The 56,419-nt window shown below is 62.5% G+C and carries 56 protein-coding genes and 1 tRNA gene (2 of these 57 cut by a window edge); 29 read left to right on the top strand and 28 right to left on the bottom strand.

Features of this window, described 5'->3' with window-relative positions; translation table 11 throughout:
• Window positions 1-1,239 carry the 3' portion of an FAD-binding monooxygenase gene (locus DMO26_RS15320; protein ID WP_117193011.1) on the top strand. It extends 735 nt beyond the left edge of the window, so 1,239 of the gene's 1,974 nt are visible here — the last part of the coding sequence; its start codon lies beyond the left edge, outside the window; the stop codon is at window positions 1,237-1,239.
• On the opposite strand, the gene DMO26_RS15315 is transcribed toward DMO26_RS15320, so the two are convergent.
• The 9 genes from DMO26_RS15315 to DMO26_RS15275 all read right to left on the bottom strand — a co-directional run bounded on the left by DMO26_RS15315 (window position 1,199) and on the right by DMO26_RS15275 (window position 11,022).
• Window positions 1,199-1,996, bottom strand: coding sequence for a crotonase/enoyl-CoA hydratase family protein (locus tag DMO26_RS15315; RefSeq protein ID WP_117193010.1), 798 nt, complete (start codon window positions 1,994-1,996; stop codon window positions 1,199-1,201). The genes DMO26_RS15320 and DMO26_RS15315 overlap by 41 nt on opposite strands.
• Window positions 1,996-2,853 carry a hydroxymethylglutaryl-CoA lyase gene (locus DMO26_RS15310; protein ID WP_117193009.1) on the bottom strand — a complete coding sequence of 286 codons (858 nt, stop codon included), beginning with the start codon at window positions 2,851-2,853 and terminating at the stop codon, window positions 1,996-1,998. Before DMO26_RS15310 ends, DMO26_RS15315 begins: the two co-directional genes overlap by 1 nt.
• Entirely contained in the window at window positions 2,846-4,840 is a 1,995-nt protein-coding gene (locus DMO26_RS15305; RefSeq protein ID WP_117193008.1) for an acetyl/propionyl/methylcrotonyl-CoA carboxylase subunit alpha, read from the bottom strand. Before DMO26_RS15305 ends, DMO26_RS15310 begins: the two co-directional genes overlap by 8 nt.
• 117 nt (window positions 4,841-4,957) lie before the next feature.
• A complete protein-coding gene (locus DMO26_RS15300) occupies window positions 4,958-6,565 on the bottom strand; it encodes a carboxyl transferase domain-containing protein (RefSeq protein WP_117193007.1) in 1,608 nt (535 codons plus the stop codon).
• A complete protein-coding gene (locus tag DMO26_RS15295; RefSeq protein ID WP_205421224.1) occupies window positions 6,565-7,713 on the bottom strand; it encodes an isovaleryl-CoA dehydrogenase in 1,149 nt (382 codons plus the stop codon). Before DMO26_RS15295 ends, DMO26_RS15300 begins: the two co-directional genes overlap by 1 nt.
• 154 nt (window positions 7,714-7,867) lie before the next feature.
• Window positions 7,868-8,263: a hypothetical protein gene (locus tag DMO26_RS15290; protein ID WP_162894912.1), complete on the bottom strand. Its 396-nt coding sequence runs from the start codon at window positions 8,261-8,263 to the stop codon at window positions 7,868-7,870.
• A gap of 102 nt (window positions 8,264-8,365) precedes the next feature.
• Window positions 8,366-9,217, bottom strand: a complete 852-nt coding sequence (locus DMO26_RS15285; RefSeq protein WP_117193004.1) for a C40 family peptidase — start codon at window positions 9,215-9,217, stop codon at window positions 8,366-8,368.
• A gap of 1 nt (window position 9,218) precedes the next feature.
• Window positions 9,219-9,569, bottom strand: coding sequence for a MarR family transcriptional regulator (locus tag DMO26_RS15280; protein ID WP_117193003.1), 351 nt, complete (start codon window positions 9,567-9,569; stop codon window positions 9,219-9,221).
• A gap of 52 nt (window positions 9,570-9,621) precedes the next feature.
• Entirely contained in the window at window positions 9,622-11,022 is a 1,401-nt protein-coding gene (locus DMO26_RS15275; RefSeq protein ID WP_117193002.1) for a leucyl aminopeptidase family protein, read from the bottom strand.
• A 139-nt stretch (window positions 11,023-11,161) separates the two neighbouring features.
• On the opposite strand from DMO26_RS15275, the gene DMO26_RS15270 reads away from it, so the two are divergent.
• Window positions 11,162-11,995, top strand: coding sequence for a tetratricopeptide repeat protein (locus DMO26_RS15270; RefSeq protein ID WP_117193116.1), 834 nt, complete (start codon window positions 11,162-11,164; stop codon window positions 11,993-11,995).
• Between the two features lie 96 nt (window positions 11,996-12,091).
• Here the strand turns inward: DMO26_RS15270 and DMO26_RS15265 are convergent.
• Window positions 12,092-12,181 (bottom strand) — tRNA-Ser (locus DMO26_RS15265).
• Between the two features lie 216 nt (window positions 12,182-12,397).
• Here DMO26_RS15265 and DMO26_RS15260 point away from each other — a divergent pair.
• The 9 genes from DMO26_RS15260 (at window position 12,398) to deoA (ending at window position 21,160) form a co-directional block, all read left to right on the top strand.
• Window positions 12,398-12,724, top strand: coding sequence for a hypothetical protein (locus tag DMO26_RS15260; RefSeq protein WP_117193001.1), 327 nt, complete (start codon window positions 12,398-12,400; stop codon window positions 12,722-12,724).
• A 358-nt stretch (window positions 12,725-13,082) separates the two neighbouring features.
• Window positions 13,083-14,075: a BMP family lipoprotein gene (locus tag DMO26_RS15255; RefSeq protein ID WP_117193000.1), complete on the top strand. Its 993-nt coding sequence runs from the start codon at window positions 13,083-13,085 to the stop codon at window positions 14,073-14,075.
• 77 nt (window positions 14,076-14,152) lie between these two features.
• Window positions 14,153-15,682 carry an ABC transporter ATP-binding protein gene (locus tag DMO26_RS15250; RefSeq protein ID WP_117192999.1) on the top strand — a complete coding sequence of 510 codons (1,530 nt, stop codon included), beginning with the start codon at window positions 14,153-14,155 and terminating at the stop codon, window positions 15,680-15,682.
• Window positions 15,679-16,782: an ABC transporter permease gene (locus DMO26_RS15245; RefSeq protein WP_117192998.1), complete on the top strand. Its 1,104-nt coding sequence runs from the start codon at window positions 15,679-15,681 to the stop codon at window positions 16,780-16,782. Before DMO26_RS15250 ends, DMO26_RS15245 begins: the two co-directional genes overlap by 4 nt.
• A 5-nt stretch (window positions 16,783-16,787) precedes the next feature.
• A complete protein-coding gene (locus DMO26_RS15240; RefSeq protein WP_117192997.1) occupies window positions 16,788-17,756 on the top strand; it encodes an ABC transporter permease in 969 nt (322 codons plus the stop codon).
• Between the two features lie 3 nt (window positions 17,757-17,759).
• Complete coding sequence (locus tag DMO26_RS15235) at window positions 17,760-18,152, top strand: cytidine deaminase (protein WP_117192996.1); 393 nt, start codon at window positions 17,760-17,762, stop codon at window positions 18,150-18,152.
• Window positions 18,149-18,937: a purine-nucleoside phosphorylase gene (locus tag DMO26_RS15230; RefSeq protein WP_117192995.1), complete on the top strand. Its 789-nt coding sequence runs from the start codon at window positions 18,149-18,151 to the stop codon at window positions 18,935-18,937. Before DMO26_RS15235 ends, DMO26_RS15230 begins: the two co-directional genes overlap by 4 nt.
• Before the next feature lie 137 nt (window positions 18,938-19,074).
• Window positions 19,075-19,845, top strand: coding sequence for a deoxyribose-phosphate aldolase (gene deoC / locus DMO26_RS15225; protein WP_117192994.1), 771 nt, complete (start codon window positions 19,075-19,077; stop codon window positions 19,843-19,845).
• A 4-nt stretch (window positions 19,846-19,849) separates the two neighbouring features.
• On the top strand, window positions 19,850-21,160 hold the full coding sequence (gene deoA, locus DMO26_RS15220; RefSeq protein WP_117192993.1) for a thymidine phosphorylase: 1,311 nt from the start codon (window positions 19,850-19,852) through the stop codon (window positions 21,158-21,160).
• Here deoA and DMO26_RS15215 read toward each other — a convergent pair whose 3' ends face one another.
• From DMO26_RS15215 to DMO26_RS15185, 7 genes are all read right to left on the bottom strand, one after another.
• Entirely contained in the window at window positions 21,161-21,676 is a 516-nt protein-coding gene (locus DMO26_RS15215) for a TIGR02281 family clan AA aspartic protease (protein ID WP_117192992.1), read from the bottom strand.
• A 122-nt stretch (window positions 21,677-21,798) separates the two neighbouring features.
• Complete coding sequence (gene upp, locus DMO26_RS15210) at window positions 21,799-22,428, bottom strand: uracil phosphoribosyltransferase (protein ID WP_117192991.1); 630 nt, start codon at window positions 22,426-22,428, stop codon at window positions 21,799-21,801.
• Window positions 22,429-22,539: 111 nt separating this feature from the next.
• On the bottom strand, window positions 22,540-23,529 hold the full coding sequence (locus tag DMO26_RS15205) for an adenosine deaminase (protein ID WP_117192990.1): 990 nt from the start codon (window positions 23,527-23,529) through the stop codon (window positions 22,540-22,542).
• Window positions 23,526-24,746, bottom strand: a complete 1,221-nt coding sequence (locus DMO26_RS15200; protein WP_117192989.1) for a phosphopentomutase — start codon at window positions 24,744-24,746, stop codon at window positions 23,526-23,528. Before DMO26_RS15200 ends, DMO26_RS15205 begins: the two co-directional genes overlap by 4 nt.
• Before the next feature lie 107 nt (window positions 24,747-24,853).
• On the bottom strand, window positions 24,854-25,453 hold the full coding sequence (locus DMO26_RS15195; protein WP_117192988.1) for a TadE/TadG family type IV pilus assembly protein: 600 nt from the start codon (window positions 25,451-25,453) through the stop codon (window positions 24,854-24,856).
• On the bottom strand, window positions 25,453-26,079 hold the full coding sequence (locus DMO26_RS15190) for a TadE/TadG family type IV pilus assembly protein (RefSeq protein ID WP_117192987.1): 627 nt from the start codon (window positions 26,077-26,079) through the stop codon (window positions 25,453-25,455). Before DMO26_RS15190 ends, DMO26_RS15195 begins: the two co-directional genes overlap by 1 nt.
• A gap of 99 nt (window positions 26,080-26,178) precedes the next feature.
• Window positions 26,179-26,601 (bottom strand): pilus assembly protein N-terminal domain-containing protein, encoded by a 423-nt coding sequence (locus DMO26_RS15185; protein WP_404947056.1) that lies wholly within the window; start codon window positions 26,599-26,601, stop codon window positions 26,179-26,181.
• A 393-nt stretch (window positions 26,602-26,994) separates the two neighbouring features.
• Here DMO26_RS15185 and DMO26_RS15180 point away from each other — a divergent pair, with 393 nt between their 5' ends.
• The 9 genes from DMO26_RS15180 to DMO26_RS15140 all read left to right on the top strand — a co-directional run bounded on the left by DMO26_RS15180 (window position 26,995) and on the right by DMO26_RS15140 (window position 35,890).
• Window positions 26,995-27,171 carry a Flp family type IVb pilin gene (locus tag DMO26_RS15180; protein ID WP_117192985.1) on the top strand — a complete coding sequence of 59 codons (177 nt, stop codon included), beginning with the start codon at window positions 26,995-26,997 and terminating at the stop codon, window positions 27,169-27,171.
• A gap of 127 nt (window positions 27,172-27,298) precedes the next feature.
• The gene (locus DMO26_RS15175) at window positions 27,299-27,823 is read left to right on the top strand and encodes an A24 family peptidase (RefSeq protein WP_117192984.1); all 525 of its coding nucleotides are present in this window, start codon (window positions 27,299-27,301) and stop codon (window positions 27,821-27,823) included.
• A gap of 113 nt (window positions 27,824-27,936) precedes the next feature.
• On the top strand, window positions 27,937-28,743 hold the full coding sequence (gene cpaB, locus DMO26_RS15170; RefSeq protein WP_117193115.1) for a Flp pilus assembly protein CpaB: 807 nt from the start codon (window positions 27,937-27,939) through the stop codon (window positions 28,741-28,743).
• Window positions 28,744-28,800: 57 nt separating this feature from the next.
• On the top strand, window positions 28,801-30,309 hold the full coding sequence (locus DMO26_RS15165) for a type II and III secretion system protein family protein (protein WP_117192983.1): 1,509 nt from the start codon (window positions 28,801-28,803) through the stop codon (window positions 30,307-30,309).
• 6 nt (window positions 30,310-30,315) lie between these two features.
• On the top strand, window positions 30,316-31,047 hold the full coding sequence (locus DMO26_RS15160) for a CpaD family pilus assembly protein (protein ID WP_117192982.1): 732 nt from the start codon (window positions 30,316-30,318) through the stop codon (window positions 31,045-31,047).
• Window positions 31,048-31,067: 20 nt separating this feature from the next.
• Entirely contained in the window at window positions 31,068-32,363 is a 1,296-nt protein-coding gene (locus tag DMO26_RS15155; RefSeq protein ID WP_117192981.1) for an AAA family ATPase, read from the top strand.
• A gap of 15 nt (window positions 32,364-32,378) precedes the next feature.
• Entirely contained in the window at window positions 32,379-33,875 is a 1,497-nt protein-coding gene (locus DMO26_RS15150; RefSeq protein WP_117192980.1) for a CpaF family protein, read from the top strand.
• Window positions 33,876-33,888: 13 nt separating this feature from the next.
• Window positions 33,889-34,902 carry a type II secretion system F family protein gene (locus DMO26_RS15145; protein WP_117192979.1) on the top strand — a complete coding sequence of 338 codons (1,014 nt, stop codon included), beginning with the start codon at window positions 33,889-33,891 and terminating at the stop codon, window positions 34,900-34,902.
• Between the two features lie 31 nt (window positions 34,903-34,933).
• The gene (locus DMO26_RS15140) at window positions 34,934-35,890 is read left to right on the top strand and encodes a type II secretion system F family protein (RefSeq protein WP_117193114.1); all 957 of its coding nucleotides are present in this window, start codon (window positions 34,934-34,936) and stop codon (window positions 35,888-35,890) included.
• 302 nt (window positions 35,891-36,192) lie between these two features.
• On the opposite strand, the gene DMO26_RS15135 is transcribed toward DMO26_RS15140, so the two are convergent.
• Complete coding sequence (locus DMO26_RS15135) at window positions 36,193-36,522, bottom strand: hypothetical protein (RefSeq protein ID WP_117192978.1); 330 nt, start codon at window positions 36,520-36,522, stop codon at window positions 36,193-36,195.
• Between the two features lie 254 nt (window positions 36,523-36,776).
• Here DMO26_RS15135 and DMO26_RS15130 point away from each other — a divergent pair, with 254 nt between their 5' ends.
• Both DMO26_RS15130 and DMO26_RS15125 read left to right on the top strand, forming a co-directional pair.
• Entirely contained in the window at window positions 36,777-38,201 is a 1,425-nt protein-coding gene (locus tag DMO26_RS15130) for a phosphomannomutase (protein ID WP_117192977.1), read from the top strand.
• 35 nt (window positions 38,202-38,236) lie between these two features.
• A complete protein-coding gene (locus tag DMO26_RS15125; RefSeq protein ID WP_117193113.1) occupies window positions 38,237-39,664 on the top strand; it encodes a mannose-1-phosphate guanylyltransferase/mannose-6-phosphate isomerase in 1,428 nt (475 codons plus the stop codon).
• Window positions 39,665-39,704: 40 nt separating this feature from the next.
• On the opposite strand, the gene DMO26_RS15120 is transcribed toward DMO26_RS15125, so the two are convergent.
• From DMO26_RS15120 to DMO26_RS15110, 3 genes are all read right to left on the bottom strand, one after another.
• Entirely contained in the window at window positions 39,705-40,712 is a 1,008-nt protein-coding gene (locus tag DMO26_RS15120) for an NAD-dependent epimerase/dehydratase family protein (RefSeq protein ID WP_117192976.1), read from the bottom strand.
• Between the two features lie 104 nt (window positions 40,713-40,816).
• Window positions 40,817-41,212 carry a response regulator gene (locus tag DMO26_RS15115; protein WP_264319363.1) on the bottom strand — a complete coding sequence of 132 codons (396 nt, stop codon included), beginning with the start codon at window positions 41,210-41,212 and terminating at the stop codon, window positions 40,817-40,819.
• A gap of 97 nt (window positions 41,213-41,309) precedes the next feature.
• Window positions 41,310-42,170, bottom strand: coding sequence for an alpha/beta fold hydrolase (locus tag DMO26_RS15110; protein ID WP_162894911.1), 861 nt, complete (start codon window positions 42,168-42,170; stop codon window positions 41,310-41,312).
• A gap of 147 nt (window positions 42,171-42,317) precedes the next feature.
• Here DMO26_RS15110 and DMO26_RS15105 point away from each other — a divergent pair, with 147 nt between their 5' ends.
• Both DMO26_RS15105 and DMO26_RS15100 read left to right on the top strand, forming a co-directional pair.
• Window positions 42,318-42,872: a methyltransferase family protein gene (locus DMO26_RS15105; RefSeq protein ID WP_117192974.1), complete on the top strand. Its 555-nt coding sequence runs from the start codon at window positions 42,318-42,320 to the stop codon at window positions 42,870-42,872.
• Window positions 42,873-43,034: 162 nt separating this feature from the next.
• Entirely contained in the window at window positions 43,035-43,433 is a 399-nt protein-coding gene (locus DMO26_RS15100) for a DUF1236 domain-containing protein (RefSeq protein WP_117192973.1), read from the top strand.
• 74 nt (window positions 43,434-43,507) lie between these two features.
• Here the strand turns inward: DMO26_RS15100 and pncB are convergent, their stop codons facing one another.
• From pncB to DMO26_RS15065, 7 genes are all read right to left on the bottom strand, one after another.
• On the bottom strand, window positions 43,508-44,812 hold the full coding sequence (gene pncB, locus DMO26_RS15095; protein ID WP_117192972.1) for a nicotinate phosphoribosyltransferase: 1,305 nt from the start codon (window positions 44,810-44,812) through the stop codon (window positions 43,508-43,510).
• 205 nt (window positions 44,813-45,017) lie between these two features.
• A complete protein-coding gene (locus DMO26_RS15090) occupies window positions 45,018-45,347 on the bottom strand; it encodes a hypothetical protein (protein WP_117192971.1) in 330 nt (109 codons plus the stop codon).
• Between the two features lie 82 nt (window positions 45,348-45,429).
• Window positions 45,430-46,380, bottom strand: a complete 951-nt coding sequence (locus tag DMO26_RS15085; RefSeq protein WP_117192970.1) for a 2-hydroxyacid dehydrogenase — start codon at window positions 46,378-46,380, stop codon at window positions 45,430-45,432.
• 16 nt (window positions 46,381-46,396) lie between these two features.
• Entirely contained in the window at window positions 46,397-48,025 is a 1,629-nt protein-coding gene (locus DMO26_RS15080; RefSeq protein ID WP_117192969.1) for an ABC transporter ATP-binding protein, read from the bottom strand.
• Window positions 48,022-49,146: an ABC transporter permease gene (locus tag DMO26_RS15075; RefSeq protein WP_117193111.1), complete on the bottom strand. Its 1,125-nt coding sequence runs from the start codon at window positions 49,144-49,146 to the stop codon at window positions 48,022-48,024. Before DMO26_RS15075 ends, DMO26_RS15080 begins: the two co-directional genes overlap by 4 nt.
• Before the next feature lie 23 nt (window positions 49,147-49,169).
• Window positions 49,170-50,252, bottom strand: coding sequence for a microcin C ABC transporter permease YejB (locus DMO26_RS15070; protein ID WP_117192968.1), 1,083 nt, complete (start codon window positions 50,250-50,252; stop codon window positions 49,170-49,172).
• 147 nt (window positions 50,253-50,399) lie between these two features.
• Complete coding sequence (locus DMO26_RS15065; protein ID WP_117192967.1) at window positions 50,400-52,238, bottom strand: extracellular solute-binding protein; 1,839 nt, start codon at window positions 52,236-52,238, stop codon at window positions 50,400-50,402.
• A 209-nt stretch (window positions 52,239-52,447) separates the two neighbouring features.
• On the opposite strand from DMO26_RS15065, the gene mepA reads away from it, so the two are divergent.
• From mepA to DMO26_RS15040, 5 genes are all read left to right on the top strand, one after another.
• The gene (gene mepA, locus DMO26_RS15060) at window positions 52,448-53,497 is read left to right on the top strand and encodes a penicillin-insensitive murein endopeptidase (RefSeq protein ID WP_117193110.1); all 1,050 of its coding nucleotides are present in this window, start codon (window positions 52,448-52,450) and stop codon (window positions 53,495-53,497) included.
• Window positions 53,498-53,613: 116 nt separating this feature from the next.
• A complete protein-coding gene (locus DMO26_RS15055; RefSeq protein ID WP_117192966.1) occupies window positions 53,614-53,994 on the top strand; it encodes a methylglyoxal synthase in 381 nt (126 codons plus the stop codon).
• A 9-nt stretch (window positions 53,995-54,003) separates the two neighbouring features.
• Window positions 54,004-55,026 (top strand): glucokinase, encoded by a 1,023-nt coding sequence (locus DMO26_RS15050; RefSeq protein WP_117192965.1) that lies wholly within the window; start codon window positions 54,004-54,006, stop codon window positions 55,024-55,026.
• Window positions 55,027-55,085: 59 nt separating this feature from the next.
• Window positions 55,086-55,433 (top strand): hypothetical protein, encoded by a 348-nt coding sequence (locus DMO26_RS15045; RefSeq protein WP_117192964.1) that lies wholly within the window; start codon window positions 55,086-55,088, stop codon window positions 55,431-55,433.
• Between the two features lie 152 nt (window positions 55,434-55,585).
• Window positions 55,586-56,419, top strand: partial view of an ABC transporter ATP-binding protein gene (locus DMO26_RS15040; protein WP_117192963.1) — the beginning only. Its footprint extends 951 nt past the window's final position; 834 of the gene's 1,785 nt are visible here — the first part of the coding sequence; it begins with the start codon at window positions 55,586-55,588; its stop codon lies off the right edge, out of view.

Here is a 56,419-nt window from a genome sequence, read left to right as displayed (position 1 = left end):
ATCCGCCTCAAGGGCGTGATCCAGTCTGCCGACGAAGGCAGCATCGTGCTCATCCCGCGGGAAGGCGGCTACCTCGTCCGCATCTATGTGGAACTCGACAAGCTCTCGGAAAACGAGCGGGTGGCGAGCAGGAACATCACCGTCGAGCATCTCATCGCCGCGGCGCAACGTGTCCTCCACCCTTACAGATTCGAGGTGAAGGAAGTCGCCTGGTGGTCGGTCTACGAGATCGGCCAGCGTCTGACGGACAAGTTCGACGACGTCCCGGAGGCGGAGATCGCGACACGGCTGCCGCACGTCTTCATCGCCGGCGATGCGTGTCATACGCATAGTCCAAAGGCAGGCCAGGGCATGAACGTCTCCATGCAGGACGCGTTCAATCTGGGCTGGAAGCTCGCGGCCGTGCTCGAGGGACGTTCGCCGCCGGAACTGCTGCACAGCTATTCGGCCGAGCGGCAGGCGATCGCCAAGGAACTGATCGATTTCGACCGCGAATGGGCGAAGATGCTGAGTGCGCCGCTGAAATCGCCCGGCAACCCGGGCGGCGTGGATCCGGCGGAAGTCCAGCAATATTTCGTCAGGTCCGGGCGTTATACCGCCGGTACCGCGACCCGCTATGCGCCTTCGGTCCTCACCGGCGAGGCGACCCATCAGCATCTCGCCGATGGGCTGCCGATCGGTACGCGCTTCCACTCCGCGCCGGTCATTCGCCTCGGCGATGCGAAGCCCGTGGAACTTGGGCACATGGCCAAGGCGGATGGGCGCTTTCGCCTCTATGCCTTTGCCGGCCAAGGCGACAGGGCCCAGCCGGGGTCACGGCTCGCAGCGGTTTGCGATTTCCTCGCCGGCTCCGCTGCGTCGCCGGTACTGAGATACACGCCGGAAGGCAGCGATATCGACGCGGTGATCGATGTCCGCGCGATCTTCCAGCAGGGCCATCGCGAGCTTGCGGTCGAGGCCATGCCTTCCCTGCTTTTGCCGGCCAAGGGGCGGCTGGGGCTGCGCGACTACGAAAAGATGTTCTGCCCGGACCTCAAGAACGGCAGGGATATTTTCGACCTGCGCGGCATCGACCGCGAACGGGGCTGCATGGTCGTCGTGCGGCCAGACCAATATGTCGCGCATATCCTGCCGCTGGAGGCGCATGCGGAGCTCTCAGCATTTTTCGCAGGCTTCATGCTTGCGCCCACACCGGCCTTCAGTTCCGCCTCACCGCCCAGGGCATCGGCTGCCGGTTGAGGAAGGCATCGATGCCGGCCTTGCCTTCGTCGCTTTCCCAGCGATCGGCGAGCAGGCCGATGCTGTAGCTCACGGGGTCGTCGATGGCTTCGCGGGCAAGGGTGCAAACAAGGCTCTTGGCGCTGGCGACGGCGCCGGGGGCGCAATCGAGAAGGGCGGAAACTTCCACATCGACCGCCGCATCGAGCTGGCCGACGGGGCAGGCGACCGAGACGAGGCCGATTTCGTGAGCCGTCAGGGCATCGAAGCGGCGGGCATTGAGGAACAGCCGCCGGGCGTGCCCCTCGCCGATGCGGCGCACGACGTAAGGCCCGATCGTTGCCGGAATGAGGCCGAGCCGCGTTTCGGTCAGTCCGAACTCGGCGCCTTCCGCCGCCACGACGATATCGCAAACCGACATGAGGCCGATGCCGCCGCCGAAAGCGTTGCCCTGCACCCGGCCGATCAGCGGCTTAGGCAACTCGTCCAGCGCCTTCAGCATCCCTGCGAGCTCGGTCGCGCCCTCGATCTTGCCCTGCCTGACCTTCGCCGCCTGGTCACGCATCCAGGAAAGATCGCCGCCGGCGCAGAAGGTCGGGCCTGCGGCTGCGAGCACCACGACCCGGACCGCGTCATCGGCGGCGAGCCTGCCGGCCATTCCGGCAAGTTCGGCGATCATCGCGGCATTCATGGCATTGTGCTTGTCCGGCCGGTTGAGCGTCAGCGTGGCGACGCCGCGCGTATCCGTCCCGAGCGTCAGCGTTTCGCAGGCCGACATCAGCGTGCTCCCCTCAAGCCTCGGGCGAAGCTTTCGGCCTCGGCAAGGCGCTCGCGGTCGATGCGCGTTTCGAAGCCCATGGCGGCCAGATGATCCACGGTCCTGCCCGTCGCGACATTGCCCTCCGCGCCAGGCGCATAGGGGCAGCCGCCGAGGCCGCCGGCTGCCGCGTCGAAGACCCGAAGCCCCTTTTCCAGCGATACCGTGATATTGTCGAGCGCCCGGCCATTGGTATCGTGGAAATGCCCTGCCAGATTTTCGGCGGGTAGCCGGTCCAGCACGGCGTCCAGCATGGCCGCCACGCGGTCCGGCGTGCCTGTGCCGATCGTATCGGCCAGCGCCACTTCGCCGCAGCCGAGCGCATGCAGTTCGGCCGCAACCCTTGCCGCCTGCGCCGGCGGCGTCGGGCCGTCGAATGGGCAATCCACGGCGCAGGACACATAGGCCCGCACCGGAATGCCGTCCTCGCGTGCCTGGCGGACGAGGGGTGCAAAACGCTCGAAACTTTCCGCGATGCTGCAATTGATGTTGCGGTGGCTAAAACCCTCCGAGGCGGATGCAAAGACCGCGACTTCATCCGCCCTTGCCGACATCGCCGCCTCATAACCCCGCAGATTCGGCGTCAGCGCCGTGTAGAGCGTACCCTTCCGGCGTTCGATGCCCGCCATGACCCGGGGGCCATCGGCCATCTGGGGCACCCAGTCGGCGCGCACGAAGCTGGTCACTTCGATCTTTTCGAAACCGCAGGCCGAAAGCAGGTCGACAAGTTCTATCTTGTCGGCGGTGGAGATGATCCGCTTTTCGTTCTGCAGCCCGTCGCGCGGGCCCATCTCGTGGATACGGACGAAGTCAGCCATTTTCCGTCCCCGGAGCCGGCTCCAGCACCAGGAGAACCGCGCCCTCCAGAACCTGCTCGCCCTGCGAGACCAGGACCTCGGCGATGCTGCCGTCACGCGGGGCGGAGAGTATCAGCTCCATCTTCATCGCCTCCATGACAGCCAGCGTCTCGCCCTTGGCAACCACCGCGCCGGGCGTGGCGCTCAGCAGTTTGACGAGGCCCGGCATGGGCGCGACGATCCGGTCGCCGACGCCGACAGCCTCGTCCTCGCCCGCGAGCGGATCGACGAGCGCGAAATGCCAGTTTTCACCATTGCCGAAGATCGTCACCTCGCGACCGGCGCGAACCGCGCCAAGACGGTGTTTCCGACCGGCGCTTTCGACAAGATAGGCGCCGTCGAAATGGGAGGCGCGCAGATCAAGGCCCGTGCCGTCAATCGCAACCGAATAAGCCCCCTCGCCTTTCGCGCCGAGTGAAATCGCCAGGTGCCGGCCACGATGCTCCAGCGCGACGAAATCGGAGGCTTCGGACCACAATCGGAATCCGGGTAAATTCCTCCATGGATCATGCGAGCTCGTTGGCTCCAGGGCGCCGGAGAGGAGAATGGCGGCCAAGCCAACGACTTCGGACGGGGCGGCATGGACCATCGTCAACTCGGCCAGATGCCGGTCGATCAAGCCCGTATCCGGCCTGCCTTCGGCAAAATCGGATTGATTCGTTAGCCGGCGAAGGAATGTGGCATTCGTCGTGACGCCGGCGGCGCGTACTTCCGCCAGGGCCAAGGAAAGACGTGCGAGCGCAGAGATCCTGTCCGGGCCGTGAGTGATGATCTTGGCGATCATCGGGTCGTAGAAGGGCGAGATGCGGTCTCCGGTTCGTACGCCGCTATCGACGCGGGCAAACTGCTTCGGCAGGTCGAGATGCGCAAGCGTGCCGGTGGCGGGCAGGAAACCTCGCTCGGCATCCTCTGCATAAAGCCGCGCCTCGAAGGACCAGCCGTTGATCGAAAGCTCGTTCTGTTTGAGAGGCAGCGGCTCGCCGGAGGCGACGCGCAATTGCCATTCGACCAGATCGACGCCGGTGATGGCCTCCGTTACCGGGTGTTCCACCTGCAGGCGGGTGTTCATCTCCATGAACCAGAAGCGGTCCGCCTTCAGTCCCTCGGAGGCATCGGCGATGAACTCAATCGTGCCGGCACCGGAGTAACCGATCGCTTGCGCGGCTTTCACGGCCGCCCCGCCCATGGCGCGGCGCATCTCGTCCGGCATGCCGGGGGCCGGCGCCTCTTCGATGACCTTCTGGTGGCGGCGCTGGGCCGAGCAATCGCGCTCGAAGAGATGCACGACATTGCCGTGGTCGTCGCCGAAAACCTGGATTTCGATATGGCGGGGATGGGTGATGTATTTTTCGATGAGACAGGCAGCGTCGCCGAAGGCGGCCAGCGCCTCGCGCTGGGCCGACGCCAAGGCGTCCGCGAAACCGGCGGCGTTTTCCACCCGCCGCATGCCCTTGCCGCCACCACCGGCCCGCGCCTTGATGAGAACCGGAAAGCCGATGCGCTCTGCCTCGGCCAGGAGAAAATCGGGCTCCTGCCGGTTGCCGTGGTAACCGGGTACGATGGGCACGCCGGCCTTTTCCATCAGCGCCTTGGCAGCGTCCTTCAGGCCCATGGCACGGATGGCAACCGGCGACGGGCCCATGAAACGGAGGCCCGCGGATGCGACGGCTTCAGCGAAGTCCGGGTTCTCGGAGAGAAAACCGTAACCGGGATGGATGGCGTCGGCACCGGTCTCCAGCGCCGCATCGATGATGATATCGCCGCGGAGGTAGCTCTCGGCGGCGGGTGATGGGCCGATGTGGACGGCTTCGCCGGCAAGCGAGACATGCAGGGCATCCCGGTCGGCATCGGAATAGACCGCGACGGTCGCGACGCCGAGGCGATGGCAGGTACGTATGATGCGGCAGGCGATTTCGCCTCGGTTGGCGATGAGGACTTTTTTCAGCATGGCAACAAACTCCCTCTCTCCCCCCTTGCGGGGGAGATGGCGAGGGCACAGCACCGGCTTCGCGCAGCAAAAGCGTACAGATCGTGGGAGGGGAACAAGAAATCCATCACCAACCTCTCACATCCGAAACACGCCGAAGCGTGTCTCCTCGATCGGCGCGTTCAACGCGGCAGATAAACTCAGCGCCAGCACCTGCCGCGTCTTTGCCGGATGGATGATGCCATCGTCCCAGAGCCTTGCGGAGGCGTAAAGCGGGTGGCTCTGCTCCTCGAACTGGTCGAGGACCGGCTGCTTGAAGGCCGCCTCTTCTTCCATGCTCCAAGACCTGCCACCGCGTTCGATCGCTTCGCGTCGGACGGTGGCCAATACGCCCGCCGCCTGCGGCCCGCCCATGACGGAGATGCGGCTGTTCGGCCAGGTCCAGAGAAAACGGGGCGAATAGGCCCGGCCGGCCATGCCGTAATTGCCGGCGCCGAAGGAGCCGCCGACGAGGATCGTCACCTTGGGTACTGAGGTGGTGGCAACCGCCGCGACCAGCTTGGCGCCGTGTTTGGCGATGCCTTCCGCTTCATATCTGCGGCCCACCATGAAGCCGGTGATATTCTGCAAGAAAACGAGCGGGATCTTTCGCTGCGAGCAGAGTTCGATGAAATGCGCGCCCTTCTGGGCACTTTCGGAAAAGAGAACGCCGTTGTTGGCGATGATGCCGATCGGAATTCCGAAGACATGTGCAAAACCGCAGGCGAGCGTCGTCCCGAACCGTGCCTTGAACTCGTCGAAACGGGAGCCGTCGACGATCCGGGCGATCACCTCGCGGATGTCATAGGGTGTGGAAAGGGAGGCCGGCACGATCGCGGCGATCTCTTCGGGATCGTAGAGCGGGTCCTCCGGCCGTTCGAGAGCGACGGTCCCGGGCTTGCGGGTATTGAGGCCGGCGACGGCGCGGCGAACCAGCGCCAGCGCATGGACATCGTCGCGGGCGAGATGATCGGCGACGCCCGAAAGCCTTGTATGGACATCGCCGCCGCCAAGATCCTCGGCGCTTACCTCCTCGCCCGTCGCGGCCTTCACCAGCGGTGGACCGGCGAGAAAGATCGTGCCCTGATCCCTGACGATGATCGCCTCGTCCGACATGGCCGGCACATAGGCGCCGCCGGCGGTGCACGAACCCATGACGGCGGCGATCTGGGCAATGCCCCTGGCCGACATGCGCGCCTGGTTGAAGAAGATACGGCCGAAATGATCGCGGTCCGGAAACACTTCGTCCTGGTTCGGCAGGTTGGCGCCGCCGGAATCGACGAGGTACACGCAAGGCAGGCGGTTTTCCTCGGCGATCTCCTGGGCGCGCAGATGTTTCTTCACCGTCATCGGGTAATAGGTGCCACCCTTCACCGTGGCATCGTTGGCGACGATCATCACCTCGCGGCCCTCGACTCTCCCTATCCCGGTAACGATGCCGGCCGCCGGGCTGGCGCCGCCATAAAGCCCGTGAGCTGCAGTAGCAGCGATTTCGAGGAAGGGCGAGCCATGATCCAGAAGGCGGGCGATACGATCGCGCGGCAGCAGCTTGCCACGTTTCACATGCCGCGCCCGCGCCTCTTCGCCGCCTCCGGCTTCCGCGAAAGCCACCGCGGCCTCGACTTCGGCAAGCCTTGCCTGCATGGCGACACGGTTCGCCGCGGCGGTTTCGCTTCGAGGATTGAACTGCGAGCGGAGAACCGCCATCAAGCCGTCTCCCTGAAGAGTTCGCGGCCGATCAGCATGCGGCGGATTTCCGACGTACCGGCGCCGATTTCCATCAATTTGGCATCGCGCAGCAACCGGCCGGTCGGATTGTCGTTGATATAGCCGTTGCCGCCGAGCACCTGGATCGCCTGCAAAGCCTGCTGGGTCGCCTGTTCTGAAGCATAGAGGCAGCAGGCGGCGGCATCCTGGCGGGTCACTACGCCGCGATCGCAGGCGGACGCGACCGCATAGACATAGGCGCGGGCCGAATTCATCGCCGTATACATGTCGGCAACCTTGGCCTGGATCAGCTGGAACTCGCCGATCGGCTGGCCGAACTGCTTTCGCTCGTGGACGTAAGGCATAACCACATCCAGGCAGGCATGCATGATGCCGATGCCGATCGCCGAGAGCACCACGCGCTCATAATCGAGGCCTGACATCAACACGCGGACACCGCCGCCTTCCGCGCCCATGACGTTCTCAGCCGGCACTTCACAATCCTGGAACACCAGTTCGCAGGTGTTCGAGCCGCGCATGCCGAGCTTGTCGAGCTTTTGCGCGGTCGAGAAGCCCTTGAAGCCCTTTTCGATGAGGAAGGCCGTGATGCCCTTCGGACCGGCGTCCGGATCGGTCTTGGCATAAACGACCAGCACATCCGCATCGGGGCCGTTGGTGATCCACATCTTGCTGCCGTTCACGACGTAGCGATCACCGCGCTTTTCGGCCCTCAGCTTCATCGACACGACGTCGGAACCGGCGCCGGGCTCGGACATGGCAAGCGCGCCCACATGTTCTCCCGAGCAGAGTTTCGGCAGATAGCGGGCCTTCTGCTCGGCGCTGCCGTTGCGGTTGATCTGATTGACGCAGAGATTGGAATGGGCGCCATAGCTCAGCGAGGTCGACGCCGATGCCCGCGCCAGTTCCTCGACGGCGACCACATGGGCGAGATAACCAAGCCCCGAACCGCCGAAATCCGGATCGGCGGTGATGCCGAGCAGGCCCAAGGCTCCGAGTTCCGGCCATAGATCGCGGGCGAATTCGTTGCTGCGGTCGATCTCGTCTGCCCGAGGCGCGAGTTTTTCCCGGGCGAAACGATGAACGGTTTCGCGCACCGCCTCGACCTCCTCGCCGAGGGCGAAATTCATGCTGGCGTGGAACACCTTGTCTCCTCCCGGTGCGCCGATATCCGATAGGGAAGTTGTGGGGCGGAAGATGCAGGCCGTCAATGGCCGCAGCGACGGCGTGACAAGATCGCAAGATACGGTCTTCCGGCTGACGGTCTTTGAAAAAAGATTGCCCTTATTGCGGCAGATGATGCGGATTGAGACCCGGCACCCATTGGGTGTTCGGCATTCTGGTGCCAGTATAGGTCACGCCGCTTTCGGTTTTGCAGCGATAAACACGGGTCGGCATCGTGTCGCCGTAGAGGATTTCGTAATTGCCGCGGCCACGGTAGACATATTCGATATCGGTCTCGCAGGTATAGGCGTTCTTCCGCACGCGCTCCGCTTCCGGAACCACACCCGGGAGATCCCTGAAGGCGGTCACCGGCTGCGAAGCCGGCCGCGCCCAGTCGATCCGATCACGTCCGGCGACGCGATTGCGTTCGGCCGCGAACAGCTCGACCGGAAACAGCGCGGCGAGAATGAGCGCCACGAGCATGACAGCCGGCAATATCCATGCACCCTTGAGCATGACTTCGCTCCTCATCCACCAAACCAGCGGACGAATCGAAGATATGAACGGCGAGCGGTCGATACTATGGGCCAGGGCCCACGTTTGCGTGATCATCGGCACTTATCCAATACGACGATAACCAGTCGGCTGTTCGTAAAGCCAACCGATGCGCTGAACCGCCGCCTCGAAATCTTCGCGCCCGACGCTCATCGTGTGGCCATTGGCATGCAACAGCGTCTCTTCGTTCTCCATGATGCCGACATGGCCTTTCCAGAAAACGAGATCGCCGCGCCGAAGTTCCTCGCGGGTGATGGGAAAACCGAAGGATGCCAGCATGTCGGAATCGCGGGGCGCGGACCTGCCCACCATCATCAACGAAAGCTGTACGAGGGCCGAGCAATCCAGCCCGAAGCCGGAGCGGCCACCCCACAGATAAGGCGTCTCGATGAATTTTCCGGCGACCGAGACATAGTCTTCGCCGAGGGTTTCACCGATCGGAAGGCAGTGCCGGGCGACAACCGCACCGCCGGTCGAGAGCAGCAGATATTTCGTTCCGCGGGTTTCCGCCTCGCCGGCAACCGTGACGCGGCTGCCCATGGAGAGGGCGCCAAGCGGCGGCTTGCGCAGCTCGGCCTCGGGATAGAGGAACGTGCGCGGTACGGCGATGCGATGGGTCGGCTCCTCCAGCGCGCCGAGCGCGGTTTCGGGGAGATATCCGACGTAACCGTCCTGATCCGCCTGCACCCAGGCAAAACCATTTTCCCGATCGAAGACCCGCACGGTTTCGCCAAAGAGAAGTTCCGTATCGATGCCGCGGGCAAGATCCGGCACGGGCCGGAGCTGAACCACCGGCACGTCGATGCGGGCCGGCTCGCCGCGCACGAAGGTCTCGGCCTCGACCGATCCTCTCAGGGTCTCGTCGGCAAGATCGGGGCGAAAGGCGTGCAGGCGTCTGTCAAGTGTCTTGGTCATGTCACGGTCCTGGCTGGCGCCCTTCCCTGATGATCAGGTCGCCCAGCTTTTCGAGGTAAAGCGCGCCGGCCACCGTGCGCTTGATCACCACGTTGCGGCGGTCGCGTTCGTCGCGTTCGCGGTCCACCAGGCCCATCTCGCTCATGGTGTCGAGCGCGCGGGTGATGACCGGCTTGGTGACGCTAAGCGTCGCGGCGAGCCCCCGCACGGTGTGCGGCGGCGGCACGAGGTAAATATGCAGCAGGATCGACATCTGGCGCAATGTCAGATCGCGCCCGTCATGCCGCACCTGCTCCAGCGACACCCGGTGCCAGAGACCCAGCGCTTCCGTCGCCGTCAGTTCAACCGGCATCACGACCCTCAGCTTCAAATCCCGCGGATTTTAAGCCGAAGGTCTTACCGGTTTATTTCGCGGCCATGCCGCGGATCACCTTGTAGAGCGCCCGGATGGCGAAAGCCTCGCCGCCGACCTGGGCATGCGGCCTGTCGGCCGTCACCCAGGCATAGATATCGAAATGCACCCAGCTTTTGGTGGCCGTCACAAACCGCTTCAGGAAAAGTGCCGCGGTGATGGCGCCCGCCATGCCGCCCGAAGGCGAATTGGTGATGTCGGCGGCGCGGGAACGGATATCCTTGTCGTAACCCATCCAGAGCGGCAGGCGCCACATGGGATCGGCCTCGGACCCGGAGGCCTCCATCAGCTTGCCCGACAACGCCTCGTCATCGGTGAAATAGGGCGCGAGCTCCGTGCCGAGCGCGACGCGGGCGGCCCCCGTCAGCGTCGACATATCGATCATCAGGTCCGGCGGGTTTTCATCGGCATAGGCAAGCGCATCGGCGAGGATCAGCCGGCCCTCCGCATCGGTATTGTCGATCTGCACCGTGATGCCCTTGCGGCTCCTGTATATATCGCCGGGACGGAAGGCATTGCCGGAAATCGAATTCTCGACCGCCGGCACGAGAACCTGAAGATCGACCGCAAGGCCGGCATCCATGATCATCAGCGCGAGGCCCATGACGTTCGCCGCGCCGCCCATGTCCTTCTTCATCAGCGCCATGTTGGCGGCGCCCTTGATGTCGAGGCCGCCGGTATCGAAGCAGACGCCCTTGCCGACCAGCGTGATGCGCGGGCGACCCTTCTCACCCCAGCGCATTTCGAGGAGCCGCGGCTGGGAGGCGCTGGCGCGGCCGACGGTGTGGACCAGCGGAAAGTTCTGCTTCAGCAGGTCCTCGCCGACGATCGACGTGACTTTGGCGCCGTAATGCTCCCCCAGCGCGCGAAACGCCGCCTCGAGCTCGATCGGCCCCATTTCGTTGGTCGGGATGTTGACGAGATCGCGCGCCAGGAAAACGCCCGCGAGCTGCCGCCGGATATCGGCATCGTCGGCCGAAGCGGCGATCGAAAGGCGCACATCCTTCGGCTTGTCGGACTTGTAGCGCGTGAAGCCGTAAGCACCGAGGCCGTAGCCCAGGGCGACCTGCTCCGCCGTGAGGGCCGTCGTTTCGACCTTCCAGTCGCCGGGCGGCAGGACTTTCGAAAGCTTGCCGGTGATGAAAGGCGCTTCGGCGGGATCGCTGCCGAGGCCGAAGAGGGCGCTGCCCACGTCGCCGGTTCCACCCTCCGGAACCAGCAGGAGCGCGCCCGCTTCCGCCTTGAAGCCCGCCGCCCTAGCCCAGGCGAGGACCGCGGCATCGAATCTACCCTCCTCCAGATCCGCGGGCGTTACGGCGTAAACGGTCTTTGCCGGCGCGTCCTTCGGGCCGAACGGAGAAGGGCGGTCGATATAGCTGTAGGGAATGGTCATGGAGAAACAGCCTTCGGAAGGGTCTGGAATCATTGGCCTTAACGATCTGTTAGGGTTAACAGTTTATTGCTGGAGTGGAAATGCGTTAATGCCTGCCGCCGGTTCGAAGGCGGCGCCGGACCGAACGAGACCCCAGCCCATGATCGCTCCAGCAGCTTCGACCTTCCGCAAGAGCCACCTTGCCCGTACCGCCGCGCTCCTCCTTCTTCTGGCATCGGTGGCCGGTTGCGCCAGCACCAAGCGCGACGTCGCGACGACCGGCTCCATCCCGAAGGTTTCGACGGCCTCCCTGCAGGGCATGAACGCGGTGGAACTTGCGAACGCCGAAAGATCGATCGGCGCAGCCTATGCCCGGGATCCCAAGAACCGGGACATCGGGCTGCAATATGCAAACGTGCTGGGCATGACCGGCAAGAACAGTCAGGCGCTCGCCGTCATGCAACAGGTGGCGATCGCCCACCCTGCCGACCGCGACGTGCTCGCCGCCTATGGCAAGGCGCAGGCCGCCGCAGGCCAGCTCGAACAGGCGCTCACGACGATCAGCCGGGCCCAGACGCCGGACCATCCGGACTGGCGGCTTTATTCGGCGGAAGGCGCCGTGCTCGACCAACTCGGCCGCTCGAACGAGGCCCGCCAGAAATACCGCATGGCGCTCGACGCGCAGCCCAACGAACCGAGCATCATGTCCAATCTCGGCATGTCCTACGTGCTTTCCGGCGACCTGAAGACCGCCGAGACCTACATGCGCAACGCCGCCGGCCAGCCGGGCGCCGACAGCCGGGTGCGCCAGAACCTCGCTCTCGTCGTCGGCCTGCAGGGGCGCTTTTCCGAAGCCGAAGACATCGCCCGCAAGGAACTGTCGCAGCAGCAGGCGGACGCGAACGTCACCTATCTTCGCTCCATGCTCTCCCAGCAGAACTCGTGGTCGAAGCTGGCCGACAAGGACGGCAAGGCGAAGCAGAGCACGAACTGATCGGGTCGGTGGATCGAAGCGGCGGGGCACGGGTCTCACCATCGCAGCCGGCAAAGCCGAGGCGCGGGAAGAGTCAGAAAGCTCAACTTTTGAGAATGGCGGACAGAGAGGGATTCGAACCCTCGATACGCTTTCACGTATACACGCGTTCCAGGCGTGCGCCTTCAACCACTCGGCCACCTGTCCTTGAAAAGGGCTGCGTTCGCAAAAAGGCGAAGCAGCGGTCGGGCGCGATATATACCGATGAATTCTCAGGGATCAACCGGAATCTGAACGATTTTTGACAGCGGCCCGCGAAACCTGCCGAACCGGCGTTGTCAAATCACGGAGCCAGGGTTATCTCCAGCGTCAGGCCACCGATCGACCGAGTACCGATCGGCGCAAAAGGCACGGATCGTCGGGATGAGAATCATCCAGTTCGTCTTTCATCTCGTCAGCGCGCTTGCCCTCGTGGCGGCAATCGGAACGGGCGTGCTGGATTCCATCCAGTCCGTTTCCGCCTCCTCCCTGATACTGACAAGCCTCGGAAACGCCTGGCTCAATCTCGATCCGGAGAGCCTGACGCTCGCCGAGATCTACGCGGAAACCTATATCAGCGCCGATATCTGGCGCCCCTTGGTGGCGCCGGTGCTGGCCCAACCGGCCTTCGCCATCTTCCTGGCGCTTTCCCTGCTCTTCTGGATGGCCGGGTATCGCAAGCCCGATTTCGCGGGCCGCTTCACCGCCTGACACCGGGTTGCGCGGCGATATTCCGAAGAGAAAAACCGCCGTGGCCACGCACACCGGACTACCCTACACTGCGATTGTATCCGAGGGGCATTTCCGCCGCCCGAGGCAGAGGATTGCCAGTGGCCCATGGCCGAAAAAGTCGGCTTCGCGCCGGTCGTTTGTGCAGTTTTTTCGCCTGTTTGGAGAAGTTTTGGGCAGGCTGACCGTTTTTTACCAACTGAAAAAAATCTCGTGAATTTTTCCGAAACCCATGCAAGAGTGACCGGAGCCAGACCCTCTCAAAAAGGGCAGGTGGCCGCAGACTGCCCGGGGAACGGGTCTTGCGGGAGGACCCAACAGCTAAAAACAGGGCTGAACAATGAAGAAAACCCTTTTGAGCCTCATTGCCACGGCCGCCATGTCGGCCACCGCGCTTGCCGCGGACGTCAAGCCGGCGCTGGTCTACGGCACCGGCGGCAAGTTCGACAAATCCTTCAACGAGGCCGCCTTTGCCGGGGCCGAAAGGTTCAAGAAGGAAACCGGAACCGATTACCGGGATTTCGAGCCCAAGGACGACACGCAGGGCGAACAGGCCATCCGCAACTTCGCGAGCCGCGGCTTCAACCCCGTGGTCGCCGTTTCCTTTGCCTGGACCTCGGCCATGGAAAAGGTCGCGAAGGAATATCCGGACACCAAGTTCGTGATCGTCGATTCCGTCGTCGACCTGAAGAACGTCCGCTCCGTGCTCTATAAGGAAGAAGAAGGTTCCTATCTCGTCGGTCTCCTCGCCGGCATGGCATCGAAGACCGGCAAGGTCGGCTTTATCGGCGGCATGGACATCCCCCTGATCCGCAAGTTCGGCTGTGGTTACGTCCAGGGCGTCAAGGCCGCCAAGGCCGATGCTCAAGTCTTCCAAAACATGACGGGCACCACGGGGGCAGCCTGGAACGACCCGGTTCGCGGCGGCGAACTCACCAAGAACCAGATCGACCAGGGCGCCGACGTCATCTACGCGGCAGCCGGCGCGACCGGTCTCGGCGTGCTGCAGACGGCAGCCGACAACAAGAAGCTGTCGATCGGCGTCGATTCCAACCAGAACCACCTGCATCCGGGTTCGGTCCTGACCTCGATGGTCAAGCGTGTCGATCTCGCCGTTTACAACGCCTATAACGACCTCAAGAACGACAAGTTCACCGCCGGCATCCAGTCGCTCGGCGTCAAGGAGGACGGCGTCGCGGCGGCCATCGACAACAACAACAAGTCGCTGATCACGCCGCAGATGCAAGCTGCCGTCGACAAGGCCAAGGCCGACATCATTGCCGGTACCGTCAAGGTGCACGACTACATGACGAACAATTCCTGCCCGAAGTGAGGCATTCGACAGAAGGGCGTATGGCGAGGGAAATCGCCATACGCCCTTTTTTCATATGACCCGGAAAGGCGGACCATTTGAGCCTCGACCTTCAGAGAGAGACTGAGCCTGCGATCGAGCTTGTCGGCATCGACAAGAAGTTCGGCGCGGTGCATGCCAACAAGAACATCAACCTGACCGTCGCCAAAGGCTCGATCCACGGGATCATCGGCGAAAACGGCGCCGGCAAATCGACCCTGATGTCGATCCTCTACGGCTTCTACCACGCCGACCAGGGCGAAATCCGGATTTCCGGCAAGCCGGTAACCATCCGCGACAGCCAGACCGCGATTTCCTCCGGCATCGGCATGGTCCACCAGCATTTCATGCTGGTCGAGAATTTCACCGTACTGGAAAACGTCATGCTCGGGGCGGAAGGCGGCCAGCTGTTGCGCAAGGGCGTGGCCAGCGCCCGCAGGGAGCTGAAGCGGCTGGAAGACGACTACGGTCTCGAGGTCGATCCGGACGCCGTGATCGAGGAACTGCCGGTCGGCAGCCAGCAGCGCGTCGAGATCCTGAAGGCGCTTTACCGCGGCGCGGAAATCCTGATCCTCGACGAGCCGACCGGCGTGCTGACGCCCGCCGAGGCCGATCATCTCTTCAAGGTCTTGCGCGTGCTGCGCGACCAGGGCAAAACGATTATCCTCATCACCCACAAGCTGCGCGAGATCATGGCGATCACCGACACGGTCTCGGTCATGCGCCGCGGCGAGATGGTGGCGACCCGCAAGACCGCCGAGACGACGGTGGAAGAACTGGCCGAACTGATGGTCGGCCGGCGGGTGCTGCTGCGCGTCGAGAAGGGCGAGGCCAATCCGGGCAAGGTGCTCCTGTCGGTGAAGAACCTCACTGTGAAGGACAGCCGCGGCGTGACCATGGTGGACGACGTGTCTTTCGACGTTCGCGCCGGCGAGATCGTCGGCATTGCGGGCGTCGCCGGCAACGGGCAGTCGGAATTGCTGGAAGCGATTGCCGGCATCCGCAAGCCGGCTTCCGGCGAGATCCTGATCGACGGCAAGTCGATCGCGGGTTCCGATCCCGCCGCGCTTCGCGAACTCGGCCTCGCGCATATCCCGGAAGACCGCCACCACATGGGCCTGGTGCTGAAATTCGAGGAATACGAGAATTCGATCCTCGGTTATCATCGGGATCAGCGTTACGGCCGCGGCGCGATGCTGAACCTCGAAGCGGTCCGGAAGGATGCGGAGGAGAAGATTGCCAAATACGACATCCGCCCGCCGAACCCGCGGTTGAGGACGGCAAATTTCTCGGGCGGCAACCAGCAGAAGATCGTCGTGGCGCGCGAGATCGAACGCGATCCGAATGTGCTGATCATCGGCCAGCCGACCCGCGGCGTCGATATCGGCGCGATCGAATTCATTCACAAACGCATCATCGAGATGCGCGATGCGGGCAAGGCCGTGCTGCTGGTTTCGGTCGAACTCGACGAGATCCGCTCGCTCTCCGACCGCATCCTGGTGATGTTCGCCGGCAAGGTAGTCGGCGAGAAATCCGGTGAAGCCGGAGAACAGACGCTGGGGCTGATGATGGCCGGGATCGCCGCATGAGCACCGCATCCGTTCCCCTTCCCGCCTGGATCAATTACGGCGTCATTCCAATCCTCAACCTCATCCTCGCCTTCTTTTTCTCCGGCCTTGTCGTCTGGCTGATCGGCGAGAATCCCTTCGAGGCTCTGCAGCTGCTGCTCATCGGCGCGCTCGGCCGCGGCGAAGGCATCGGCTTTACGCTGTTTTACACGACGAGCTTCATCTTCACCGGCCTGTCAGTGGCGGTGGCGATCCATGCCGGCCTGTTCAACATCGGGTCGGAAGGTCAGGCCTATCTCGGCGGCCTCGGCGCCGCGCTCGTCGCGCTGTCGCTCGACAGCTACGTACCCTGGTACGTCACCATGCCGTTCGCGGTGATCGGCGCGGCACTCTTCGGCGCGGCCTGTGCTGCCATCCCCGCCTGGCTGCAAGCCTATCGGGGCAGCCACATTGTCATCACCACGATCATGTTCAACTTCATCGTCTCTTCGCTGATGAACTACGTGCTCGTGCGCGTGCTGATCGTGCCCGGCAAGATGGCACCGGAAACCCGCACCTTTCTAGAGGGCGGACAATTGCCGAAGCTCGACTGGTTGATCGGCGTGTTCGGCGGCCGGCTGGGTGCGGCGCCGCTCAACTTCTCTTTCGTGATCGCGCTCGTCATGTGTTTCTTGGTCTGGGTGCTGATCTGGCGCACCAAGCTCGGCTATGAGATGCGCACGCTCGGCCACAGCCCGACGGCCGCGGCTTATGCCGGCATGCGTTATTCGAAGATCGTCATCATCACCATGCTGATCTCCGGTGGTCTCGCCGGCATGATGGCGCTGAACCCCGTGATGGGCGCATCGGCCCGCCTGCAGATCGAATTCGTCGGCGGCGCCGGCTTCGTCGGCATCGCTGTGTCGCTGATGGGCCGCAACCATCCGGCCGGCATCGTGCTCTCGGCATTGCTCTTCGGCATTCTCTACCAGGGCGGCGCGGAGCTTTCCTTCGACATGCCGGCGATTACCCGCGACATGATCGTCGTCATCCAGGGCATGGTCATCCTGTTTGCCGGCGCGCTGGAATACATGCTGCGCCCCGCCATCGTTCGGCTCTATCAGCAGGCCATGGGGAGATAGCGCTCATGGATTTCGACATCTTCATCAGCATTCTCGGCTCCGCGGTTCGCCTGTCCATTCCGCTGCTGTTCACCGCGCTTGCCGGCCTCTTCTCGGAACGAGCCGGCATTTTCGATATCGGTCTTGAAGGCAAGATGCTGGCCTCGGCCTTCGCCTCGGCCTGCGTCGCCTATGCGACGGGCAATGCCTGGGCCGGGCTTGGCGCGGGCATTGGCATAGCCATCGTCTTTTCGCTGGTGCACGGCTTTGCCTCGATCACCAATCGCGGCAACCAGATCGTCTCCGGCGTGGCCCTGAATTTCGTGGCGGCGGGCCTGACGATCGTGCTCGGCCAGGCCTGGTTCGGCCAGGGCGGCCGCACGGGACAGGTGCCGGCCTCCGGCAGGTTCTCCGGCATCACGCTGCCCGGTGCCGAGATGATGCGCGAGGTGCCGATCATCGGCCCCTTCTATGCGAATGTCATTTCCGGCAACAACATCCTCACCTATCTCGCCTTCCTGATGGTGCCGATCTCCTGGTGGGTGCTTTATCGCACCCGCTTCGGGCTGCGGCTGCGCGCCGTCGGCGAAAATCCGGGCGCGGTGGACACGGCCGGCATCTCGGTTACCTGGCTGCGGTACCGGGCGCTGATCGTCACCGGCTTCCTGGCGGGTTTCGCCGGCACCTATCTGTCTATCGCGCAATCCGCCGCCTTCATCAACAACATGTCGGCCGGCAAGGGGTATATCGCGCTCGCGGCGCTGATCTTCGCCAAATGGAAGCCCGTGCCGGTCATGCTCGCCTGCCTGCTGTTCGGTTTCCTGGACGCCTTCGCGAACTTCATGCAGGGCAAGGCCCTGCCGCTGATCGGCGAAGTGCCGGTGCAGATCTTCCAGGCGTTGCCCTATATCCTCACATGCGTGCTTCTGGCCGGCTTCATCGGTATCGCCCGTCCGCCGAAGGCCGGCGGCGTGCCCTATACGAAGGAACGTTGAGACATGTCCCACGCGCTTTTCGAAGCCGCCTGCGAGGCCATGAAAAAAGCCCACGCGCCCTATTCGAAATTCCCGGTGGGCGTGGCGCTCCGTGCCGATGACGGCAAGGTTTATCTCGGCGCCAATATCGAGAACATCTCCTTTCCGCAAGGCTGGTGCGCCGAACCGACGGCGATCAGTGCGATGATCATGGGTGGCGGAAAGAAGATCGTCGAACTCGCGGTGATCGCAGAAAAGCTGCCGCTCTGTACCCCTTGCGGCGGTTGCCGGCAGAAGATTTCGGAATTCGCCTCGGCCGACACGCGCATTTATCTCTGCGACGACGGCGGCGTGAAAAAGACCGTCACCATGGCGGAATTGCTGCCCTATGCATTCGAAACGGATGTGATCGGATGAAAGAGGTCATCGATCTTCTCGTCGACCGGCTGGACGGCCTCGTGCCGCGCCACGCGATCGTGCTCGGTTCCGGCCTCGGTTCGCTGGTCGATGACGTGCGGGATCAGATCCGCATCCCCTACACATCGCTGGACGGTTTTCCCGTCAGCGGCGTAACTGGCCATGCGGGCGAGCTGGTCGCCGGTTATCTCGGCGAAGAGCCGATCATCATGTTGTCCGGCCGGGCGCATTATTACGAGCATGGCGACGCCAAGGCGATGCGCATGCCGATCGAGGTGATGCGCGGCCTCGGCGTGCAGACGCTGATCCTCACCAACTCCGCCGGCTCGCTCCGGGAAGACATGCCGCCCGGTTCAGTGATGCAGATCACCGATCACATCAACTATTCCGGCATGAACCCGCTGATCGGGGAACGCGGCGACCGCCGCTTCGTCGGCATGACCAGCGCCTATGACACAGCCCTTGCGCTCGACATGCGCAATGCCGCGATCCGCGCCGGCATTCCACTCTTTTCCGGCGTCTACATGTGGTTTTCCGGCCCGAGCTTCGAAACACCGGCGGAGATCCGCATGGCGCGCATCCTGGGTGCCGACGCAGTCGGCATGTCGACCGTGCCGGAAGTCATCCTTGCCCGTTATTTCGGGCTGAAGGTCGCGGCGGCTTCCGTGATCACCAATTTCGGGGCGGGCATGACGGGCGGCGAGCTCAGCCATCAGGAAACCAAGGACATGGCGCCGATCGGCGGCCAGCGGCTTGCCGCAATCCTCAAGGAGATGCTGGCCTGAAAGAATCTTGGCGCCGTTACACGAAAGATTTCAGTCGGATATGCCGCGTGTGACGGTCTGCGCGCATAGCGCGGGTTGCATCTAATCGTTTGAACGATAAATATAGCCTTCCGATCAAGCCTGGGGAGGCAATCGACATGGAACTCCTGAGCCCACGCGAAGCGGCAGCTTTCGCGCTCTCGCTTCTGGACCTGACGAATCTTCGCGACGACTGCGACAATGCGGCGATCGAGAAACTGTGCCTGCGTGCCCAGACGCCCTATGGCCACACGGCCGCGATCTGCATCTGGCCGCGCTTCGTCGCCCATGCCCGGCAGATTCTCGGTGCAGACCATGCCGTGCGTATCGCCACGGTCGTAAATTTTCCCTCCGGGGATCTGCCCGTCGCGGCCGTCGTCGAGGAAACGAGGCAGGCGGTCGAAGACGGTGCGAACGAGATCGACATGGTCATCCCCTATCGCAAGCTTCTGACCGGCGACGAGGCATCGGTGACCGAGATGGTCGAAGCCGTGCGCGCCGCCTGCCGGGGCGCCTGCCTCAAGGTGATCCTCGAAACCGGCGAGCTGAAAGACAGCGCGGTGATCCGCAGGGCATCGGAACTGGCGATTGCCGCCGGTGCCGATTTCATCAAGACCTCGACCGGCAAGGTTGCGGTCAATGCGACGCTCGAAGCCGCCGATATCATGCTGCAGGCGATCCGCGATTCGAAGAAGCGTGTCGGCTTCAAGCCGGCCGGCGGTATCGGAACCGTCTCGGATGCCGATCTTTATCTCAGGCTCGCGGAGACGATCATGGGGCCGAACTGGATCATGCCGTCCACCTTCCGCTTCGGGGCTTCCGGTCTGCTGGACGATATTCTCGGCGTCCTGGGCGGCAGCATGGTGGCGCGCGCTTCGGGCGGCTATTGACCTGATGATCCCGCAGGAGATCATCCGCCGCAAGCGCGACGGACAGGCGCTCGCCCCTGAGGAAATCGCCGCCTTCATCGGCGCGCTTACCAGAGAGGAGATCACCGAGGGACAGGCGGCCGCCTTTGCCATGGCCGTCTTCTTTCGGGGCATGTCCCGCGATGAGACGGTCGCGCTGACCCTTGCCATGCGCGATTCCGGGACAGTCCTGAAATGGGACAAGCTTGAGCGGCCGGTGGCGGACAAGCATTCGACCGGCGGCGTGGGCGACAACGTCTCGCTGATGCTGGCACCGATCGTCGCGGCTTGCGGGCTTGCGGTTCCGATGATTTCCGGCCGCGGCCTCGGCCATACCGGCGGCACGCTCGACAAGCTGCAGTCCATTCCAGGATACGACGTGTTCCCGAACGAGACACTGTTTAGCAAGGTGGTCGGGGAGGTCGGCTGTGCCATTATCGGGCAGACGGGCGATCTGGCACCGGCGGACCGTCGTCTCTATGCGATACGCGATGTGACCGCGACGGTGGAATCCGTGCCGTTGATCACCGCATCGATCCTTTCGAAGAAGCTGGCCGCCGGGTTGGGCAGTCTGGTTCTCGACGTCAAGGTCGGCAACGGAGCCTTCATGGCAAACCTCGATGAGGCCGAAACGCTGGCCCGCTCGCTGGTCGAAGTGGCAAATGGCGCCGGCCTCAGGACCGCGGCACTGCTGACCGACATGAACGAGCCTCTGGCCGATGCGGCCGGCAATGCGCTGGAAATCATCAACTGTCTCGATTTTCTCGCCGGACTGAAAGCCGGCACGCGGCTGGAAACCGTGGTTCTCGCGGAAGCTGCCGAAATGCTCGTCCAGGCGGGCGTCGCGGGCAGTCTTCCCGAGGCCGGGGAGAAGGCGCAGCTGGCGCTTACCTCCGGCGAGGCGATGGAGCATTTCGCACGCATGGTGCATGCGCTGGGCGGGCCAGCGGATTTCTGCGAGAAGCCGGATGCCTACCTGCAGCAGGCGCCGGTGCGGTTGCGGGTGCCCTCGCCCCGCGGCGGTTATCTTGCGGCCTGCGACGCCCGTTCGGTCGGCCTTGCCGTCGTGGAACTCGGCGGCGGACGCAAACGGGCGGCGGACACGATCGACCATCGGGTCGGTATCGGTGGATTGCTGCCGCTCGGCACCAGAGTGGAAGAAGGCGAGCCGATCGCCATTGTCCATGCGGCCGACCGCGAAGGCGCGGAGCGCGTGGCGGCGGAAATCGAACGTGCCTACACGATCGCGGAGGCGCCGCCTTCACCGGCGCCGGTCATCCTCAGGCGGATCGGCTGATCAATGGGTCAACCTGAGCCTGCCGCCTTCCACCTGAAAGGATTTCAGCTTCTTCAGGAAACTCATGCCCACCAGCGTGCCGGACAGTGCCTTGTCACGCAGCACGAAGGCATCGACATCCTTCACCCGCACGCCGCCTATCTCGATGCGGTCGAGTTCGACATGCGCGGCTTCCGTCCCGCCATTGGCGGTGTTGACGGTATAGCGAAAATCCAGGCTGTTGGCGCCAAAGCCGAGCTTGCGCGCCGTGCTTTCGTTGATCGCCACCAGCGAGGCGCCGGTATCGACCAGGCCGTCCACGGATTTGCCGTTGATGCGGAACGTCGCCTGGAAATGGCCGCGGCCGTCCGCTTCGAGCACGACGGTGCCCGGTGCGGCGGAGGCGGGCTCGGGCTTTGTGGCCTCGTCTGCCTTCACGGGCGCTTCGGGCGGATGATCCACGCGCTGTATCATCGCCGGGATCTGCGTGGCGAGCAATGCCGCGATGGCTGCGAAAATGATAGTGCGCAGGAGCATGACGTCCTCTCGGCATGAACCGGGTTGCCCTCTGCTTAGCCCGAAATTCGTAAGAAAACGGCCTGCAGACGTCTCTGCAGGCCGGCCTATTCGCAATTGCGGTTAAGAAACTTCTAGAAAACTTATTTCGTGCCGTACATGCGGTCGCCCGCATCGCCGAGACCCGGCACGATATAGCCCTTTTCGTTCAGATGGCTATCAATCGAGGCGGTATAGATCCTCACGTCCGGATGGGCACCCTGGAAGTTCCTGATGCCTTCGGGTGCGGCAAGCAGGCAGAGGAAGCGGATATTGTGGGCGCCGCGCTCCTTCAGCTTGTCGACGGCCGCGATGGACGAATTGCCCGTCGCCAGCATCGGGTCGACGACGATGATCAGGCGTTCGGCGATATCGTCCGGCGCCTTGAAGTAATATTCCACCGGCTGCAGGGTCTCGTGGTCGCGATAGACGCCGATATGCGAGACGCGGGCGGACGGCACAAGTTCGAGCATGCCTTCAAGCAGCCCGTTGCCGGCGCGCAGGATCGAGGCAAAAACCAGCTTCTTGCCCTCGACGATCGGCGCCTGCATTTCGGTAAGCGGCGTCTCGATCGTTTCCATGGTGAGTTCGAGATCGCGGGTCACTTCGTAGCAGAGCAACATCGAGATTTCGCGGAGCAGACGCCGGAAACCCGCCGTCGAGGTTTCCTTCTTGCGCATGATGGTCAGCTTGTGCTGCACCAGCGGGTGATCGATGACAGTGACGCCGTCCATGAGCTTCCCCTTGATTGTTTGGCTGCCTTCTCTCTTGCCGCGAAAAAGGCATGGTCCGCAAGCCGTCAGGCAGGCTTTGCCCGGTTCATTCGCCGATCTTGCGCTTCGATCTCACGCGTCAAGCCTCGCAAGCAGTTTCGCCCGCGTGTCCTCGTCTACGAAGGCGGCCTCCAGCGCCGTGCGGGTCATCGCATTGATCTCCGCGTCCGCCATATTCATGTCCTGTGAGGCGATCTCGTATTCGCGCGCCAGCGAGGTGTGGAAGAAGGGCGGGTCGTCGGAATTGATGCAGACGCGCACGCCGGCGGCCTTCAGCCGCCTCAGCGGGTGGCTGTCGAAATCGGGAAAGACCTTGAGCGCGATGTTCGAGCCGGGGCAGACTTCGAGCACTGTGCCGAGTTCGACGAGCCGTTCCACGAGCGCCATATCCTCGATTGCCCGCACGCCGTGGCCTATCCGCGACGGTTTGACGAGGTCGAGCGCGTCGGCAACGCTGAAGGCGCCGCAGACCTCGCCGGCGTGAACGGTGAGGCCGAGGCCGGCATCACGGGCGATATCGAAGGCACGGACATAGTCGGCGACGCGGCCCATCCGTTCCTCGCCGGCCATGTTGAAACCGGTCACCAGCGGATTTTTGGCCCGCGCGGCATATTCGGCGGCGGAAACCACACGATCAGGGCCGAAATGACGTTCGCCGGTGACGATGATGCGCGCCTCGATACCGGTCTTTTCCCGCGCGGCATGGATGCCGTCGCAGACGCCGGCAATGTAGGCGTCAGCGCCGAGACCTATCCGGTCGCCGTGATCGGGCGAAACGATGATCTCGCTGTAGATCGTATCGACGGCGGCGAGTTCCAGGAGATAGGTTTCGGTCAGCAACGCATAATCTTCCGCCGTCCTGAACAGTGCCGCAACCGCATCGTAGCAGACCAGGAATTCCGCAAAATCGGACCAGACATAGGCGCCGTCCCGCAGGATGTGGCGGATGTCGACATTATATTTTTCGGCCTGCGCCTCGGTGAGCGACGGCGGTGCGGCACCTTCGAGATGGCAGTGGATTTCCGCCTTCAGAAGATGCGCCGTGTTCGAAAATCCGGTCAAAGGAAACTCCACCCATGCTGGCCGGGGGCAATGGAAAGATGCGCGGCGATGGTTTCGGCAATATCGGCATAGGTCGGCCGAATGCCGATCGAGCGGGAGCGGATTCCCGGCCCGAACGCCATGATCGGCACACGTTCGCGGGTATGGTCCGTACCGCGCCACGTGGGATCGCAGCCGTGGTCGGCCGTGAGGATGACGAGATCGCCGGGCTGCAGCCGCCGATGGATGTCCGGCAGCATGAGATCGAAAGCCTCGAGTGCTGCGGCATAACCCGGCACGTCGCGGCGATGGCCGTAAAGCTGGTCGAAATCGACGAAATTCGTGAAAACCAAATCACCGACCGCCGCCTCGTCCATGGCAGCGAGCGTCGCATCCATCAAGGCTGCGTTACCATTTGCCTTGATGACGCGGGAGACGCCCTGATGGGCGAAGATGTCGCCGATCTTACCGACCGCATGCACCGACCGGCCGCCCCGGATCAACCGATCGAGAAGCGTCGGCTCCGGCGGCAGTACCGAAAAGTCGCGGCGGTTACCGGTGCGCACGAAAGTCTCGGCGGTTTCGCCCACGAAAGGACGGGCGATGACTCGGCCGATATTCAGCGGATCGAGCAGGCTGCGCACGACCTGACAGAGGGTGATGAGCCGGTCGAGGCCGAAATGGGTTTCGTGCGCGGCAATCTGGAAAACCGAGTCGCTCGACGTGTAGCAGATCGGCTTCCCGCTGCGGATATGTTCTTCTCCAAACCGGGCGATGATCTCCGTTCCCGATGCATGGCAATTGCCGAGGATGCCCGGAATATCGCCTTCCCGGCAGATCGCTTCGACGAGTTCAGGCGGGAAAGCCTCGCCTTCGCCCGGAAAATAGCCCCAATCGAACATGACCGGCGTACCGGCGATCTCCCAATGGCCGGACGGCGTATCCTTGCCCCGCGAGACCTCGTTCGCCGCCCCGTGAAGGCCGAAGATCCGCTCGGGCATCGGCATTCCGGCCGGATAATCGCCGGTGGCAAGCCTGGCGATTTCGAGGAGGCCGAGAGACGACATGTTCGGCAGATGCAATGGGCCTTCCCTCAAGCCGGCGCGGTCTCCGATGCCGGCCGCGCAGAACTCCGCGATATGGCCGAGGGTATTGGAACCGAGATCGCCATATTCGTCGGCATCGGCGGCGCCGCCAACGCCGAAGGAATCGAGAACGAACAGAAAGGCACGTGCCATCGGTCACCCGGTAATTCAAACGGATTCAGCCGGCGTCCGTCGCCGGCAGGGAATCGCGATTCATATAGTCGCGGGCGCGACTTGGCAAAGGGATTGGCAGTCTGCGGTCAGGTGGCGCAGTTGGTGCAGGGGATGCTGGTTCCCATGCGCTGGCGGTAGAAGTACTCGCGGCCCATGTGGATCTCCTTGATTCCGCTCGGCATTGCACCCGTCATGAACATCAGCAGTTCATGCGTGATCGAAACCTCCGAACGGATCAGGAAAGAGTTGGCGACACGCATACCGCCCGGAACATTGACCGGCGAGCCGACCGCATAGGGCGCACCGCCCTTGTTGGACCAGGACCATGCGACCGTCGGATTGCCGGTGGCATCCAGCACGACGCCGGTGATCCTGATGTTCGGGTCATCCACCTTGTATGGGGCGAACATGCCGTCGGCCACATTTTTCATGGTCGCAAGCGTTGCCTGGGAAACGGTCGTCTCCCGCGTCACCAGGTCGGCGATGGTGCTTGTGGCACGCGTCAGCCGCGTGGATACGCTGAGGCCGATCGTGATCTCGAAGGAGGTGATGTAGAGGCTGATAAGAATGGGCGCGATGAGCGCGAATTCCACCGCCCCGACGCCCCGCCGGTCCGCGACGAGCCGCCTCAGCTGTGCCAGGAAACCCCGCGACGACGTCTTCGATTGCGGATTGTGGTCTTCCATCACGGAAAGTCCTCGTTTCGGAATGCGGCTGTCTCGACGATCAGGAAGTAACTGGAATCGTCACCGCCGGCCGGCTTGATATTGGCGATGAGGGGCCGCAGCAGGTCGGTAATGATGCTCCAGCGATAATAGGCACGGAGCATGTTGATGGTGTTCTGCGCGCCCGGCGTAAAGGCGAAGGAGGCCGTGTCCAGATCCGACGACGAGTTGAGTTTGATATCGAGGGGAATGTCCGAGAAATTCGGGAAGCTGCGCACGTCCAGGAGAAGCTTGCCCGGAGTTGCGATCTCCTGCTCGCTGCACTGGATAATGATCGAGACCTCGTCGCAGAAGGCGCGGCGGAACTGGGTCTGGTTCATATCGGTGGGGCGGCCGAGATTGTAGGTAATGTTGCCCGTCCGCAACTGGCGCGCCATCGTATCGACGGCATTCGACACAAGCTGCTCGCCGGTGAAGGCGATGAACGTTTCGAGGATCGCGAAGACGATCAGGAAATACGGTATCGCCAGGATGGTGAATTCGATCGCCGCGGCGCCATCCTCCGAACGAAGGATGCGTTTCCACGCGCCTCTGCGCTTCACAGGCGCAGGCGCACCGTTTGGGATGTCATCATGATCCTGGCACATGGTTTCCGTCCGATAGCCCGTTTGAGCATGCGGATCGTACGGCCGGACTATTGAGATTCCGTTGCGAGGATGAGCTGGAGTTTAACGATCTGTTCCCTATCAGGGCGAACCGGCATTCTTGAAGTCCGCATGCTGCTCGCAATTGGGCGTGCAGGACAGAATGGAGCGCTCCGTCTGACGGAAGACCCGGACGGTATTGCCTTCATCGATGGACACGAGAATGCGTTCGTCGGCGATGGCATTGCCCTCGGCATCCAGGAGGACGAGATTGGTGGTGCCGAAGCTGCGGCCTGTGAGCACGATGGTCGTGGCATCCGCAACGGTGGCATCGGCGACATTCGCATTGCCGACGATGACCTTGCTGACCGGCCGGTCGAGCTTCAGCACGCGCGCGTGATTCATGAACACCCGCAGGAGATCGCTGTCCTCGTCCTGCGCGGACGCCTGCCCGGCAACGGCGAACGCGATGCCGCACAGGGCGGCAAGTCGGACCATTACGCTACGGAACGGCATCAGGGACAGCCTTCGATTTCGCTTTGTTATTCTTCAAGAATGGATGGGATTGGTGAATGAAGGATTAACCGGCACACAGATGTGCCCTTGGGCTCTTGTTAACTTATTCCAGTCTGCAGGCATATTCATGGATACAGACGATTCCAATTTCCCGAGACATGCGCTAAGCTATTGGCAAAGAGGGAATATTAGGCACTAACAATCAAGTGCGGTCCGTGGAGAAAATGCCACCTTTTTTCTTCCGGCTTCGTTTACCACGCGACCGGCAATCCTCCATTAACCGATCCATAAGGATGTTTATTAAGCCGATGGCAATCGTCCCTCTGTAAATTGCCCCCATCCGAACAACGGAAACAGTTGTCGGGAAGTGCTGAACAACAATTGTGGAGTTAGGAGAGTTCCATGTCCAAGATTTTCGCTCGTTTTCTGAAGGATGAGTCTGGTGCGACCGCCATCGAGTATGGTCTGATCGCTGCACTCATCTCCGTTGCTCTTATCGCTGGCGCCGGCACGCTGGGTACCAGCCTGAACACCACGTTCACCAACCTCTCTACCGAGCTTAACAACAACCAGCCGTAAGCTTAGGTATTGGGTGCGAACGCGATTGTGAGCCGCTCTATCGGAGCGGCTTTCTGCGTTTATGGTCTCTGAGCCAGACGGAGCCAAATACAGCTCTCTCAAGTCAAACAGGTGTAACGGAGCGACGATGTTTTCGGAAACCGCCAGCTTCTTGATAGTCTTGGTTCTGCCGCTCTGCTTGGCATTTGCCGCAGTCAGCGATCTTCTGACGATGACGATCCCGAACCGGATATCAATCACCCTTATCACGTCCTTCCTGGTTCTCGCGCCGCTTTCGGGCGCCGCATTGCCCGAGATCGGCATGAGCCTCATTGCCGGCCTTGCCGTCTTCGGGGTCTGCTTCGCGCTCTTTGCCTTGAACGTCATGGGCGGCGGAGACGCCAAGCTCCTGACGGCGGCTGCCGTCTGGTACGGCTTCAACACTTCGCTCTTGGCTTTTCTGGTGACGGTCGGTTTCGTCGGTGGTGCCGTCACCCTCGTATTTCTGCTGCTGCGGTCGCAGGCCAATTCGGCGCTGGCGATCGGCATCCGCCTGCCGCCGTCTCTCGTCAGCGCCAAGAAGATCCCCTATGGGATCGCAATCGCCATTGCCGGCTTCATGACTTTCGGACAGGCGCCGATCTACATGCTGGCGATGAGCGCCTTTCGATGACGGTTTGACGATCGAAAGATCGCGTTAACCAGAATTGTAAGCTTCTCATTAACCATAATTACACCATTGGAGGACATTCTTCGGGGAAGTTAGAATTCCCTCAAGGAATGGCCATGAAGCCCACCCGTATCATAATTCTCGCGGTTGCCGTGGCGGCAGCGGGCCTTGCCGGCCTGCTGGCCATGCGGCTTTCCGGGGCAAAAGCCCCCGAGATGGTACAGACCGTGGTCCAGAAGGAGCCGACGGTCAGGGTTCTCGTGTCCGCCGAAAACCTGCCGGTCGGCAGCCGTCTCAACGACAAGGCGATGCAGTGGGTGGTCTGGCCGAAGAGCGGCATCGCGGAAGGCTTCATTACGGACGCCAGCAGGCCGGATGCCATCAAGGAGCTGCAGGGCACCGTTGTGCGCATGCCGATGTTCAAGGGCGAACCCGTCCGCGCCGAAAAGATCGCGGATTCGTCGAGCAGGATCATGGCCTCGCTGCTTCCTTCCGGCAAACGCGCCGTATCGACCGAGATTTCGGTGGCCACAGGCGCCGGCGGTTTCGTGCTGCCGAACGACCGCGTCGACATCATCATGGTGCGCGAAAACAAGGATGGCGGCGGCTACATCACCGAGAACATTCTGAGCAATATCCGTGTGCTCGCCATCGACCAGCAGATCCACGAAAGCGAGGACGGCAAGAAAGCGGTCGTCGGAACGACTGCGACGCTGGAATTGACCCCCGACCAGGCCAAGGTCATCGCGGTCGCCCAACAGATGGCGGAGCGTCTGACGCTGGCATTGCGGTCGGTGGCGGATTCGCAGGAGGCCGATACGGCGGCGGCGGACTATCTGCTGCGCGGCGGTGACGGCAAGGCAGATATCCAGGTCATCAAATCGGGCACGGTCGTTAAAAATACGCCTGCGCAGGCGAAGTAACGGAGCGGTCACGTGAGCAACCTGAAATCCAAGATTCGTAGCTCCGCAGCGGCGGGTATGGCTTTCTGCCTCGCCTTTTCCGGAGTTCCGGTCAGCTTCGCCCCGGCCGTCCTTGCCCCGGCGCAGGCGCTCGCTGCGGAAAACAGCGTCGTGCGCATCACCGAAGGCGGTCCTGGCGTTCGCAAACGGCTGGCGCTCGGCCTCAACAAGGCGCTGGTGGTGGATCTGCCGTCGGATGCCCACGACATCCTCGTCGCCGACCCGGCCATGGCCGATGCGGTAACGCGAACCTCGCGGCGCATATACCTCTTCGGCAAAACCGTCGGCCAGACGAATATCTTCGTCTTCGGGCCGCGAGGCGAGGAAATCGTCAGCCTGGACGTGCAGATCGAACGCGACATTTCGGGCCTCGAACAGAATCTCCGGCGATTCCTGCCGGAATCGAACATCAAGGTGGAGATCATTTCGGACAATATCGTGCTGTCGGGCACAGTCAGAACTCCACAGGACTCTGCCCAGGCAGAGAAACTCGCCAATGCCTTCCTGAAAGGCGGCGAGGCAACGACCCGCAACATCACCGCGCAAGGCAACAACGGCGATGCGGATATCTTCGCCGAAGACCGGCAGACCTCGCAGATCGTCAATCTTCTCACCATCGAGGGAGAGGATCAGGTCACGCTCAAGGTCACGGTTGCCGAAGTCAGCCGGCAGGTGCTGAAACAGCTCGGCTTCAACGGTTCGGTATCCGGACCCGACGGGTCGATTTCCTTCTCCAATCCCGCCAACCTCGGCAATGCGGTCAATACGTTCGGCATGGGCACGCTTGCCGGAACGATCGGCAATGTCGGCCTGGCAACCTACATGAACGCCATGGAACAGGCGGGGGTCATGCGCACGCTCGCCGAACCGAGCCTGACGGCGATCTCCGGCGAACAGGCGAAATTCTACGTGGGGGGCGAATACCGCCTGCCCGCCGAACAGGAAGTCAATTTCGATCCCGACACCGGCCAACCGACTGTGACCCGCACCATCAGCTCGGTCGACTACGGGATCGAGCTGAACTTCAAGCCCATCGTGCTTTCGCCCGGCCGCATCAGCCTCAAGATCGAGACGAACGTTTCGGAACCGACCTATGAGGGCTCGGCCAATACCGGCAACGGCAGCTCGCTGCGGATTTCTGGCAACACCTATATGTCGATCCGCAAACGCGAAGCCTCGACCTCCGTCGAGCTACCCTCCGGCGGCTCTATCGTGATTGCCGGCCTCGTGCAGGACAATGTGCGGCAAGCCATGTCCGGCCTTCCGGGCATTTCCAAGGTTCCGGTTTTCGGTACGCTTTTCCGCAGCAAGGACTTCGTCCGCAACGAGACCGAACTCGTCATCATCGCGACGCCCTATCTCGTCCGGCCCGTGCCGCGCAGCGCGATCGCGCGGCCGGACGACAATTTCAATCCGGAGAACGACGCCGCGACCTTCTTCCTCAATCGCGTCAACAAGATCTACGGCCGCAGGGAGCCCGTCGCCTCGGGCCGGTATCACGGCGCGGTCGGATTCATCTACAAGTGAGCGGTCATGACCATTGAAACTCGAACACTCTCCGCCGAAGGACAGGACGTCATGACCAAGGGCGCAACCAGGTTCGGCCGCCATCGGACAATCGCCGTTGCTGCCGCACTCGCGGCATCGGCGGTCCTCCTGTCGTCCTGCGGCAACAGCCAGCTCACCACCGGCTCGATCCCCGACGACTATCGGACCCGCCATCCTATCGTGCTGGCGGAAGGCGAATATACGCTCGACATTCCCGTGGCTTCCGGCGACGTGCGCTTGACCACCGGCATGAAGGACACGGTGAAGGGGTTCGCCCAGACTTTCACGGCCTCGCCGGCCGGTGTCATCCAAATCCAGGTGCCGCACGGATCCTATAACGGCGGCGCCGCCCGCAACCTGGCGGGTGACATCCGCCGCACGCTGACGGAAGCGGGTATCAGGCCTCAAAGAATCCTGATGAGCAGCTATGCGGCTTCGCCGAACGGCGACGCGGCCCCGATACGCCTCGCCTACGTCACGACCAAGGCGATGACGGGCGCCTGCGGGGAATGGCCGGCCGACCTTTCCAACGACACGTTCGGCAACAGGAACTGGTACAATTTCGGCTGCGCCAGCCAGAACAACCTTGCCGCTCAGGTCGCCAATCCCACGGACCTCATCGCTCCGCGCGCCATGACGCCGATCGATGCGACGCAACGCGCCCGAATCATCGGCAATTACCGCACGGGCGGCACCACCAGCACAACGACGCCCTGACTCGAGACCCGGAGAAAACGATGAGCGCGATCAATTACGAAATCCGCACTTCGGGCGAAGACGAGCGGTTCGCGGACAATACCGAGCGCGCAGACGATTTCGACGCGCTGCGTCCGCTTCCGCGCATCTCGATCCACGCCTTCTGCGAAAGCGACGGCATGCAGCGGATGATGGACCGCATGGCGCGCGACCGCCGCATGGCGAAGGTGAACCTCAGGGTAACGATCGGCAGCACCAGTGCCGCCGCCAACATGTTTTCCTCCTCCCCGACGCCGAACCTGATCATTCTGGAGACAGAGGCCGAGCCTAAAAACCTGCTCGATGAACTGAGCCCGCTTGCCGAAGTCTGCGATCCGTCGACGCGTGTCATCATCGTCGGCCGATACAACGACATCGCGCTCTATCGGGAGCTCATCCGCAACGGCATTTCCGAATACCTGGTCGGACCGGTGCAGATGCCGGACATGCTGGCATCGATCGCCGCGATCTTCGTCGATCCGGAAGCCGAGCCGCTCGGCAAGTCGATCGCCTTCATCGGCGCCAAGGGCGGCGTGGGCTCGTCGACCATCGCCCACAACTGCGCCTTCGGCATATCGAGCCTGTTTTCGACCGAAACCATCCTTGCCGATCTCGACCTGCCGTTCGGCACCGCCAATATCGACTTCGACCAGGACCCGGCCCAGGGGATCGCCGAAGCGGTTTTCGCACCCGAGCGCCTCGATGAGGTCTTCCTCGACCGCCTGCTGACCAAGTGCTCCGAGCATTTGTCCCTGCTCGCGGCTCCTTCGCTGCTCGATCGCGCCTATGATTTCGACCGCGGCGCCTTCACGCCGATCATCGAACTCCTCGCACGCAGCGCTCCCGTCGCGGTCCTCGACATACCGCATGGCTGGACGGAGTGGACCCGCGCAGTGCTTTCCGAAGTCGACGAGGTGGTGATCTGCGCTGCCCCCGATCTTGCCAACCTGCGCAACACCAAGAACATGATCGACGCCCTGAGGAAGCTTCGGCCGAACGATCGCGCGCCGCATCTCGTCCTCAACCAGGTCGGGATGCCGAAACGACCGGAGATCGCACCAGCGGATTTCATCGAACCGCTGGAGATCGAGCCGATCGCCATCCTGCCCTTCGACGTGCAATTGTTCGGCAATGCAGCCAACAGCGGCCGCATGATTTCCGAGCTCGATGCAAAGTCCGCGGCAGCAGAAACCTTCTCGCAGATCGCCCACATCGTCACGGGCCGGATCGCGGTCAAGAAGGCCAAAAAAGGCGGGCTCGGCAAGATGCTCGGAATGTTGTCCCGCAAGAAAGCATAATACCAGGAAATCGCCATGTTCGGAAAACGCGGAAACGACGGTTTTGGAAAGAGCGGCAGCATCGCGCCGCCGCCGGTTGCCGCACCGGCGCCGGCCGCGCCCGTCATGACCAGGCCCGCGGCTCCCGAGGTTCTTGCCGAGCCTGCAAGGGATCCGCATGTCTCGCGCCAGCAGGTCTCTTCCCCTCCGCTCGCGCCGCAGGCTGCGGCCCGCAAGCGGCCGGCGCGCACCGAACTCTATTACGACACCAAGAGCCAGGTCTTTTCGGCGCTGATCGATACGATCGATCTTTCCCAGCTCGCCAAGCTCGATGCGGAAAGCGCGCGCGAGGAAATCCGCGATATCGTTAACGATATCATCACCATCAAGAATTTCGCGATGTCGATCTCAGAGCAGGAGGAACTGCTCGAGGACATCTGCAACGACGTCCTGGGCTACGGCCCGCTGGAGCCGCTTCTGGCGCGCGACGACATCGCCGACATCATGGTCAATGGTTCGGGACAGACCTTCATCGAAGTCGGCGGCAAGACGATCGAATCCGAGATCCGCTTCCGCGATAACGCGCAGCTCCTGTCGATCTGCCAGCGCATCGTCAGCCAGGTCGGCCGCCGTGTCGACGAATCTTCGCCGATCTGCGACGCGCGCCTGCCGGACGGTTCGCGCGTCAACGTCATCGCGCCGCCGCTTGCCATCGACGGACCGGCGCTCACCATCCGCAAGTTCAAGAAGGACAAGTTGAACCTCGACCAGCTGGTGAAGTTCGGCGCGATCACGCCGGAGGGCGCCGTCCTGCTGCAGATCATCGGCCGCGTCCGCTGCAACGTCGTCATTTCCGGCGGCACCGGCTCGGGCAAGACGACGCTTCTGAACTGCCTGACGCGATACATCGACGGACACGAGCGCGTCATCACCTGCGAGGACACAGCCGAACTGCAGCTGCAGCAACCGCATGTCGTGCGGCTCGAAACGCGCCCGCCGAACATCGAGGGCGAAGGCGAGATCACCATGCGCGATCTCGTCAAGAACTGCCTGCGCATGCGCCCCGAACGCATCATCGTCGGCGAAGTGCGCGGACCGGAAGTCTTCGACCTGCTGCAGGCGATGAATACCGGCCACGACGGCTCGATGGGCACCATCCACGCCAATACGCCGCGTGAATGCCTCAGCCGTATGGAATCGATGATCGCCATGGGCGGCTACTCGCTGCCCGCCAAGACAGTGCGCGAGATCATCACCGGCTCGATCGACGTCATCGTCCAGGCTGCCCGACTGCGCGACGGCTCGCGCCGCATCACCCAGATCACCGAGGTGATCGGCATGGAAGGCGATGTGATCGTCACCCAGGACCTGATGCGCTACGAAATCGACGGCGAGGACGCAAGCGGCCGACTGATCGGCCGGCATGTGGGGACAGGCATCGTCAAACCGCATTTCTGGGATCGCGCCCGCTACTACAACGAGGACAACCGCCTGGCCGCCGCCCTCGATGCAATGGACAAAACGAAGGACTGAGGAGAACGTTTCCATGTTGGGGCTGGATATCACCGTCGTGGCGATCATCGCCCTCGTGGCAATCGCCGCCGGTGCGGTCTGCTACGGGTTCCTGTATTCCCGATTGGAAGTGGAAAAGAAGGTCGATACCCGACTCAGCCGGGTCAAGGCGGCGGAAACCGACCTCGGCAAGGTCAAGGCCGCGCGCGACCGGGTGCAGGAGCTTTCGAAACGCCGCAAGTCCGTGCAGGATTCACTCAAGGAACTCGAAAAGAAGCAGGAAGAAAAAAACAAGCGGATGGGTGACGGCAGCATGAAGGCCAAGCTCGGCCAGACCGGTCTGCAATTGTCGGTCGGCCGCTTCTACATGCTGAGCGTCGCTTTCGGGGTTTTCGTATTCCTAGTCACCTTCGTGGCGGGACTGCCGCTGCTGGCGGCTGCCGGAGCGGGCTTCGTTGCCGCCCTGGGCCTGCCGCGCTGGGTGGTGGGTTTCCTGGTCAAGCGTCGCCAGAAGAAATTCCTGGAGGAGTTCCCCAACGCCCTCGACGTCATGGTGCGGTCAATCAAGTCCGGCCTGCCGCTCAACGACGCCCTGCGCCTGATCGCCTCGGACGGGCAGGAGCCGGTGAAGACCGAATTCCGCAGGGTGGTGGAATCCCAACAGGTGGGCCTCAGCATTCCGGAGGCCTGCACCCGCATGATGATGACCATGCCTCTGCCGGAAGTGAACTTCTTCAGCATCGTCATCACGATTCAAAGCCAGGCTGGCGGCAACCTGTCGGAAGCGATCGGGAATCTTTCAAAAGTGCTGCGCGACCGCAAGAAGATGAAGGCAAAGGTCAGCGCGCTGTCGATGGAGGCGAAGGCGTCGGCCGCCATCATCGGAGCTCTGCCTTTCGTTGTGGCGCTCCTCGTCTATCTCACCTCGCCCCAGTACATCTCGATTCTTTTCACCGACCCGCGCGGCCACCTGATCCTGCTGTGTTCCGGCGTCTGGATGTCGATCGGCATCTTCGTCATGCGCAACATGATCAATTTCGATATCTGAGGAGGCTGCCGTGAAGGATCTCGCCACATTGATGACCGATCCGGCGACGCTGCTGGCTCTCCTGGTGGCGATAGCGGTTTTTGCGACCCTCTACACGATCGCCAGCCCTTTTCTGGAAAGAGGCAATCTGGACAAGCGGATGAAGGCGGTTTCGACCGAACGCGAGCAGATCCGCGCCCGCGAGCGGGCCCGCATGAATGCCGAACAATCGAAGACCTCGCTGCGCGCCCAGAACAACCAGTCGGTCCGGCAGATCGTCGAGCGATTCAACCTGCGCAAGGCGCTCGTCGACGACAATACGGTCAACAAGCTGCGTGCCGCGGGCCTCAGATCGCAAAACGCCCTCAACATGTTCCTGCTGGCGCGTTTCCTGCTGCCCTTCGTTTTCCTGGCTGCGGCCGTCGTGTGGATCTTCGTGCTCGGAAATCTCGCCACGCGGCCGTTTCCGATCCGCATGCTGGCGGCGATCGTTGCCGCCTATGTCGGTTTTTACGCGCCGAATATCTACGTTTCCAATCTCGTGAGCAAACGTCAGCTCTCGATCAAGCGGGCCTGGCCGGACGCACTCGACCTGATGCTGATTTGTGTCGAATCCGGCATTTCCATGGAAGCGGCGATGCGTCGCGTCGCGGAGGAAATGGCGCAGCAATCGCCGCCGCTCGCCGAGGAAATGGTGCTGACGATGGCCGAACTGTCCTTCCTGCAGGACCGCCGCACTGCGCTTGAAAACCTCGGCAACCGCACGCAGCTCGATATCGTCAAGGCGGTTACCCAAGCGCTCATCCAGGCGGAACGTTACGGCACGCCGATCTCCCAGGCATTGCGCGTGCTGGCTCAGGAAAGCCGCGACGAGCGCATGAACGAGGCCGAGAAGAAAGCGGCCGCCCTGCCGCCGAAGCTCACCGTGCCGATGATCCTGTTCTTCCTGCCGGTGCTGATCGCCGTCATTCTCGGCCCGGCCGGCATCCAGGTCGCCGACAAGTTCTGATCCCGTCTGTCATGCCCCTTCCGGCGGGTGAACCTCAGCTGAATTCCGTCTTCAGGCGGGATTCAGGCCTGGCCGTCCACCATCAGCTCGATCAAGCGCATCCGCTCCGCATAACCTGCGAGGCCAGTGCGAAGAGAACCTGGAGGATATGACCATGCTGGCACGTTTCTGCATCAATCTCGCCCTGATCTGCGGCATCATCACCATCGCTGCCCGGCTCATCATCTGACGCAGCGGGCGCGGCATCACGCCGATATCCCTCGTGTGAAGCGCAGCTTCCCCCTCGCCTTGCCGCAAAAAACCTATTGCGGCATATCCAGGCTCACCTCTTGCCATCTGTGCGTCGAAAGGTCGAAAGCCATGACGATCTCGAACGGTGCACGGTCGATACCCTTGGCGGTTTCGATATCCGCATAGCCCTGCATGGACACCCGGCAGCCGGCCGCCCATCGGAACTCCCGCCAGACGATGTCGACGACACCCGGCCGGCTCTCGACGATCTCCCGGGATTTCTCCAGCGCGAGATTGCCGGGACAGATGTCGTCATCGACCCGTTCACCCTTGGCCATGAGAAGCGCGAGACCGGCGAGCGGTCCGACAAAGACCAGGGCTTTTACGATATTCGGTCCCATCGGGATGCCATTCTCCAAGAAGTCGAACCGGCGATGTCGGCTGACATCAAAAAGTTAGGCGCATCGGATAGTCCAGACTGCGAAGAGCAGGATATCATTCTTGCTCTCGCGGCAAAATGCATTAAGAAAGGGCTCCCCGAGAAAGAGAATAATTGCAAGACGCGGGCCGAATTAACGGTGTCGCCATTTTCAGCTTTATTTTCACACCAGATAAACTAGGACGATTCCGGCATGACTTTCTGTGTGGGCATTTCATGAAATTCGGAACGAGCGGTCTGCGGGGCCTTGTGACGGACCTTCGGGGCCGGGCGTCTGCGCTTTATACGCAGGCCTTCGCACAGCATCTCATCGAAACCGGCGCGGCAGCGCCGGGAAGCTCCGTTCTGGTCGGCCGTGACTTTCGGTCCTCCAGCCCCGAGATTGCGGCCACCGCGATCGGCGCTCTGAAGCGGGCCGGTCTTTCGCCGATCGACTGCGGTGCGATACCGACCCCGGCATTGGCGCTGTATGGCCTCAACCTTGGGGCCGCCTCGCTGATGGTGACCGGCTCGCATATCCCCGACGACCGCAACGGCATAAAATTCTACCGCCCCGACGGCGAGATCGACAAACGCGACGAAGAACGTATCACCGCGATTGCCGAGGCGCTCGACAAGACGGAGATCGACTTCGCGCCCGGCGAGGCACCCGACCAGTCGGCCGAAGCGGAGGCCCTGTTCCTCACCCGCAATGCCGCATTGCTGCCGGCGGGCGCACTCTCGCAGATCAGGATCGGCGTCTACCAGCACTCGACCGTCGCCCGGGACATCTTCGTGGACGTGCTGAAGGGTCATGGCGCCGAAGTCATCGTGCTCGGTCGCTCGGATCATTTCATCCCCGTCGATACGGAGGCGGTTTCCGCCGAGACTATCGCTCTTCTCAAAAGCTGGGCGCGCGAACACCGGCTCGATGCGATCGTCTCGGCCGACGGCGACGGCGACAGGCCGCTGGTTGCCGACGAGACGGGAGAACCGATGCGCGGCGACCTTCTCGGCCTGATCGCCGCGCAATTTCTGGGCGCCCAGGTGCTGGTGACGCCGGTAACCTCCAATTCGGGGATCGAGAAGGCTGGCGATTTTACGGTCGTCCGCACTAGGGTGGGCTCGCCCTTCGTGATCGCCAGCATGTTGGCCGCCCTGAACGCCGGACAGGCGGGCGTAATGGGGTTCGAGGCAAATGGCGGGCTTTTGACCGGTTCGGAATTCACGGTGGCGGGCGGCAGGCTCGATCCGCTGCCGACCCGCGACAGCTTTCTGCCGGTGCTGGCCGTGCTGTCGCTTGCAGCCTCGACAAAGAAGCCGCTGTCCGAGATTGCCGCCTCCTTCCGCCTTCCCTTTGCCGCTGCCGATCGGCTGGAGAATTTTCCTATCGAAACGAGTGCCGCACTAATGGCGCATCTGCGCCAATCGGACGACAATCTCGCGACCTTCCTGGCGCCTATTTCGCGGGTTGCGGCCAAGAGCGATATCGACGGGCTGCGGGTGACTTTGGCAGACGGGCGGATCGTGCATTTCCGTCCCTCCGGCAATGCGCCGGAAATGCGTTGTTATGTGGAAGCGAGAGGCGAGGACGAGGCAAGAGCCCTGCTCGACCAGGGCCTCGGCCTCATCCGCGCATGGGCATCGAACCGGCCGTGTTAATTCGCGCCGACAAGGAATGAGCTGGAGATATGGAATTGAAGAGCAAGATCATCCCCGTCATCATGGCCGGCGGCAAGGGCACCCGGCTCTGGCCACTATCGCGCGCCACTGCCCCCAAACAGTTCATCCAGTTCGTCGGTGACCGCACCCTCTTCCAGGCGACCCTTTCCAGGGTTGCCGATGAGGCGCTTTACGAAGCGCCCGTCGTCATTACCAACGAGGACTTCCGCTTTCTCGTCGCCGAGCAGGCGCGCGAACTGGGCATCCAGCTTTCCGGCATCCTGCTCGAACCCGTCGCCCGCAACACCGCGCCGGCGGTGGCCGTGGCGGCCGCGTTCGTCGCGGACCGGTTCGGCGAAGACGCCGTCCTCCAGATACTCGCCTCGGACCATGAAATCATTGCCGATGCCGGCTATTTCGCCGCCATCGAGACCGCCGCCAGGACCGCTCTTTCCGGCAAGCTCGTCACCTTCGGCATCACGCCGACGGAACCCGCCACCGGCTACGGTTATATCGAGATCGGCGACAAGCTGAAGACCGGCGCCCATGCGGTGAAGCGTTTCGTCGAGAAACCGGCGCTGCCGGAAGCCGAAAGAATGCTGGCAGCCGGCGGATTTGCGTGGAACTCCGGCATCTTCATGTTCCAGGCCGGCCATGTCCTGAGCGAGATGGCGACCTTCGCACCCGACGTCGAGAAAGCTGCCCGCGCCGCGCTCGCCAAGGCGTCCGGCGATCTCGACTTCATCCGCCTCGATGCGGAGGCCTTCGGCGCCAGCCCGGACATCTCGGTCGATTATGCGATCATGGAGAAGACCTCCAATGCGGCGGTCGTACCCTCCTCCTTCACCTGGTCCGACCTCGGCAGCTGGGATGCGGTCTGGAAGCTCGGCGCCCGAGACGAGGCCGGCAATGTCGCCTCTGGCAACGCGACACTGATCAACACGAAGAACTCGCTCGTCATGTCGCGCACCAGCCATCTCGCCGTGCAGGGACTGGAGGGCGTCGCAGTGATCGCCAGCGAGGACGCCGTCTATGTCGGCCGGCTGGACGACAGCCAGAATGTCGGCAAGCTGGTCAAGCATCTCGCCGCCGCCAAGGCGACCGCGGCGCTGACCGAGACGCATCCGACCTCCTATCGCCCCTGGGGCGGCTACACCTCGATCCTCAACGGCGACCGCTTCCAGGTGAAGCGGCTGTTCGTGACGCCGGGCAAGAAGCTGTCGCTGCAAAAGCACCATCACCGCTCCGAGCACTGGATCTGCGTCAAGGGCACGGCGGAAGTGACGGTCGGCGATCAGGTGAAGATCGTTCGGGAAAACGAGTCCGTCTATATTCCGCAGGGCGAAGTGCATCGCCTCGCCAATCCGGGAAAGATCGTCCTCGAGATGATCGAGGTGCAGACCGGCTCCTATCTCGGCGAAGACGACATCATCCGCATCGTCGACGAATTCGGCAGGGGCTGAGGTCCGCGCACTATGCGGGCTTTGCCATCGGCACGGGCGATCAGTCGATTTCGTGCCGGTGATCCAGATACCATTGGACGAAGGCGCCGACGCCTTCATCGAGGCCCGTCTCCGGCTTGCGGCCGGTCAGCGCGACGAGAAGATCGGGGCTTGCGAAGGTTCTCGGGACGTCGCCCTTCTGCATCGGCAGCATCTTGCGTTTGGCCGGCCTGCCCATGATCCGCTCGATGGTCTCGACAAAATCGAGTAGTCCCGCAGGCTGGCCGCCGCCGATATTCACGACCCGGAACGGTGCCTGGTGCGAGAGCGTATCGACGTCGGCAACCCGGTTGTCCTCCCCCGGCAGGATACGAGAGAGGTCGATGATCGAATCCACGAGGTCATCGATATAGGTGAAGTCGCGGCTCATCTTGCCTTCGCCGTAGATCTCGATCTCGCGATCCTCAATCATCGCCTTGACGAACTTGAACAACGCCATATCCGGCCGGCCCCACGGGCCGTAGACGGTGAAGAAGCGGAATGCCGTCACCGGCAGCTTGTAGAGATGCGCATAGGAATGCGCCATCAGTTCCATGCTCCTCTTGGTCGCCGCGTAGAAGGTCAGCGGCTCGTCGGCCCGATCGGTCTCCCGGAAGGGAACGTCGGGATTGGCGCCGTAGACGGATGAGGTGGAGGCGAGCATCAGATGGCCCACCGCATGGGCGCGGGCGATCTCCAGGATGTTCCAGGAACCGACCAGGTTGGAATCGAGATAGGCCTTCGGGTTTTCGAGGCTGTAGCGGACGCCCGCCTGGGCGGCGAGGTGGATCAGGACATCCGGGCGGAAACCTGCAATAGCTTCTTCCAGCAGGGATTTCTCCTCCAGCATGCCGATGACCGGGCGGAAGGCAGGAAACTGCGCGAGCGCCGCATGGCGCGCTTCCTTGAGGCGCAGGCTGTAATAGGGCGTCATGCCGTCGAAGCCAAGAACCTCGTGACCATCCTCCAAAAGACGCCTCGCCAGATGGAAACCGATGAAGCCTGCCGTTCCGGTAATGAAATAACGCATGTCTGGACCCGTTCTCGCCTTAGGCCGATTTTCGCGGCACCGCATGCCATTAACGCGTCATCGGCATATTGGACAGCGATTTCGGGATGATCCGGGGCGGATTTTCAGTGAAAAAGCCGCAGTCTCGCGGGCGGCGTCCCCTGCCGACCGTTCTTGCGGTCGACGGCGAACTGGATGAGGTCCATGGAAGCCTGGTCGGTAAGCGGCTTCGCCATAACGCCGAGCACACCGGAGACGCCGGATGCCACAAGGCCCGGGTTACCGGTGATCATGATCACAACGATGCCGTATTCCGCGAGCGCCTTGGCGATCTCCGGACCCGTCTCGCCATCGGCAAGGCGCACATCCACGAAGGCGATGTCGGTATCGCGGGTATAGTTCAGCGCGACGGTCATGTCGGGGGCGATGCCGACCACGTCATGACCGCTGCGGTGGACGGCATCTTCTATATCCATTGCCACCAGCAGGCTGTCTTCGACGATCAGGAAACGATATTCCACGGGCTCCATCCTCCAGATCCAAGATGCAAATAGATTCGCTTCGTCGCTTGGCAATAGGATCCCGCGGATCGATCGATCATTTTTTGATGCGACCCCATCAGCTTGATGATGCAACCCGCGGCATCCGGACGGGGCGGTGGGCAAGAACGGTGTCCACAAAATATTCGAGGACCGCATTAAAAGGTTCCGGCCTTTCCCGGAACACGGCGTGGCCGGCGCCGTCGACGAACTCGACATGGCAATTGCGGGAAGGATCCTCAAATCCAGCAATGTAGCTCCGGCGGATGAAGGGATCCTCGACGCCGTTCACGAGGAAGACCGGTACCTCCGCATCCAGAACGGCGCGGCGCTGGTTGTGGCCGTCGCCGCGCATCAGGCTCTGCGAAAAGACCGCCCGAAGCCGCCCGTCGGCGCGCAGGACCGCGTTGTGGATATCCGGGGTGGTACCGTGGTGTCCGAAACAATTATGTTCGAAGCGCTCCACATCGCGTTGCGACCAGTTCGGTTTCGACGCCAGCATGAGGTCGAAGGACGGCTGGAAGCCGCGCAGCATGCCGATGAGCCCCGGCGGAACCGGCGGCGCGCCGGCAACCAGAATTCCCTCGACCGCCCGGCTGCGGGCGAGCATTTCGATGGCAAGGTGCCCGCCGAGCGACCAGCCGAAAACGGCCAGCCGATGAATGCCAAGCTTGCCGAGAACCTCTTCGATCGTGTCGACGAGGCCGATCAGCGTGTAGGCGGTGTCGGGATCCGGCGCATCGTCCGACTCCCCGTGACCGGGCAGATCGAGCGCCAGGATACGGGTCTTTTCCAGGAGCCGAGGACGGCACTGCCGTTCGAACACCTTCCGAGATGTTGCCGAACCATGCAGGAAAAGGAGAGGCAGGCCCTGTCCCTCAGTGTCGCTGACGCGGATGCGGCCGTTCCGGGTATCGATTCTTCGTTCGGTCGCCTTCACTCTGCCGCCCCTGTTCCATCGGCTCTTGTTGGCAGAAGCCTGAGCCTCTTTCGCCAAGAATCCCTTAAATGCGGGCTTTACGCGCGCGTTGTCTTGAAACACGATGAACGGAGCGTTAGTTCTGCCGCTCGGGGAGGATGAAGAACGATGCAAGCCACACTCGACGCGACTATCTCCATCGTCAGCCTGACGATCATCGGCTTTTACACCTGGTCGCTGAAGAACCACTTCAATTCGCAGAAAATGACGTGGGAAGCGCGGTTGATCTCGCTCGGCGTCATCCTCACGGCGGCACTTTTTCTCTATCTGCACTGGACGCGGCCGCAGGTGCTCTGGGCACAGATCGTCGGCCTTGCCGTGGAGATCGCCGCAGCCATCCTCTTCTGGTGGGCGATATGGGCCTCCCGCCAGGCGCGGCTCCGCTTCGCCTTCGATCCCGCCCTGCCGCATGGCATCGTCTCCGCTGGACCCTATCGTTATCTCAGGCACCCGTTCTACAGTTCCTATCTGCTGTTCTGGTCCGGCTGGGCGCTCGCCTCCTGGTCCATCTGGTCGGCGCTGCCGGTGATCTTCTTCGCCACCGCCTATGTGATGGCGGCCAGGAAGGAGGAACGCAATTTCGAGGCTTCGCCGCTGGCGAACGAATACCGTCAATACAAGCGCAGGACAGGGTTCTTTATGCCTCGCATAAGTCAGGACTGAAGCCTTCGGAACCTTTCGCATTGAGGGTGGTTCCGTTGTATTTTGCCCGGAAGGCCAAGCTCCCCGGACGTTTCAGGCGCTTACGAAAGGTGACCCGGAAGGGGGAACCATTAGAAATGCAAGAGGTTATCCGTTCGGAAGTCCAACGAAGGGAGAAGACCCATGAAAAAGATCATCCTTGCTTCCTGCGCCATTCTCGCCGCTTCCCTCGCCACCCAGGCCGGCGCGCAGCAAGGCACCGTCAACGGTGCCGCCGGCGGTGCCGTGACCGGCGCGATCGTCGGCGGCCCGGTTGGGGCCGCGGTCGGTGGCGTGGCCGGTGCGATCGCCGGCACCGCGATCGATCCGCCGCCGCGCGAAGTCGTCACCTATGTGGAAGAACAGCCGGCCCCGACCACGGCAGTTACCGTCGAGGAGCCGATCGTCGTCGGCAAGCCGATCCCGCAGAGCGTCGTAGTGACCCCGGTGCCGAGCAATCCGAAATACGCTTATACGGTGGTCAACAATCAGCGTGTGATCGTCGATCCGCGGACCCACACCGTCGTTCAGGTCATTCAGTAAGATACCTGCACCAATTCGGGAAGTGGGGCCCCGCCATATCGGCGGGGCCTTCCTGTTTGCGGAATTCCTTCAGATCAAACGAGAACGGCCTGATCGATCCGGTCCTCCCGGCCGAAGAACTTCAGATACCGCTCCACCTCGGCCGGATCGCCGGTCGCCTTGCGGGGGTTGTCCGAAAGTTTGACCGCCGGGCGGCCGTTCGCTTCGCTCACCTTGCAGACGATCGAGATCGGCATCAGCCCGGCGATCTCGCGCGGTGCGCAGCCGGCAAAGTCGTTGGTAAGGTTGGTGCCCCAGCCGAAACTCATGCGCACGCGGCCTTCGAAATGTTTATAGGTATCGATGATCGCATCGACGTCGAGCCCGTCGGAGAAGATCAGCAGCTTGCTCTTCGGGTCGCGGCCCATCTTTTTCCACCAGTCGATGATCTTTTCACCGCCCTCGATCGGCGGTGCGCTGTCCGGCCTGAAACCGGTCCAGTCCGCCACCCAGTCCGGGGCGTCGCGCAGGAAGGCGGCCGTCCCGAAAGCATCCGGCAGGACGATCAGCAGGTTGCCGTGGTAGAGGCGGTTCCAGTCCTTCAGCACCTCGTAGGGGGCGGCGCGAAGCTCCTCGTCTGTATCGGCAAGCGCTGCGGCGACCATCGGCAGTTCATGGGCATTGGTGCCGACGGCTTCGAGATCGGAATCCATGGCGAGCAGTACGTTGCTGGTACCGGTGAAGGCCGGACCGATGCCTTCCTTCAACGCTTCGACGCACCAGCGCTGCCACAGGAACGAGTGCCGTCGGCGGGTGCCGAAATCGGAAATACGCAGGCCCGGAAGGGTGCGCAGCCGCTCCACCTTCTCCCACATCTTGGCCTTGGCGCGGGCATAGAGCACGTCCAGCGTGAAGAAGCCGAGCGAACGCATGGCGGATCGGGAACGCAGCTCGTTGATGATCGCAAGCGCCGGGATTTCCCACAACGTCGTCTCCATCCACTTACCGTGGAAGGTCAACTCGTACTGCCCGTTATGCTTGGAAAGCTCGTATTCCGGCAATTTATAGGTGGAAAGCCAGTTCAGGAATTCCGGCTCGAAGATCTGCTTGCGGCCGTAGAACGTGTTACCCGCAAGCCAGATCATCTCCTTCTTGGAAAGGCCGACAGTACGGGCGTGGTCGAGCTGCTCGCGCAGCGCCCCCTCATCGATCTCCTCGGCGAGCTTCACGCTCGTCGTGCGGTTGATGAGCGAGAAGGTCGCTTCGACATTCGGATAGAGCTTCCAGATCATCTGCAGCATCAGGAGCTTGTAGAAATCCGTATCGATCAGACTGCGGATGATCGGGTCGAGCTTCCAGGTGTGATTGTAGACCCTGGTTGCAATATCGGTCTTGGTCATGCCCTGCCCCTGCCCGATCCCGGAAGGACCGGCTCTGCCGAATGAGATGAACTCGGAGGCAACGGCCGAACAACCTCCGGGCAGTTTTATCGAAAAAAATGCAACGGAAGTCCAGAACGCAATTCGGCCGCGGCGGACCCGCGACCGAATGAGGCATCCCGAAAGACGCGATTTGTATATTGCCGGACCGCCAATCCCCGGAGTGTCAATTTCCCGACTGGGAATTCGTCGCCGGCGGCGTAGCCGCAGGCGGAGTTGCCGGATTGGCAGTCGGTGCCGCATCGGGATTGGCAGGCGTCGTACTGCCTGCGGGCGGGGTCGCGGTCTGCTCTGCCGGCGGGTCGGTGGCTTCGCCCCACCATTCGGCGGCACCCCAGGCGATGAACGCAAGCACAAGTCCGGCAATCAGCACCCTGAGGACCGGGGCTCCCCAACGGCCCTGGCGCGCTTCCGTCGCGGTCTCCACCACCGGCGGAGAGCCGGTCGGATCGGGATGATGGTTTCCGGCCTCCTTGGGATCGAAACGGGTATTCATGATTTCGCTCCTTGTTCGGGCCGGACACCCCGGCTCCTGAACAACAAACGGCCTGAAGATGCGAATGTTCCGTGTGCCCGGCTCAGTAGCCGGCCTTGCGATCGACGACGTGCTTCAGCGACTGGCCGGCCTCATAGTCTAGAATCTGGGCATCCGCATTGCGGAACAGGGCCCGCACATCGGATGCGGATGCGGCATGCGGGGTGATGATGACGTTCTCCATGTCCCAGAGAGGACTTGTCGCCGGCAGCGGTTCCTGTTCAAAGACATCGAGTGAGGCCCCTCCGAGGACACCGCTCTCCAGTGCCGCGATCAGATCCGCCTCAACCTGGCTGCCGCCGCGGCCGGCATTGATGAAGACCGGACGGCCGAGCGCGCCGCCCTGGCGAAGTCTGGAGAACAGCGCGGCGTCATAGAGGCCGCGCGTATCCGGGGTCAGCGGCAGCAGGCCGACGAGAATGTCCGTCCTGGCGAGAAATGCATCGAGCTGGCCTTCGTCGAAGGTCTCGACGCCATCGACCGTCTTCCTGCTGCGCGACCAGCCGATGACGTCGAAGCCCATCATCTTCAGCTTGTTCACGGAGTCCATGCCGAGCACGCCGAGGCCCATGACGCCGACCGTGAGGTCCTTGGCTTCGGGCTGGGGAAGTTCGCGCCATTCATGATCGCGCTGCTGTTTCAAATAGGCCGGCACCTGCCTGAGGTGGCTCAGCGCCTGCAGCACCACCCATTCGCTCATCCGCGTCGTCAGGCTTTGATCGACGAAACGCACGATCGGGATATCGGGAAGACCGGCCATGGCGAGGATATAGTCGACGCCGGCGCCGCCCGAAAACAGGACCTTCAGGTTCGGCGCGCGCTGGAAAAGGCTTGGATCCGGCTTCCAGATCACGGCGTAACGGGCTTCGGAAAGATCGGAGGCGGGATCGGAGGCGTGGAGCACGGTGCGGCCGGCAAAGGCATCGGCGAGTGCGGCATCCACCTCGCTGCGCTCGAACTTGAGATCGATGACGACCGGGCTTTTGACAGACATAACGGACCTTCCGGGATTACTGATTGATGGCGGCGGTTTCGACCGCTTCGAGATTGAAGGCGGCGGCCATCAACGCGCGGGTATAGGCCTCTCTCGGCGCGCGGAAAATCTGTTCGGCCGGACCTTCCTCCATCACCTTGCCGAGACGCATGACGATGACGTGGTTGGCCAGCGCCTTCACCACCTTGAGGTCGTGGCTGATGAAGAGATAAGCGAGATCGTGCTTCTTCTGCAGGTCGCGCAGCAGATCGACCACCTGGGCCTGCACGGTCATGTCGAGAGCGGAAGTCGGCTCGTCCAGCATCACGAAACGCGGCTTGAGCACCATGGCGCGGGCGATCGCGATACGCTGCCGCTGGCCGCCGGAAAACTCGTGCGGATAACGCCAGCGGGTTGCCGGGTCCAACCCCACTTCCTCAAGTGCCCAGGCGACGCGCTCGTCCCGTTCGTCTGCCGAAAGCGAGCGCTCATGGACCTTGAGGCCCTCGGCGATGATGTCGCCGACCGGCATACGAGGGCTGAGCGACCCGTATGGGTCCTGGAAAACGACCTGCAGCCGGTCGCGGAACGGCCGCATCTGCTTGAAGGAGAATTTGCCGATATCGTTGCCGATGAAGGCGATGCGGCCTTCGGACGAGATGAGCCGGGCAAGCGCCAGCCCGAGCGTCGTCTTACCGGAGCCGGACTCACCGACCACGCCGAGCGTCTCGCCGGCACGCAGCGTCAGGTCGACGCCATCCACGGCCTTGACGTGGTCGACGACCCGCCGCAGGAACCCTGCCTTGATCGGGAACCAGACGCGGATGTCCCTGCCTTCCATGACCACGGGCTTCGACGGATCGGCGACCGGCGGCTCGCCGCGCGGTTCGGAAGCCAGCAGGTGGCGGGTGTAGGCGTGCTGCGGATTGGCGAAAACATCCTCGACCTTGCCGGTCTCGACGATCTTGCCCTTGGTCATGACGCAGACGCGATCGGCAAATTTGCGGACGATGCCGAGGTCGTGGGTGATGAACAGCATGGACATGCCGTGCTCGCCCTTGAGGCTGCGCAGAAGCTCCAGGATCTGCGCCTGGACAGTCACGTCGAGCGCGGTCGTCGGCTCGTCGGCGATCAGGAGCTTCGGTCGGTTGGCGAGCGCCATGGCGATCATCACGCGCTGCCTTTGGCCTCCGGAGAGTTCGTGCGGATAGGCCTTCAGGCGCTTTTCGGGTTCACGGATGCCCACCTGGTTCAAGAGCTCCAGGGTGCGGGTCCGCGCCGCCTCGCCGACCACGTCCTGATGCAGTTCGAGAATCTCGCCGATCTGCTTTTCGATCGTGTGGAGAGGGTTGAGCGAGGTCATCGGCTCCTGGAAGATCATCGTGATGTCGTTGCCGCGCACGTGGCGCAGTTCCGCTTCCGGAGCGTTCATCAGGCTCTTGCCGTCGAACAGGATCTCGCCGCTCGGATGGCTCGCCGCCGGATAGGGCAGAAGCCTGAGGATCGAATTCGCCGTCACCGATTTGCCGGAGCCGGATTCACCGACCAGCGCGACCACCTCGCCCGGATGCACCTCGAAGGAGACCTTGTCGACCGCAAGCGTGGCATCGCCACCCTGGCGGAAGGCGACGGACAGGTTCCGGACGGAAAGAAGCGGTTCTGTCATCCGAACGTCTTTCTGGGGTCGAAGGCATCGCGCACCGCCTCGCCGATGAAGATCAGGAGCGACAGCATGATCGACATGGTGAAGAAGGCGGTGAAACCGAGCCACGGCGCCTGAAGATTATTCTTGCCCTGCTGGATCATTTCGCCGAGCGAGGGCGAGCCGGGCGGCATGCCGAAGCCCAGGAAGTCGAGCGACGTGAGGGTCGCGATCGACCCCGACAGGATGAACGGCAGGAAGGTCAGCGTCGCCACCATCGCGTTCGGCAGGAGGTGCCTGTACATGATCGTCCAGTTGCCGACACCGAGCGCGCGGGCCGCCCGCACATATTCGAAATTGCGGGCGCGGAGGAATTCCGCGCGCACCACGCCGACGAAGCCGGTCCATGAGAAGAGCAACATGATGCCGAGCAGAACGAAGAAACCCGGCGGCAGGATCGCCGCGATGATCAGCAGGATATATAGAACCGGCATGGAGGACCAGATTTCGATGAACCGCTGCAGGAGCAGGTCCGTCCAGCCGCCGAAATAACCCTGCACGGCGCCGGCCGTGACGCCGATGATGGCCGAGCAAACGGTCAGTGCAAGCCCAAAGAGCACCGAAACGCGGAAACCGTAGATCATGCGGGCAGTGACGTCGCGCGCCTGGTCGTCGGTGCCGAGCCAGTTGAGGTTGCCGAGCACGCAGTTCGGATCCTGATCCTTCTGCGGATAGGCGGCGCAACGGTCTTCGGCCTTCATCAGCCAGAAGGGCTCGGTCGGGGCCGAATGGGGGATGTTGGAATTGACCGTCTGGTAGGAATAGCGGATCGGCGGCCAGATCATCCAGCCGTTCGCCTCTATCTCCTGTTGGATATAGTCGGAGCGGTAGTCGGTGGTCGCCAGGAAACCGCCGAACTTCTCCTCCGGATAGTCGATGAAGACGGGGGAGAGGATCTCGCCCTTGTAGGAGGCGACGATCGGCCGGTCGTTGGCGATGAATTCCGCAAGCACACTGAGCACGAAGAGGATCATGAAAATCCAGAAGGACCAGTAACCGCGCTTGTTGGCGCGGAAATTGGCGAGGCGCCGCTTGTTGGTCGGCGAAATCCAGGGCCGCTTCTGCGGCGGCGCCACCTGAGGCATGGTCTTGGCGGTGGACGCTTCCATCAGACGTCCCTCCGCTCGAAATCGATCCGCGGATCGATCCAGGTGTAGATCAGGTCGGAGATCAGGCCGACGATCAGGCCCATCAGCGAGAAGATGTAGAGCGTGCCGAAGACGATCGGATAGTCGCGGTTGACAACGGCGAGATAACCGAGGCGGCCCAAACCATCCAGCGAGAAGATGTTCTCGATCAACAGCGAGCCGGTGAAGAAGGCGGAGATGAAGGCGCCCGGAAAGCCGGCGATGACGATCAGCATGGCGTTGCGGAAGACGTGGCCGTAAAGCACCTGCCGCTCGTTGAGCCCCTTGGCGCGCGCCGTCGTCACATATTGCTTCTTGATCTCGTCGATGAAGGAATTTTTGGTCAAGAGCGTCGTCGTGGCGAAGGCGGAGAGCGACATGGCGATCAACGGCAGGGTGAGATGCCAGAAATAGTCGATAATCTTCTCCCACCAGGAGAGTTCCGCGAAATTGTCGGAGACCAGGCCGCGCAGCGGGAACCAATCGAAGAAGGAGCCGCCGGCGAAAAGCACGATCAGGAGGATGCCGAACAGGAAGCTCGGCACTGCGTAACCGATGATGATGACGCCCGAGGTCCAGACGTCGAAGCTCGAGCCGTCCTTGACTGCCTTGCGGATCCCGAGCGGAATCGAGATCACGTAGGAGACGATCAGGATCCAGAAGCCGAGCGAGATGGAGACTGGCATCTTGTCGATGATCAGATCGAGCACCGAGGTGTTGCGGAAGAAGCTCTCGCCGAAATCGAAACGGATGTAGTTCCACATCATGTCGAGGAAGCGCGTCAGCGGCGGCTTGTCGAAACCGAACTGCTGTTCGAGCTTCTTGATGAATTCCGGATCGAGACCTTGGGCGCCGCGGTAACGGCTTTCCTCGCCGCTCCCCTGGACCGCAAGATCGCTGGAACCTCCGGAAAGCCGGTCGCCGGTATCCTGGCCCTGGATTTGGGCGATCACCTGCTCGACTGGCCCGCCGGGGGCGAATTGCACGACGAGGAACGAAATTCCCATGATGCCGACGATGGTCGGTATCATCAGCAGGAGGCGGCGGAGAATATAGGCGCCCATCAGAACTTCCTGCCTTCCGGGCCGGTTTTCGTCTCACCGCATATCCCGATGCCGATCAAATGGCGCTTTCCTCTCTTCTCGGTGCGAATCATATGCACTCATTTGGAACAGGTGGCGGTGCGCGGCGCAAGCCCGCGCTCCACTCCCTCACTTCCCGGCGGTCCTGGCCGACCATATGGTCGGGAAACCGATATCGTATTCCGGCAATCTGGCGGGATGCGTGATGCGGTTCCAATAGGCGATCTTCGCCTCGCCGGAATAGAACATCGGAACGACGTAATGGTTGGCAAGCAGCACGCGGTCCATGGCCTTGACAGCCGCCACCTGGTCCTCCCGGTTCGAAGCAAAGGTGATCATGTCGATCAGCTGATCCACCGCCGGATCGGCGATACCGGCATAGTTGCGCGATCCGGGCCGATTGACGGAAGCCGATCCCCAGTAATCCCCCTGCTCATTGCCGGGGTTCATGGTCTGGGCCCAGATCCCGTATATCATGTCGTAATCGAAGCTGCGGATGCGATTGACGTATTGCGACGCGTCGACCGTCCGGATCCTTGCATCGATGCCGATCTTCTTGAGGCTCGTCACGTAAGGTTGAACGGTACGCTCCTGCGACTGGCTGTTCAGGAGGATTTCGAAGCCCAGGGGCTGCCCGGTCTTGGCGTTGACCATCCGGTTGCCTTTCAGCTCCCAGCCGGCGTCCTTGAGCAGGCCGACGGCTGTCCGCAGATTGTCGCGCACCCTGTTCGGATCACCGCCGACGGGGTTGGTGAACGGGGTGGTGAAGACCCTTGCCGGTACCTTGTCCTTCAATCCGTTGAGGATCTCCAGTTCCTTCCCCTGCGGCAGGCCGGACGAGGCGAGCTCGGTGCCCCAGAAGAAGCTGTTGACGCGCTTCAGCCCCCCATAGGCAAGGTTCTTGTTGAGATCCTCGAAGTCATAGGCATAGTTCAGTGCCTCTCGCACCCGCGCATCCTTGAATATGTCGCGCCGCATGTTCGGCACGAAGGCCTGCATGACGCCGACGGCCCTGAAAGGATTGGTCAGCGCTTCCTTGATCACCCGGCCGTCCTTCACCGCATCGAAATCGTAACGCGTCACCCAGCGGCTCGAACTGTTTTCCTGACGGTAATCGATCGTGCCGGCGCGAAAAGCCTCGAACTCCACGTCGGCATCGGCAAAATAGGTGTAGCTGATGGTGCGGAAATTGTACTGGCCGAGATTGATGGGCAGGTCCTTGCCCCAATAATCGTCGCGCAATTCGTAGCGGATGGTCGAACCCGGCTGGAGGGCGGCAATCTTGTAAGGCCCCGATCCCATCGGCGGTTCGAGCGTGGTGCGGGAAATGTCGCGCTGCTTGCCCTGTGCATCCTTGCCTTCCCACCAATGCTTGGGAAGGACCGGGAAATCGCCGACGATCTGGGGCAGTTCACGATTGTTCTTCTCGTCGAAGCGGAAGGTCACTTCGCGGTCGCCGGTCTTTTCCGCAGCCGTGACGTGGCGATAATAACCGGAATAGAGGGCGCTGTATTCCTTCAGCTTCTCCAGGCTGAAGATCACATCTTCCGGAGTGACCGGCTGGCCGTCCACCCATTTCGCCTCCTGCCTCAGCCTGAAGGTCACCGAAGACATGTCGTCCGGATAGGACACGGCCTCGGCCAGCAGGCCGTAAGTGCCGAAGACCTCGTCCTCCGACCGCTTCATAAGCGAATCGTAGATCATGCCGACACCGGAAGCCACGGCGCCCCGGTCGATCACCGGATTGAGGTTGTCGAACGTGCCTTCGTCGCCGAGGCGCAGTTCGCCTGCCTTCGGCGCGTTCACATCGACATAGGGAAGCTGCTTGAAGTCTTCCGGCAGTTTCAGGTCACCGACGACCGCCATGCCATGCCGCCATTTCGGCTCCTGGGCCGAAGTCACCGCCGCGCCGAGCACCGTCGCCGCAAGGGCAATCGCCAAACCTGCCTTCAGCCGAGCCAAGATCATTCTTCACCCCTAGAGTTTGTTGTTGCAGCGAAGCATAGGGCAAAAGCTGGCAAAAAACAGGAGTTCCGCGCTCACATCCGTTTTATCCGGCGGTTATCACGCGGAAAAAATCGCGGGGGAATCGACGGGGCCTGCCTCGATCTCCATTTCACCAAAATCCTGTTTCACGGTAGTTTTGGAATAATCAGGTGATTTGCGGCGGAATGGGCATGAGATCGATTTCGGGTAGAATTCTGCGGCTGACGGCGGCTGCCTTCCTTTGCGGCGCCTTCGCAGGGCCGGCGGCGGCGCAGGAAGGCACTCCGGCGAAGCAGCTTTTCGGCGGCGTGGCGCTGCCGAGCAAGGCCGATCCCCAGCCGGTCGGTTTTTATGCCAAAGGCTGCATGTCGGGCGCAGTAGCGCTTCCGACCGACGGTCCGACATGGCAGGCCATGCGGCTTTCCCGCAATCGCCGCTGGGGCAATCCGGAAATGATCGCGCTCCTCGAACAGTTTTCTCGCGATGCGACGAAGCTCGGCTGGGGATCCGGCATCCTCGTCGGCGATATTTCGCAACCACGCGGGGGGCCGATGTTGTCCGGCCATTCGTCGCACCAGATCGGCCTCGACGCGGATGTCTGGTTCACGCCGAAACCCGACCAGCCGCTTTCGCCGCAGGAGCGCGAGAATATGCCGTTTACCTCCATGCTCGACAAGAGCAAGTTCCTGACCGTTGACCCGAAACGATGGACGCCCACCCACGCCCGCGTGGTGATGCAGGCGGCGAGTTATCCGCAGGTGGAGCGCGTCTTCGTCAACCCCGCGATCAAGAAGAAGCTCTGCGACACCTGGACGGGCGACCGCTCGCTTCTCGGCAAGGTGCGGCCTATCTACGGCCACGACGAGCACTTCCACATCCGCATCCATTGCCCCGCCGGAGCGTCCGGCTGTCAGAAGCAGGCGCCGGTCACGGCCGGCGACGGGTGCGATAAGTCGCTTGCCTGGTGGTTTACCAAGGAACCCTGGGCGGCACCGAAACCCGATCCGGACAAGAAGCCGGTGAAGCCGCGTCCCGTCATGCTGTCGGACCTGCCGAAGGCTTGCGCAGCCGTGCTTGCGGCCCCTGCGCGCGGCGAAGAGGAGGCGACCTTCGGCGGCGCAATGGCCTTCACCTCCCAGCCGGCCTCCGCTACGCCGGCCAGCAACATCGAAGCCATCATCAACGATCCGCCTGTGCCGACTGCCGAAATTCCTCTCCCAACGCCCCGGCCGCTGCAATAACAATGGACAAGGCCGACGCTTGAAAGCGTCGGTGGTTCTCCCACCTTCCCAAGAACAATCGGGCACGCTAGAAGCGTGTAAATCGATTGAAACATTCCTGGGAGAAGGCTCCTTTCATGTCGCCCAAGCCCTGTATCGCGCTGATCGCGCACGACCAGAAAAAGGACGACATGGCGGATTTCGCCCGCCATCATCAGGGCTCGCTTTCCCGCTTCCGCATCGTCGCGACCGGCACGACGGGCGGCCGGGTGCAGGATGCCTGTCCGGGGCTTGAGGTGACGCGGCTCAAAAGCGGGCCGCTCGGCGGCGACCAGCAGATCGGCGCGATGATCGCCACCGGCGAAGTCCATATGCTGGTCTTCTTCATCGACCCCCTGAGTGCGCTTCCCCATGATGTGGACGTGAAGGCGCTGACGCGGCTTGCTACCGTCTACGACATACCGATGGCGCTCAATCGCGCCACAGCCGAAAAACTCATCGACTTTCAGAAGGACTGAGCGTTCGCGATGGCCGATAGCATGAAGACCGACAAGCTGCCCTTTCCGATCCTGATCGGCGATATCGGCGGCACCAATGCCCGTTTCTCCATCCTGATCGATGCCTATGCGGAACCGAAACCGTTTCCCAACGTGCGCACGGCCGACTATCCGACTATTGACGAAGCGATCCAGAAAGTCGTCCTCGACACGAGTTCCGTGCAGCCGCGATCGGCGATCCTTGCCATCGCCGGACCGATCGACGGCGACGAGATCGACCTCACCAATTGCGACTGGGTCGTGCGGCCGAAGCGGATGATCTCCGATCTCGGCTTCGAGGACGTGCTGGTCGTCAACGACTTCGAAGCGCAGGCGCTCGCCGTCGCCGCCCTGCCGGATCAGTTCCGAGAGACGCTCGGCTGCAACAGCGAACCGCATATGGCGTCCCGCGTCGTGCTCGGCCCAGGCACCGGGCTCGGCGTCGCCGGCCTCGTCTATGCCCGCCATATGTGGTTTCCGGTCCCCGGCGAAGGCGGGCATGTGGATGTCGGCCCGCGATCGGAGCGGGATTTCGAGATCTTCCCGCACCTGCGGCGGATCGAGGGCCGTATCTCCGCGGAAGAAATCCTGAGCGGCCGCGGCGTCGTCAACATCTATCAGGCCGTCTGCGCCGCCGATGGCTTGCAGCCTGCTTTTTCCGATCCGGCGGAGATCACCTCTCATGGCCTCGGCGGTACCAATCCGCAAGCCGTCGAAACACTTTCGCTGTTTGCCGCCTATCTTGGCCGGGTTGCGGGCGACATGGCGCTGATCTTCATGGCGCGTGGCGGCGTCTATCTCGCCGGCGGCATTTCCCAGAAGATCGTTCCGGCGCTGAAGGGCCCGGAATTCCGCACCGCTTTCGAGGACAAGGCGCCGCATACGGAGTTGATGGGAACGATCCCGACCTTCGTGGTGACCCATCCGCAGGCGGCCCTTGCAGGCCTTGCCAGCTTTGCTCGCACGCCGTCCGCCTACGGCATTTCCATGGACGGCCGCCGCTGGCAGAAATAAGCCCCTTGCCTCATTTCGATTTTTGGACGAAACCGCAGGCATTGCCGGGGGAATTTTACATGTTTTCCAATATTTTACGCGTAGCCGCCATCTCGGTCATATCCGTCGGTCTCGTCGCCTGCACTACGGAAAAGGAATACAAGGAACTCGCCGCGGCATTGAAATCGGGCCCTGCCCTGCGCGCCAAAGCGGTCGAGAAATGCATCGGCAAACCGCTCGACTGGAACGCCGAAATGCGCGAGGCGCTGGGATGGGTCGCTAATGCCGCGGACGCAAGAAATCTGAAGATCGTCTGCCAGCGATATGTCAATGCGATCGCCTCCGGCCGGTTGACCTATAAGGACGTTCAGAGCCTAGGGCAGGGCGAGCTCACTCCCACGATGGCGCGCGTTCTTCGCGGTTCGTAGCTCCCGAATCGAGCGGCGCTCGAGCCCAGCCGCTCATGCCGGAATGCAACAGCCCGGCCGAATCGTCGTCCTCCCGCTTTTAAAAGCCTCGTCCAGCGTTTAATACGCCGGCACATGAGAATGCCGGCAATCGTGCCGAAGCGGAAAAGCCTTTGAAAGCAGCCAAGGACAAAAAACGACAGGTGGATTCGAATACGGTCGCCGCCATATTGCGGCGGGTGATCGCAGAGAACGGCCGGGATCATATCCGCGGATACGCATTTGCGATCGCCTGCCTCATCGCCGTGGCGCTTTCCACCGCGTTCACGGCCTGGATCATGGAATCGGTCGTCAACGAGGCCTTCGCCAACAAGCGTGCCGACGTCGTCTGGCTGATCTGCGGCTCGATCCTCGTCGCTTTCGTGCTGCGCGGATTTGCGACCTACGGCCAGGCGGTGGCACTGTCGAAGATCGGCAACAACATCGTCGCGCGCTACCAGCAGCGCCTCTATTCGCATCTGATGACGCTTTCGGTCGGCTTCTTCTCGCAGGCCCGGTCGGCGCATCTTGCCGCCCAGATCAACCAGAACGTCGCCGGCATCCGCGACGTGCTCAACCTCACAGTCACCTCCACGGCCCGCGATCTCCTGACGCTCGTCTCGCTGGTGGCCGTGATGGTCAGCAAGGACTGGATCCTGTCGCTGATCGTCTTTGCGGTGGCGCCGCCGCTTCTCTATGCCTTGCGTTACGTCTCCCGCCGCCTGCGCTCGGCGACCCGCGAGTCGATCGAGGTCAACAGCCGCGTTCTCGGCGCCATGCAGGAAACGATCCAGGGCATCGCCGTCGTCAAGGCCTTCACCATGGAACGGGAGCTCGACCGCAAGGTGGCGGGCATCATCGACGTGGCGGAGCGGCGGGGCAACCGGATCGCCAGGCTTTCCGAACGAACCTCGCCCCTGACCGAGACTTTCGCGGGTTTTGCGATTTCCAGCGTCATCGCATATGCG

The sequence above is a fragment of the Rhizobium terrae genome (assembly GCF_003425685.1).
GTDB classification, from domain to species: domain Bacteria; phylum Pseudomonadota; class Alphaproteobacteria; order Rhizobiales; family Rhizobiaceae; genus Neorhizobium; species Neorhizobium terrae.
The sequence above is the reverse complement of the archived record's forward strand: the minus strand, read 5'-3'. Positions and strand labels throughout refer to the sequence as shown.

Bases quoted from the DNA above. Each gene is read 5' to 3' on its own strand.
- DMO26_RS15315 (WP_117193010.1), bottom strand. From the start codon at position 1,996: ATGTCGGCCTGCGAAACGCTGACGCTCGGGACGGATACGCGCGGCGTC.
- DMO26_RS15310 (WP_117193009.1), bottom strand. From the start codon at position 2,853: ATGGCTGACTTCGTCCGTATCCACGAGATGGGCCCGCGCGACGGGCTG.
- DMO26_RS15305 (WP_117193008.1), bottom strand. From the start codon at position 4,840: ATGCTGAAAAAAGTCCTCATCGCCAACCGAGGCGAAATCGCCTGCCGC.
- DMO26_RS15300 (WP_117193007.1), bottom strand. From the start codon at position 6,565: ATGGCGGTTCTCCGCTCGCAGTTCAATCCTCGAAGCGAAACCGCCGCG.
- DMO26_RS15295 (WP_205421224.1), bottom strand. From the start codon at position 7,713: ATGAATTTCGCCCTCGGCGAGGAGGTCGAGGCGGTGCGCGAAACCGTT.
- DMO26_RS15290 (WP_162894912.1), bottom strand. From the start codon at position 8,263: ATGCTCAAGGGTGCATGGATATTGCCGGCTGTCATGCTCGTGGCGCTC.
- DMO26_RS15285 (WP_117193004.1), bottom strand. From the start codon at position 9,217: ATGACCAAGACACTTGACAGACGCCTGCACGCCTTTCGCCCCGATCTT.
- DMO26_RS15280 (WP_117193003.1), bottom strand. From the start codon at position 9,569: ATGCCGGTTGAACTGACGGCGACGGAAGCGCTGGGTCTCTGGCACCGG.
- DMO26_RS15275 (WP_117193002.1), bottom strand. From the start codon at position 11,022: ATGACCATTCCCTACAGCTATATCGACCGCCCTTCTCCGTTCGGCCCG.
- DMO26_RS15270 (WP_117193116.1), top strand. From the start codon at position 11,162: ATGATCGCTCCAGCAGCTTCGACCTTCCGCAAGAGCCACCTTGCCCGT.
- DMO26_RS15260 (WP_117193001.1), top strand. From the start codon at position 12,398: ATGAGAATCATCCAGTTCGTCTTTCATCTCGTCAGCGCGCTTGCCCTC.
- DMO26_RS15255 (WP_117193000.1), top strand. From the start codon at position 13,083: ATGAAGAAAACCCTTTTGAGCCTCATTGCCACGGCCGCCATGTCGGCC.
- DMO26_RS15245 (WP_117192998.1), top strand. From the start codon at position 15,679: ATGAGCACCGCATCCGTTCCCCTTCCCGCCTGGATCAATTACGGCGTC.
- DMO26_RS15240 (WP_117192997.1), top strand. From the start codon at position 16,788: ATGGATTTCGACATCTTCATCAGCATTCTCGGCTCCGCGGTTCGCCTG.
- DMO26_RS15235 (WP_117192996.1), top strand. From the start codon at position 17,760: ATGTCCCACGCGCTTTTCGAAGCCGCCTGCGAGGCCATGAAAAAAGCC.
- DMO26_RS15230 (WP_117192995.1), top strand. From the start codon at position 18,149: ATGAAAGAGGTCATCGATCTTCTCGTCGACCGGCTGGACGGCCTCGTG.
- deoC (WP_117192994.1), top strand. From the start codon at position 19,075: ATGGAACTCCTGAGCCCACGCGAAGCGGCAGCTTTCGCGCTCTCGCTT.
- deoA (WP_117192993.1), top strand. From the start codon at position 19,850: ATGATCCCGCAGGAGATCATCCGCCGCAAGCGCGACGGACAGGCGCTC.
- DMO26_RS15215 (WP_117192992.1), bottom strand. From the start codon at position 21,676: ATGCTCCTGCGCACTATCATTTTCGCAGCCATCGCGGCATTGCTCGCC.
- upp (WP_117192991.1), bottom strand. From the start codon at position 22,428: ATGGACGGCGTCACTGTCATCGATCACCCGCTGGTGCAGCACAAGCTG.
- DMO26_RS15200 (WP_117192989.1), bottom strand. From the start codon at position 24,746: ATGGCACGTGCCTTTCTGTTCGTTCTCGATTCCTTCGGCGTTGGCGGC.
- DMO26_RS15195 (WP_117192988.1), bottom strand. From the start codon at position 25,453: ATGGAAGACCACAATCCGCAATCGAAGACGTCGTCGCGGGGTTTCCTG.
- DMO26_RS15190 (WP_117192987.1), bottom strand. From the start codon at position 26,079: ATGTGCCAGGATCATGATGACATCCCAAACGGTGCGCCTGCGCCTGTG.
- DMO26_RS15180 (WP_117192985.1), top strand. From the start codon at position 26,995: ATGTCCAAGATTTTCGCTCGTTTTCTGAAGGATGAGTCTGGTGCGACC.
- DMO26_RS15175 (WP_117192984.1), top strand. From the start codon at position 27,299: ATGTTTTCGGAAACCGCCAGCTTCTTGATAGTCTTGGTTCTGCCGCTC.
- cpaB (WP_117193115.1), top strand. From the start codon at position 27,937: ATGAAGCCCACCCGTATCATAATTCTCGCGGTTGCCGTGGCGGCAGCG.
- DMO26_RS15165 (WP_117192983.1), top strand. From the start codon at position 28,801: ATGGCTTTCTGCCTCGCCTTTTCCGGAGTTCCGGTCAGCTTCGCCCCG.
- DMO26_RS15160 (WP_117192982.1), top strand. From the start codon at position 30,316: ATGACCATTGAAACTCGAACACTCTCCGCCGAAGGACAGGACGTCATG.
- DMO26_RS15155 (WP_117192981.1), top strand. From the start codon at position 31,068: ATGAGCGCGATCAATTACGAAATCCGCACTTCGGGCGAAGACGAGCGG.
- DMO26_RS15150 (WP_117192980.1), top strand. From the start codon at position 32,379: ATGTTCGGAAAACGCGGAAACGACGGTTTTGGAAAGAGCGGCAGCATC.
- DMO26_RS15145 (WP_117192979.1), top strand. From the start codon at position 33,889: ATGTTGGGGCTGGATATCACCGTCGTGGCGATCATCGCCCTCGTGGCA.
- DMO26_RS15140 (WP_117193114.1), top strand. From the start codon at position 34,934: ATGACCGATCCGGCGACGCTGCTGGCTCTCCTGGTGGCGATAGCGGTT.
- DMO26_RS15135 (WP_117192978.1), bottom strand. From the start codon at position 36,522: ATGGGACCGAATATCGTAAAAGCCCTGGTCTTTGTCGGACCGCTCGCC.
- DMO26_RS15130 (WP_117192977.1), top strand. From the start codon at position 36,777: ATGAAATTCGGAACGAGCGGTCTGCGGGGCCTTGTGACGGACCTTCGG.
- DMO26_RS15120 (WP_117192976.1), bottom strand. From the start codon at position 40,712: ATGCGTTATTTCATTACCGGAACGGCAGGCTTCATCGGTTTCCATCTG.
- DMO26_RS15105 (WP_117192974.1), top strand. From the start codon at position 42,318: ATGCAAGCCACACTCGACGCGACTATCTCCATCGTCAGCCTGACGATC.
- DMO26_RS15100 (WP_117192973.1), top strand. From the start codon at position 43,035: ATGAAAAAGATCATCCTTGCTTCCTGCGCCATTCTCGCCGCTTCCCTC.
- pncB (WP_117192972.1), bottom strand. From the start codon at position 44,812: ATGACCAAGACCGATATTGCAACCAGGGTCTACAATCACACCTGGAAG.
- DMO26_RS15090 (WP_117192971.1), bottom strand. From the start codon at position 45,347: ATGAATACCCGTTTCGATCCCAAGGAGGCCGGAAACCATCATCCCGAT.
- DMO26_RS15085 (WP_117192970.1), bottom strand. From the start codon at position 46,380: ATGTCTGTCAAAAGCCCGGTCGTCATCGATCTCAAGTTCGAGCGCAGC.
- DMO26_RS15080 (WP_117192969.1), bottom strand. From the start codon at position 48,025: ATGACAGAACCGCTTCTTTCCGTCCGGAACCTGTCCGTCGCCTTCCGC.
- DMO26_RS15075 (WP_117193111.1), bottom strand. From the start codon at position 49,146: ATGCCTCAGGTGGCGCCGCCGCAGAAGCGGCCCTGGATTTCGCCGACC.
- DMO26_RS15070 (WP_117192968.1), bottom strand. From the start codon at position 50,252: ATGGGCGCCTATATTCTCCGCCGCCTCCTGCTGATGATACCGACCATC.
- DMO26_RS15065 (WP_117192967.1), bottom strand. From the start codon at position 52,238: ATGATCTTGGCTCGGCTGAAGGCAGGTTTGGCGATTGCCCTTGCGGCG.
- mepA (WP_117193110.1), top strand. From the start codon at position 52,448: ATGAGATCGATTTCGGGTAGAATTCTGCGGCTGACGGCGGCTGCCTTC.
- DMO26_RS15055 (WP_117192966.1), top strand. From the start codon at position 53,614: ATGTCGCCCAAGCCCTGTATCGCGCTGATCGCGCACGACCAGAAAAAG.
- DMO26_RS15050 (WP_117192965.1), top strand. From the start codon at position 54,004: ATGGCCGATAGCATGAAGACCGACAAGCTGCCCTTTCCGATCCTGATC.
- DMO26_RS15045 (WP_117192964.1), top strand. From the start codon at position 55,086: ATGTTTTCCAATATTTTACGCGTAGCCGCCATCTCGGTCATATCCGTC.